At 59.4% G+C, this 57671-nt stretch carries 45 protein-coding genes and 3 pseudogenes (1 of these 48 running past the window's edge); 21 read left to right on the top strand and 27 right to left on the bottom strand.

The annotated features are described in order from the left end of the window. A protein-coding gene (gene dusA, locus PSUM_RS22460) for a tRNA dihydrouridine(20/20a) synthase DusA (RefSeq protein ID WP_083349567.1) crosses the window boundary here: on the bottom strand, nt 1–731 show its 5' portion. It extends 265 nt beyond the left edge of the window; only the first 731 of its 996 coding nucleotides appear in the window; it begins with the start codon at nt 729–731; its stop codon lies off the left edge, out of view. A 584-nt stretch (nt 732–1315) separates the two neighbouring features. Between dusA and PSUM_RS22455 the strand changes: the two genes are divergently transcribed. Then, a complete protein-coding gene (locus tag PSUM_RS22455; RefSeq protein ID WP_231989885.1) occupies nt 1316–2143 on the top strand; it encodes a fibronectin type III domain-containing protein in 828 nt (275 codons plus the stop codon). 33 nt (nt 2144–2176) lie between these two features. Here the strand turns inward: PSUM_RS22455 and PSUM_RS22450 are convergent. Together PSUM_RS22450 and PSUM_RS22445 are read right to left on the bottom strand one after the other, a co-directional pair. After that, nucleotides 2177–2377: pseudogene (locus PSUM_RS22450) on the bottom strand (transposase); the annotation flags it as partial. A 253-nt stretch (nt 2378–2630) separates the two neighbouring features. Then, nucleotides 2631–3533 carry a universal stress protein gene (locus PSUM_RS22445; protein ID WP_020795933.1) on the bottom strand — a complete coding sequence of 301 codons (903 nt, stop codon included), beginning with the start codon at nt 3531–3533 and terminating at the stop codon, nt 2631–2633. Between the two features lie 386 nt (nt 3534–3919). Between PSUM_RS22445 and PSUM_RS22440 the strand changes: the two genes are divergently transcribed. Beyond that, nucleotides 3920–4897, top strand: a complete 978-nt coding sequence (locus tag PSUM_RS22440; RefSeq protein ID WP_020795935.1) for a TerC family protein — start codon at nt 3920–3922, stop codon at nt 4895–4897. A gap of 507 nt (nt 4898–5404) precedes the next feature. Here PSUM_RS22440 and PSUM_RS22435 read toward each other — a convergent pair. Further along, on the bottom strand, nt 5405–5953 hold the full coding sequence (locus tag PSUM_RS22435; RefSeq protein ID WP_020795936.1) for an RNA polymerase factor sigma-70: 549 nt from the start codon (nt 5951–5953) through the stop codon (nt 5405–5407). A 382-nt stretch (nt 5954–6335) separates the two neighbouring features. On the opposite strand from PSUM_RS22435, the gene PSUM_RS22430 reads away from it, so the two are divergent. The 6 genes and pseudogenes from PSUM_RS22430 (at nt 6336) to PSUM_RS22405 (ending at nt 25443) form a co-directional block, all read left to right on the top strand. After that, nucleotides 6336–19331, top strand: a complete 12996-nt coding sequence (locus PSUM_RS22430; RefSeq protein WP_083349566.1) for a non-ribosomal peptide synthetase — start codon at nt 6336–6338, stop codon at nt 19329–19331. Beyond that, nucleotides 19332–19521: pseudogene (locus PSUM_RS32210) on the top strand (alpha/beta fold hydrolase); the annotation flags it as partial. It lies immediately after the preceding gene. A gap of 717 nt (nt 19522–20238) precedes the next feature. Next, complete coding sequence (locus tag PSUM_RS22420) at nt 20239–20742, top strand: CS1 type fimbrial major subunit (RefSeq protein WP_083349565.1); 504 nt, start codon at nt 20239–20241, stop codon at nt 20740–20742. Nucleotides 20743–20847: 105 nt separating this feature from the next. Continuing rightward, complete coding sequence (locus PSUM_RS22415) at nt 20848–23367, top strand: TcfC E-set like domain-containing protein (RefSeq protein ID WP_083349564.1); 2520 nt, start codon at nt 20848–20850, stop codon at nt 23365–23367. 50 nt (nt 23368–23417) lie between these two features. Next, the gene (locus tag PSUM_RS22410; protein WP_020795944.1) at nt 23418–24644 is read left to right on the top strand and encodes a hypothetical protein; all 1227 of its coding nucleotides are present in this window, start codon (nt 23418–23420) and stop codon (nt 24642–24644) included. Between the two features lie 58 nt (nt 24645–24702). Continuing rightward, on the top strand, nt 24703–25443 hold the full coding sequence (locus tag PSUM_RS22405; RefSeq protein WP_020795945.1) for a hypothetical protein: 741 nt from the start codon (nt 24703–24705) through the stop codon (nt 25441–25443). A gap of 90 nt (nt 25444–25533) precedes the next feature. Here PSUM_RS22405 and PSUM_RS32205 read toward each other — a convergent pair whose 3' ends face one another. The 5 genes from PSUM_RS32205 to PSUM_RS22380 all read right to left on the bottom strand — a co-directional run bounded on the left by PSUM_RS32205 (nt 25534) and on the right by PSUM_RS22380 (nt 30838). Then, a complete protein-coding gene (locus PSUM_RS32205; RefSeq protein WP_052024672.1) occupies nt 25534–26367 on the bottom strand; it encodes a fibronectin type III domain-containing protein in 834 nt (277 codons plus the stop codon). 356 nt (nt 26368–26723) lie between these two features. Beyond that, complete coding sequence (gene dsbG / locus PSUM_RS22395; RefSeq protein WP_020795947.1) at nt 26724–27491, bottom strand: thiol:disulfide interchange protein DsbG; 768 nt, start codon at nt 27489–27491, stop codon at nt 26724–26726. Next, nucleotides 27467–28321, bottom strand: coding sequence for a TlpA disulfide reductase family protein (locus PSUM_RS22390; protein ID WP_083349563.1), 855 nt, complete (start codon nt 28319–28321; stop codon nt 27467–27469). The genes dsbG and PSUM_RS22390 overlap by 25 nt, the downstream gene beginning before the upstream one ends. Further along, nucleotides 28321–30057 (bottom strand): protein-disulfide reductase DsbD, encoded by a 1737-nt coding sequence (gene dsbD / locus PSUM_RS22385; RefSeq protein WP_083349562.1) that lies wholly within the window; start codon nt 30055–30057, stop codon nt 28321–28323. Before dsbD ends, PSUM_RS22390 begins: the two co-directional genes overlap by 1 nt. An 82-nt stretch (nt 30058–30139) precedes the next feature. Further along, the gene (locus PSUM_RS22380) at nt 30140–30838 is read right to left on the bottom strand and encodes a hypothetical protein (protein ID WP_083349561.1); all 699 of its coding nucleotides are present in this window, start codon (nt 30836–30838) and stop codon (nt 30140–30142) included. A gap of 295 nt (nt 30839–31133) precedes the next feature. Between PSUM_RS22380 and PSUM_RS22375 the strand changes: the two genes are divergently transcribed. The 5 genes from PSUM_RS22375 to PSUM_RS22355 all read left to right on the top strand — a co-directional run bounded on the left by PSUM_RS22375 (nt 31134) and on the right by PSUM_RS22355 (nt 35538). After that, nucleotides 31134–31817 carry a response regulator gene (locus tag PSUM_RS22375; protein WP_020795951.1) on the top strand — a complete coding sequence of 228 codons (684 nt, stop codon included), beginning with the start codon at nt 31134–31136 and terminating at the stop codon, nt 31815–31817. After that, nucleotides 31814–33139: an ATP-binding protein gene (locus tag PSUM_RS22370; RefSeq protein ID WP_033041985.1), complete on the top strand. Its 1326-nt coding sequence runs from the start codon at nt 31814–31816 to the stop codon at nt 33137–33139. Before PSUM_RS22375 ends, PSUM_RS22370 begins: the two co-directional genes overlap by 4 nt. Before the next feature lie 137 nt (nt 33140–33276). After that, on the top strand, nt 33277–33759 hold the full coding sequence (locus PSUM_RS22365; RefSeq protein WP_033041983.1) for a GNAT family N-acetyltransferase: 483 nt from the start codon (nt 33277–33279) through the stop codon (nt 33757–33759). 57 nt (nt 33760–33816) lie between these two features. Next, nucleotides 33817–35229: an aspartate aminotransferase family protein gene (locus PSUM_RS22360; protein WP_033041980.1), complete on the top strand. Its 1413-nt coding sequence runs from the start codon at nt 33817–33819 to the stop codon at nt 35227–35229. 81 nt (nt 35230–35310) lie between these two features. After that, on the top strand, nt 35311–35538 hold the full coding sequence (locus tag PSUM_RS22355; protein ID WP_033041979.1) for an MbtH family protein: 228 nt from the start codon (nt 35311–35313) through the stop codon (nt 35536–35538). Nucleotides 35539–35933: 395 nt separating this feature from the next. Here the strand turns inward: PSUM_RS22355 and PSUM_RS22350 are convergent, their stop codons facing one another. The 9 genes from PSUM_RS22350 to PSUM_RS22310 all read right to left on the bottom strand — a co-directional run bounded on the left by PSUM_RS22350 (nt 35934) and on the right by PSUM_RS22310 (nt 42914). Beyond that, nucleotides 35934–36836, bottom strand: coding sequence for a metal ABC transporter substrate-binding protein (locus tag PSUM_RS22350; RefSeq protein WP_083349560.1), 903 nt, complete (start codon nt 36834–36836; stop codon nt 35934–35936). After that, complete coding sequence (locus PSUM_RS22345) at nt 36837–37736, bottom strand: metal ABC transporter permease (RefSeq protein WP_033041974.1); 900 nt, start codon at nt 37734–37736, stop codon at nt 36837–36839. Continuing rightward, complete coding sequence (locus tag PSUM_RS22340) at nt 37736–38581, bottom strand: metal ABC transporter ATP-binding protein (RefSeq protein ID WP_033041973.1); 846 nt, start codon at nt 38579–38581, stop codon at nt 37736–37738. Before PSUM_RS22340 ends, PSUM_RS22345 begins: the two co-directional genes overlap by 1 nt. Next, the gene (locus PSUM_RS22335) at nt 38578–39504 is read right to left on the bottom strand and encodes a metal ABC transporter substrate-binding protein (protein WP_033041971.1); all 927 of its coding nucleotides are present in this window, start codon (nt 39502–39504) and stop codon (nt 38578–38580) included. Before PSUM_RS22335 ends, PSUM_RS22340 begins: the two co-directional genes overlap by 4 nt. A gap of 35 nt (nt 39505–39539) precedes the next feature. After that, a complete protein-coding gene (locus PSUM_RS22330) occupies nt 39540–40112 on the bottom strand; it encodes a DUF6162 family protein (protein WP_033041969.1) in 573 nt (190 codons plus the stop codon). Beyond that, nucleotides 40109–40438 (bottom strand): hypothetical protein, encoded by a 330-nt coding sequence (locus tag PSUM_RS22325; protein ID WP_033041967.1) that lies wholly within the window; start codon nt 40436–40438, stop codon nt 40109–40111. Before PSUM_RS22325 ends, PSUM_RS22330 begins: the two co-directional genes overlap by 4 nt. Beyond that, complete coding sequence (locus PSUM_RS22320; protein WP_020795962.1) at nt 40435–40977, bottom strand: hypothetical protein; 543 nt, start codon at nt 40975–40977, stop codon at nt 40435–40437. The genes PSUM_RS22325 and PSUM_RS22320 overlap by 4 nt, the downstream gene beginning before the upstream one ends. Continuing rightward, nucleotides 40974–42173, bottom strand: a complete 1200-nt coding sequence (locus PSUM_RS22315) for a PepSY-associated TM helix domain-containing protein (RefSeq protein WP_033041963.1) — start codon at nt 42171–42173, stop codon at nt 40974–40976. The genes PSUM_RS22320 and PSUM_RS22315 overlap by 4 nt, the downstream gene beginning before the upstream one ends. A 282-nt stretch (nt 42174–42455) precedes the next feature. Continuing rightward, the gene (locus tag PSUM_RS22310; protein WP_020795964.1) at nt 42456–42914 is read right to left on the bottom strand and encodes a VOC family protein; all 459 of its coding nucleotides are present in this window, start codon (nt 42912–42914) and stop codon (nt 42456–42458) included. A 308-nt stretch (nt 42915–43222) separates the two neighbouring features. Here PSUM_RS22310 and PSUM_RS32200 point away from each other — a divergent pair. Together PSUM_RS32200 and PSUM_RS22305 are read left to right on the top strand one after the other, a co-directional pair. After that, a pseudogene (locus PSUM_RS32200) lies at nt 43223–43360 on the top strand (SfnB family sulfur acquisition oxidoreductase); the annotation flags it as partial. Beyond that, a complete protein-coding gene (locus PSUM_RS22305; protein ID WP_083349559.1) occupies nt 43335–44075 on the top strand; it encodes a MetQ/NlpA family ABC transporter substrate-binding protein in 741 nt (246 codons plus the stop codon). The pseudogene PSUM_RS32200 and the gene PSUM_RS22305, both read left to right, overlap by 26 nt. Nucleotides 44076–44184: 109 nt before the next feature. On the opposite strand, the gene soxR is transcribed toward PSUM_RS22305, so the two are convergent. Beyond that, nucleotides 44185–44658, bottom strand: a complete 474-nt coding sequence (gene soxR, locus PSUM_RS22300; protein WP_083349558.1) for a redox-sensitive transcriptional activator SoxR — start codon at nt 44656–44658, stop codon at nt 44185–44187. A gap of 96 nt (nt 44659–44754) precedes the next feature. On the opposite strand from soxR, the gene PSUM_RS22295 reads away from it, so the two are divergent. Next, nucleotides 44755–45120: an antibiotic biosynthesis monooxygenase gene (locus PSUM_RS22295; protein ID WP_020795967.1), complete on the top strand. Its 366-nt coding sequence runs from the start codon at nt 44755–44757 to the stop codon at nt 45118–45120. Here the strand turns inward: PSUM_RS22295 and PSUM_RS22290 are convergent. The 4 genes from PSUM_RS22290 to msuE form a co-directional block, all read right to left on the bottom strand. Beyond that, nucleotides 45117–46220: a sigma-54 interaction domain-containing protein gene (locus tag PSUM_RS22290; RefSeq protein ID WP_083349557.1), complete on the bottom strand. Its 1104-nt coding sequence runs from the start codon at nt 46218–46220 to the stop codon at nt 45117–45119. The two genes, PSUM_RS22295 and PSUM_RS22290, sit on opposite strands and share 4 nt — an antisense overlap. 25 nt (nt 46221–46245) lie before the next feature. Beyond that, nucleotides 46246–47433, bottom strand: a complete 1188-nt coding sequence (locus tag PSUM_RS22285) for an acyl-CoA dehydrogenase family protein (protein WP_083349556.1) — start codon at nt 47431–47433, stop codon at nt 46246–46248. Nucleotides 47434–47549: 116 nt separating this feature from the next. Next, nucleotides 47550–48689, bottom strand: a complete 1140-nt coding sequence (ssuD, locus tag PSUM_RS22280; RefSeq protein ID WP_020795970.1) for an FMNH2-dependent alkanesulfonate monooxygenase — start codon at nt 48687–48689, stop codon at nt 47550–47552. Nucleotides 48690–48699: 10 nt separating this feature from the next. After that, nucleotides 48700–49263 carry an FMN reductase gene (msuE, locus tag PSUM_RS22275; protein WP_083349555.1) on the bottom strand — a complete coding sequence of 188 codons (564 nt, stop codon included), beginning with the start codon at nt 49261–49263 and terminating at the stop codon, nt 48700–48702. A gap of 389 nt (nt 49264–49652) precedes the next feature. Between msuE and PSUM_RS22270 the strand changes: the two genes are divergently transcribed. The 4 genes from PSUM_RS22270 (at nt 49653) to PSUM_RS22255 (ending at nt 53875) form a co-directional block, all read left to right on the top strand. Further along, complete coding sequence (locus tag PSUM_RS22270; protein WP_020795972.1) at nt 49653–49922, top strand: hypothetical protein; 270 nt, start codon at nt 49653–49655, stop codon at nt 49920–49922. Between the two features lie 101 nt (nt 49923–50023). Next, nucleotides 50024–50638, top strand: coding sequence for a LysE family translocator (locus tag PSUM_RS22265; protein WP_020795973.1), 615 nt, complete (start codon nt 50024–50026; stop codon nt 50636–50638). Nucleotides 50639–50844: 206 nt separating this feature from the next. Then, nucleotides 50845–52002, top strand: a complete 1158-nt coding sequence (locus PSUM_RS22260) for an aminotransferase class V-fold PLP-dependent enzyme (protein ID WP_020795974.1) — start codon at nt 50845–50847, stop codon at nt 52000–52002. A gap of 64 nt (nt 52003–52066) precedes the next feature. Then, entirely contained in the window at nt 52067–53875 is a 1809-nt protein-coding gene (locus PSUM_RS22255; RefSeq protein WP_020795975.1) for an aminopeptidase P family protein, read from the top strand. 64 nt (nt 53876–53939) lie between these two features. Here the strand turns inward: PSUM_RS22255 and PSUM_RS22250 are convergent, their stop codons facing one another. Both PSUM_RS22250 and PSUM_RS22245 read right to left on the bottom strand, forming a co-directional pair. Next, nucleotides 53940–54530, bottom strand: coding sequence for a 2-hydroxychromene-2-carboxylate isomerase (locus tag PSUM_RS22250; RefSeq protein WP_020795976.1), 591 nt, complete (start codon nt 54528–54530; stop codon nt 53940–53942). 39 nt (nt 54531–54569) lie between these two features. Continuing rightward, nucleotides 54570–55298, bottom strand: coding sequence for an SDR family oxidoreductase (locus PSUM_RS22245; RefSeq protein WP_020795977.1), 729 nt, complete (start codon nt 55296–55298; stop codon nt 54570–54572). Nucleotides 55299–55391: 93 nt separating this feature from the next. Here PSUM_RS22245 and PSUM_RS22240 point away from each other — a divergent pair, with 93 nt between their 5' ends. Then, nucleotides 55392–55952 carry a TetR/AcrR family transcriptional regulator gene (locus PSUM_RS22240; protein WP_083349554.1) on the top strand — a complete coding sequence of 187 codons (561 nt, stop codon included), beginning with the start codon at nt 55392–55394 and terminating at the stop codon, nt 55950–55952. A gap of 12 nt (nt 55953–55964) precedes the next feature. Here the strand turns inward: PSUM_RS22240 and PSUM_RS22235 are convergent, their stop codons facing one another. Continuing rightward, nucleotides 55965–56246, bottom strand: a complete 282-nt coding sequence (locus PSUM_RS22235) for a hypothetical protein (protein WP_033045385.1) — start codon at nt 56244–56246, stop codon at nt 55965–55967. A gap of 169 nt (nt 56247–56415) precedes the next feature. Next, complete coding sequence (rhtA, locus tag PSUM_RS22230; RefSeq protein ID WP_020795980.1) at nt 56416–57303, bottom strand: threonine/homoserine exporter RhtA; 888 nt, start codon at nt 57301–57303, stop codon at nt 56416–56418. Nucleotides 57304–57671: the final 368 nt, after the last annotated feature.

Here is a 57671-nt window from a genome sequence, read left to right as displayed (position 1 = left end):
ACGTAAGGGTTGTGATAAGCCTCACGCCCGAGCATCACCCCATCGAACGTCTGCAAATGCTCGTGACAGGCTTCCAGGCTCTTGATCCCGCCGTTGAGAATAATCTCCAACTCCGGAAAGTCCGCCTTCAACCGCGCAGCCACGTCATAACGCAACGGCGGAATATCGCGGTTCTCCTTCGGCGACAACCCCTCCAGAATCGCAATCCGCGCATGCACGGTAAAACTGGTGCAACCGGCATCACGCACCGTACCAACGAAATCGCACAGCTCTTCATAACTGTCACGGCCATTGATCCCGATCCGATGCTTCACCGTCACCGGAATCGACGCCGCATCGCGCATCGCCTTCACACAATCGGCCACCAACTGCGGGTGCCCCATCAGGCACGCCCCGATCATATTGTTCTGCACCCGGTCACTGGGGCAGCCCACATTCAGATTCACCTCATCGTACCCATGCTCCTGCGCCATCCGCGCACAGGCCGCCAAGTCAAGCGGCACACTGCCACCTAACTGCAACGCCAACGGATGCTCGGCCTCGTTGTGCCGCAGGAACCGCTCGTGATCGCCGTTGAGCAAGGCACCGGTGGTGACCATTTCGGTGTAGAGCAGGGCGTTCTTCGACAGCAGGCGCAGGAAGAAACGGCAGTGCCGGTCGGTCCAATCCATCATCGGGGCGACGGAGAAGCGGCGGGAGAGTGGGGCGGGTGTGGCGTTGGATACGGACATGGGGGATCTGGAATCGGTGAGGCTGGGAGGTGGGGGAGTTTATCAGGATTGGGGTTGTGGGGGGTTGGTGAGTCTTGCACTCGCTTTGCCCCCCCCCTAGCGCACTTTGCCATAACCCAAAGGTGTTACTCAGCAAGGTTTCATTATGGACAGGCGGGTAAACGGAGCCGGAAAAATATATATGCCCATTCGGTTTGTATTTATTTGGCCGGATTTTACGATTTGATGATAGCCGTAATTTCGATAGGGTCTAAAAACTGGCATTTCTTACAGTGCCCAAGAGTCGAATGTGCAGTGAAAATACGAACGTACCATTAATTTTCAGATGAGGGCGAACAGATGATCAAGAGTATTGAATGTTCTCTTTGTGTTCCTTGGGATAAGGGGCTCGACCGAATGATTGAGGGGGCTTTAACACGAGTGGGAGTTTCAGGTTGCGATTAATTACTAGCAGAATTGCTAGTATTATTAATTGTATTTTTGTGATTAGATAAGTTTGTACTGATTTCATGCAGGCTGTTTTGTTAATGCGGTTTGAATAACAAGTGCTGAAGGGTAACTATTAATCATTTTGGAGAATGTGTATGAACGCTGAAGCTAATTTGCCTCCTTTGGAGTTTAAAATCAATTATATAACCTGGACTACTTTTCAGGTGGAAGCGACGTCGCCTGCGCTTACGTATATTCTTACTGACTATTCCTTTGGTGTTCCAACTGAGCTGTATAGAGGGCCGAATGGAATAATTACCTTAGATAACTTAACGAAAAATACAAACTACAGTTTTACGCTCGTTGGGTACGTTCCGCCGTTTGGAAATACAGAACCAGCTTTGGTCGAATTCAAGACCCCCGACCGAATGCAACCCAAGCCTCCAAGCTTCCTCGAGCCCTTCAATCAGACTCTCGATCAGGTTTCCTTTTTTTGGAGTCCCGGTGAAGTTGAAGGTGGTGAGCCTCGTTATGAGATACGCCGAGATAAGAGTTTACTCGATACCCCAAAAACACCTCCCTATACCGATACCACTCCAGAACAGGGGCGGGACCACTCCTACTGCATTCGTACCTTTGATGATGGATTCACTTTCTCAGAGCCTGTTTGTGTCAATGTCTACTTCGAGGATCTTACCGCGCCCACCAAACCTACAGGGTTAAGAACCTCAAATTTGGCCTTGCAGTTGAGCTGGGATGAGTCATATGACAGTTCTGGGGATATTACTTATATCGTCGATAAAGGTATCGATGATGAATTGGGGCGCACGAAACAACTGGAATTTTCCATTACCGGGCTGGAAGCGGGGGTGCGATACGAGTTTGGTGTGACAGCGATCGATAATTCCAACAACAAGTCAGATCGAGAAATCATTTCTTATCCCGCAATCGGTATTTCTCTTAAGGATAAGCGGGGGGTGTAATGAATCCTGTGTAAACGGGGGTGGCTGGTAATCCTGCAAAAGCCTGTCTTCGAACTGGATACTGAACCTGTTCAAGGCTCCCGCCCAGTCCCTGATTGGCATTGTCCACTTCTTGCTGATGTTGTTCAGCGCCAGATAAAAGAGCTTCATTACCGCATCGTCAGTCGGGAATGAGGCTCTGCTTTTGGTGACCTTGCGCAGGCTCATGTTGATCGACTCGATGGCGCAGGCGGTGATGGCTCCTTTCTAAATAGCATCGGAGTTCCATCCATGTTCAAGGCGCAGGTCATCATGTCAGGTGAGCTGGCTGTAAACAGGCGTTGGATCGACTCGACTCAACTGAGTAGCCACGTTTTTTGGGCGAGGGGGGGCTTTCGCGCCCTTCGGCTGCGAAGTCGTTGTAAAGCACCACTGGGGTAGAAGCCTATTCTTACGCCAATGGTGTTCTAAAAAAAATTTGTCCCCTTTTCCCCAGCCGTTTTTTCGTTCAGTGATCCGCTTCTCCCTTGATGGCCAAAACGCTGCAGGGCACCTGATACAGAACATGCTCCGTGGTACTGCCAATCAGCTTGTCCACCCCTTTGTGATGGGTATTTCCCATTACGAAGACATCCGCTCGAGTATGAGTGGCAAAGTCGGCCATCGCTTTCGTTGGCGGCCCAGCAATGAAATGTTGTCGCTCAGGTGGCACGCCGTGGCGTCCGGCCAAGGCAACGAAGCACTTTTCAAGTGACCGGCGCACGTCGTTGGCGAAGCCTGGCATCGTCACGGCGCCAGCACCTGCATCAGAGAAATGTGTGTGGGTTAGTTCATAGGCATACAACATGTGCAATTCAGCTTCGCATTGCGCGGCCATTTCGCTCGCCGCCTGAATGATGCTGTCGTTGATTGCGCTGATCTGACCCTCCGGATGCGATGGATCAACCGCCGCCACTATTACTCGAGGAAGCGGACACCTGACTTCGCTGACCAGATGTACAGCGCTCGGACATTCGCGTAACAACTGCCAATCCAAAGGCGTGATGAATACACGTTTGAGCGCTGATTCATGGTGTACGTCCTTGATAATCAGGTCAGGCTGCATTTCAGCCACATGCCCAAGGATTTCTTGCAGCGGGTCACGGGTCAATGCAACTTCGGTGGTCACAGTGATGCCCTTCCTGCGCATGAGTTCGGCCTCATCCGTCAGCCACTGCAGGTTCTCCTGCCGGCAACTCTCACGAAGCTGTTCACTGTTGCTCATTAACCGCATAAGGTCGAAGTCTTCGATGAACACCGCAATATGCAGCGCTGCGCCTGTAGCGTCGGCCAATGCGATTGCCCGCTCCATCGCCGGCGAGTGACGCATGGTGGGACCTGCGATCAGAAAGAGTCGTTGATACTGCCTCATATGACACCTCCAACGTTCCGGGTTATCCGCTAGCGCCCCCAGCACTCTCGCTTGTCCCACCATTGGCGATCTTTTATCGCCTCAACTACCTGGATCGACACTATCAATATACGCCAGCATCACCGGCTTACCAGTTGCCAAGACTGTCGAAGGGTGTAGCAGACCTTTCCATCACGATCGAGCAAGAGACGAGACTGCTGGAAGCGCGCGCCACGCCACCCGCCTTGACCACGGAGCATAACCAATGCGGTTGCTGGTAGTTGAGCACCTGAATCAATACTTCGTAAAAAACGAACTATTCGCAACGAATAAACGATTTTTGTTGTGGTAACAGGCTCGCTAGCATGACCCCTCCAGCCTATTGCTGCTTCATGCGGAGACAGTAGATGACGGCCATCAGCGTCGGCCAACCCTGGATGTGGGCCGCCTTCATCGTGTTCGTCCTTGCCATGCTGGCGCTCGATCTGTTCGTCTTCGGCGGGCGCAAGGCGCATCGTGTTTCGGTCCGCGAAGCGCTGGCCTGGGTCATCGCCTGGGTCAGCCTGGCACTGGTCTTCGCCGCTCTGCTCTGGTGGTATCTGCACAGCCATGTCGGTGCCGAAGTGGCCCAGCGTACAACGCTCGAATTTCTCACCGGCTACCTGATCGAACAGTCGCTGTCGATCGACAACATGTTCGTTTTCGTCATGATCTTCGGCTACTTCGCCGTGCCGCCAGAGTTGCAGCGCCGTGTCTTGCTCTATGGCGTGCTCGGGGCCATCGTCATGCGCGCCGGTATGATTTTCGCCGGCGTCTGGCTGGTGCAGGAGTTTGCCTGGCTACTCTATGTCTTTGGTGCTTTCCTCGTCATCACCGGCATCAAGATGCTGATCTTCGCCAACCAGCAGCCAGACCTCGAAAAGAACCCTTTGCTGCGCTGGCTGCGCAGCCATCTTCGCATCACCGACGGCTTTCACGGCGAGCACTTCTTCGTGCGCCAGAACGGCCTGCGCTGGGCGACGCCGATGTTCCTGGTGCTGGTACTGATCGAGGCCAGCGACCTGGTGTTCGCGGTGGATAGCATCCCGGCTATCTTCGCCGTCACCACGGACCCGTTTATCGTGTTCACCTCCAACATCTTCGCCATCATGGGCCTGCGCGCACTGTATTTTCTGCTTGCCGACATGGCCGACCGCTTTCACTTGCTCAAATATGGCCTGGCCATCGTACTGGTGTTCATCGGCGGCAAGATGCTGGTCGCGCCGTGGTGGCACGTGCCGATCCAATGGTCGCTGACCACAGTCGGCGGCATCATCTTGGTTTCCGTCCTGTTGAGCCTGACTTTAACGAAGAGCAAAACACGGGTTACGGGAGAACAACGATAGCATCACAAACCCTTACTGAGCTTTGGGGCGCGCTACCAAGCTGTGAAACTTTCAATCTGTTGATGAGGCGGCAGAAATGTAGGAGGTTTCCCTCAATACGCGCCGAATTCGCCCATCTTTTACCGTCCCCAATCAAGCCCTTCACGTGATCTAGACGCACAGGCGCCACCTGAATTTATGCAGTCACTTTTTTCATGTGTGCTGTTAAATTATGGCGGGTGTGTGCGGGGCACTTTCGGGTGCGCCGGGTTCCTGGATCCCCGGTCTTCCACACCTGCGCGCACGTCGACCCGCCCAGCAGTGTATGAAGGCACGGGCGGCAACCGGAAGTGAGTGGTAATAAACAGACGGACGTCCCTGAGTGACGTCCTTTTTAGTTGAGACCCCAGCAATACTGAAAGGGCAGTGCGCTTGTCAGCAGTTTCAGCGAATACAGTTCAGGTTTGCTGCATGACGACTGATTCGTCCCGAATCTCAGAACGGCCTTCTTGATCCCACGATCAAGCCTCAACGCTGGGCAAACGTATCCCCCCGACTCCCCGACACCTTCCGGCAATGCACCAACGCATCCCTAATCATGAAGTTCACCAACGTCGGTGACACCCCCAACTCCTTGGCAATGTCCTTCTGCGGCACGCCATGCAAGCGGTACATCTCAAAGGCATAACGCGTGCGGCTTGGCAGTTCGGTCAGGGCGTCGGCGATGTTTTCCAGGGTGGAGAAGTTGATGTGCGAGGTTTCCGGGGAGGCGCCCTGGATGACCACGTTGAGGCCTTCTTCTTCAGGGCCGGAGTATTTCTGTTCCAGGGCCTGCTTGCGGTAGTGGTCGATGGCCAGGTTGCGCACGATCTGGAACAGGTAGCTGAGCTGCGCCTTGAAGGAGGAGGTGATGTTCGGCGCCGATTGCAGGCGGAAGAAAGCATCTTGCACCACATCTTCGGCGCGCGAGCGGCAGCCGGTGATGCGGGCTGCAATCTTGACCAGTATCAGTCGATTGTCGACGAAGGCTTGAAGTAGCGGCGAATCGCACCTGCTTGTGGACGCTTGTTCCGTCATTGGAAATCACCTTGCTGCCAATAGGTTAGTGGGACGACAAGAAGGCCGGGGCCGCCCTACACATCGAGCGACAAATTATGTTGAATGATAATGATTGTCAATTGAGAAAGAGAAGTAATGCGCATTGAAGGTGCAGAGTGAGAACTGCGACACGCTGTCGTGCCACGGCCCGGTTGGCGCTCATGCCTGGCGACTAATTATTTCCAGGCGCCATCCGTTCTCAAGGAAGAAATTGCACAGCGCAACCCTCATCACCCCGTAGGAACGAGCTCGCTCGCGATGGTCGTCAATGATGACGATGGGCGCCTGACACCCCGCGGCGTTCTCCGGATTTTCGCGAGCAGGCTCGCTCCTACCAAGCCGAATTCAGGCAGGAAACCTCATGACCGACGCGTTCGAAATCCCCAGCACACTGGTCCAAGCCCTCCAGCGCCGCGCGGCCCTGACGCCGGATCGGGTGGCCTTGCGTTTTCTCGCCGAAACCCGGGACCAGGCTGTGGTGCTCAGTTATCGCGAGCTGGATCAGCGGGCGCGGACGATTGCCGGCGCGTTGCAGGCCGAGGCCGGCTTTGGCGAGCGCGCGGTGTTGTTGTTTCCCAGCGGGCCGGATTACGTCGCGGCATTCTTCGGTTGCCTATACGCCGGGGTGATCGCGGTGCCGGCCTATCCGCCGGAGTCGGCGCGTCGGCATCATCAGGAGCGGCTGCTGTCGATCATCGGCGATGCCGAGCCGCGCCTGTTGCTGACCAGTGCCGGCCTGCGCGATTCGCTGCTGCAAATCGAAGGGGCGCCGCCGCTGTTGTGTGTCGATACCCTCGACAGCGCCCACGCCGAACGCTGGGTCGCGCCAGCCCTGGTAGACGCTGACATCGCCTTCCTGCAATACACCTCTGGTTCCACCGCATTGCCCAAGGGCGTGCAGGTCAGCCACGGCAACCTGGTGGCCAACGAATTGCTGATCCGCCACGGTTTCGGTATCGACCTGAACCCCGACGACGTGATCGTCAGCTGGTTGCCGCTGTATCACGACATGGGCCTGATCGGCGGCCTGTTGCAGCCGATTTTCAGTGGCGTGCCGTGCGTGTTGATGTCGCCGGCGTACTTCCTCGGCCGGCCGCTGCGCTGGCTGGAAGCGATCAGTGAATACGGCGGCACCATTAGTGGCGGGCCGGATTTTGCCTATCGCCTGTGCAGTGAACGAGTCAGTGAGTCGGCCCTGGAACGCCTCGACTTGAGCGGCTGGCGCGTGGCCTATTCCGGGTCGGAACCGATTCGCCTCGACACCCTGGAACGTTTCTCCGAGAAGTTCGCCAGCTGCGGTTTCAGCGAAGACAGTTTCATGGCCTCCTACGGTCTGGCGGAAGCCACGCTGTTCGTCGCCGGTACTCCGCGCGGCCAAGGCATCGGCAATTTGCGAGTGGACGACCGGGCCCTGGCGCAAAACCGTGCCGAAGCCGGCGAGGGCAGCGCGATCATGAGCTGCGGCGTCAGCCAGCCGGATCACACGGTGTTGATCATGGACCCGGCATCGCTCAACGAACTGGCTGACAACGCGGTCGGCGAAGTCTGGGCCAGCGGCCCGAGCATCGCCCACGGTTACTGGCGCAACCCCGAAGCCTCGGCCAAGACCTTCGTCCAGCACGCAGGTAAAAAATGGCTGCGCACCGGTGACCTGGGTTTCACGCGCGACGGTGAGTTGTTCATCACCGGGCGCCGGAAAGACATGCTGATCGTGCGCGGGCACAACCTTTATCCACAGGACATCGAGCAGACCGTCGAGCGTGAAGTGGAAGTGGTGCGCAAGGGGCGCGTCGCCGCCTTTGCGGTCAATATCGATGGCCAGGAAGGCATCGGCATCGCTGCGGAGATCAGCCGCAGTGTGCAAAAAATCCTCCCGCCCGAGGCCTTGATCAAGGCTATCCGCCAGGCCGTGGCCGAGGCGTACCAGGAAGCGCCGAGCGTGGTGGTGCTGCTCAATCCGGGCGCCTTGCCCAAGACTTCCAGCGGCAAACTGCAACGCTCGGCGTGCCGCAATCGCCTGGCCGAAGGCAGCCTCGACAGTTATGCGCTGTTCCCTTCGGCGGTCACAGAAAGCACAGGCAACGTTGAGTCCGCCTGTGAGTTGCAAAGCCTGATCGGCCAGATCTGGTGCGAGCAATTGCAGGTCCAGCAGGTCGCTGCCGACGATCACTTCTTCCTGCTGGGCGGCAACTCCATCGCGGCCACGCAAGTGGTGGCGCGTCTGCGGGAACAACTTGGCCTGGAGCTGAACCTGCGCCTGCTGTTCGAAGCGCCGACCCTTGGTGCCTTCGCCGACGCGGTGGCGCGGCAACAGCAGGACGGTGGCCTCGCCCAAGGCGCGATCAGCACGCTGTCGCGTAGCGAGGCCATGCCGCAATCCCTGGCGCAGAATCGCCTGTGGATCACCTGGCAGCTCGACCCGCAGAGCAGCGCCTACAACATTCCCGGTGCCTTGCGCCTGCGCGGCGAACTGGACGAAGACGCCCTGCGCGGCAGTTTCCAGCAGTTGATCGAGCGCCACGAATCCCTGCGCACGCGTTTCTTCGAGCGTGACGGGGTGGCGCTGCAGCAGGTCGTTACGGCCGCTGAATTCAATCTGCAACGCATCGATATCAGCGATCTGCCGCTGGCCGAGCGTGAAGCCAAGGCTCGGCAAATCCGCGAGGACGAAGCGCGCACTCAGTTCGACCTGGAGAAGGGGCCGTTGCTCTGGGTAACGCTGGTGCGCCTCGACGACGAAGATCACCAACTGCTGGTGACGCTGCATCACATCATCGCTGACGGCTGGTCGATGAATGTGTTGATCGACGAATTTTCCCGGCTGTACGCGGCGGCTGCCCAAGGACAACAAGCCACGCTCGCGCCACTGCCGACCCAGTACGCCGACTACGGCAGTTGGCAGCGCCAATGGCTGGCGCAAGGGGAGGGCGAGCGCCAACTGGCTTATTGGAAGGCGCAGTTGGGCGATGAGCATCCAACCCTGAACCTGGCCACCGACCACCCGCGCTCGGCGCAACAGCTGCACAGCGCCGCCCGCCATACCGTGCGCCTGGGGGCGGACTTGAGCGATGCCATTCGCCAGACCGCCCAGGCCCATCAAGCCACGCCGTACATGCTCTTGCTGGCCGCGTTTCAGAGCCTGTTGCATCGCTACAGCGGGCAGCGCGACATCCGCATCGGCGTGCCGAATGCCAACCGCCCACGCCTGGAAACCCAAGGCCTGATCGGCTTCTTCATCAATACCCAGGTGCTGCGCGCCGAGGTGGATTCGCGTCTGCCATTCGTTGAGTTGTTGGCACAAACCCGACAGGCTGCCTTGGGGGCGCAGGCGCATCAGGATCTGCCGTTCGAGCAACTGCTCGAGGCCTTCCCCCAGGCGCGCGAACAGGGCCTGTTCCAGGTCATGTTCAACCACCAGCAACGGGATCTCAGCGCCTTGAAACGCCTACCCGGGCTGCTTGCCGAGGAACTGCCGTGGCACAGTCGCGAGGCCAAGTTCGACCTGCAGTTGCACAGCGAAGAAGATCGCAACGGGCGCCTGAGCCTGTCCTTCGACTACGCCAGCGAGCTGTTCGATGCCGCGACCATCGAACGCCTGGCCGAGCACTACAGCCGCCTGTTGCGCGCCATCAGTGAACAACCTGAAACCGCCATCGGTGATCTGCCACTGCTGACCGGAACTGAAATAAATCAGCAAGCCGAATGGGCCGTGGCTCCGTGCCCACCCGCCAGCCAGTGGCTGCCGGAACTGCTCAACCAACAAGCCCGTCAGACACCGGAACGCACCGCGCTGCTGTGGGACGGTGGCAGCCTCGATTTCGCCGAACTGCACACCCAGGCCAATCGTCTGGCCCACTACCTGCGCGACAAAGGCGTCGGTCCGGATGTGTGCGTGGCCATTGCCGCCGAGCGCTCGCCGCAACTGTTGATCGGACTGCTGGCGATCATCAAGGCCGGTGGCGCCTACGTGCCACTCGATCCGGATTACCCCGCCGAACGGCTGGCCTACATGCTCAGCGACAGCGGCGTCGAGTTGCTGCTGACGCACACTCAATTGCTCGAGCGCTTACCAGCGAGCGACGGCGTCAGCGTGATCGCGATGGACGCCCTGCACCTGGAAAACTGGCCAAGCCACACGCCGGGCCTGCACCTGCACGGCGACAACCTGGCCTACGTGATCTACACCTCCGGCTCGACCGGGCAACCGAAAGGCGTCGGCAACACCCACGCGGCCCTCGCCGAACGTTTGCAATGGATGCAGGACACCTACAGCCTGAATGAAACCGATGTGCTGATGCAAAAAGCGCCGATCAGTTTCGACGTGTCGGTGTGGGAGTGCTTCTGGCCACTGATTACTGGGGCCCGGCTGCTGCTGGCCGGGCCGGGTGAACACCGCGATCCGCAGCGCATCGCGCAGCTGGTTCAAGCCTACGGCGTGACCACGCTGCACTTCGTGCCGCCGCTGCTGGCGTTGTTCATCGACGAACCGCTCAGCGCCGAATGCACCAGCCTGCGTCGGTTGTTCTCCGGTGGCGAAGCGCTGCCCGCCGACCTGCGCAATCGGGTGCTGGAGCGACTGCCGGCCGTGCAATTGCACAACCGCTACGGCCCGACCGAAACCGCGATCAACGTGACCCATTGGCATTGCTCCAGCGCCGATGGCGATCGCTCGCCGATTGGCCGGCCGCTGGGCAACGTGATCTGCCGCGTACTCGACCCTGATCTGAATCCCCTGCCGGCCGGCGTGCCGGGTGAACTGTGCATCAGCGGCATCGGCCTGGCCCGCGGTTATCTGGGCCGTCCGGGCCTGACCGCCGAGCGTTTTGTCGTCGATCCACTGGGCGAGCAGGGCGCGCGTCTGTACCGCACCGGTGACCGTGCGCGCTGGACCACCGATGGAGTGATCGAATACCTCGGACGTCTCGATCAGCAGGTCAAGCTGCGCGGCTTCCGCGTCGAGCCGGAAGAAATCGAAGCGCGGTTGTTGGCGCAAGAAGGTGTCGCCCAGGCGGTGGTGCTGGTGCGCGAAACGTCCGCCGGCGGCCAGTTGATCGGTTACTACACCGCCGACTCTACTGAATCCGAAGAAGCCCAAAGCACCCGCCTGAAAAACGTGCTGGCGGCGGAACTGCCGGAATACATGGTCCCGTCACAGCTGATGCGCCTGGACGAGATGCCCCTCAGCCCGAGCGGTAAACTCGACCGTCGTGCCTTGCCGGAACCGCAGTGGCAGGTGCGCGAACACGTCGAACCGGTGACCGAACTGCAACGGCAAATCGCCGACATCTGGCGTGCAGTACTGGGCCTGGGGCAAGTCGGCCTGGGCGATGACTTCTTCGCCCTTGGCGGCCATTCGCTGCTGGCCACGCAAATCATCTCCCGCACGCGTCAGGCCTGCGACGTCGAGTTGCCTTTGCGCGCCCTGTTCGAAAACAGCGGGCTGGGCGCCTTTGCCGAACAGGTGCGCCTGATCCAGGCCAGCGGTCGTACCAACGAACAGCCGCCAATCGCCCAGGTCGACCGAAGCCAAGCGGTGCCGTTGTCCTATTCCCAACAGCGCATGTGGTTCCTCTGGCAGATGGAACCGGACAGCCCGGCCTACAACGTCGGTGGCATGGCGCGCCTGCGCGGGGTGCTCGATGTCGAGCGTTTCGAGGCCGCGTTGCAGGCGCTGATCATGCGTCACGAAACCCTGCGCACCACTTTCCCCAGTGTCGATGGCGTCGCGCGCCAACAGGTGCATGCCTCAACCTCAGTGCGCATCGACTGCAAGGACTTCACCGCGCTGGATGCCGATGGCCGTGAGTGGCAAGTCCAGCAACTGGCCGACGATGAGGCGCACAAACCCTTCGATCTGGAAACCGGCCCGCTGCTGCGCGCCTGCCTGGTCAAGACAGCCGAACAGGAGCACTACCTGGTGCTGACCCTGCACCACATCGTCACCGAAGGCTGGGCGATGGACATCTTTGCCCGGGAACTCAGTGTGCTCTACGAAGCCTTCGTCGAGGAACGCAAATCACCGCTGGCGCCGTTGCCGGTGCAGTACCTGGATTACAGCGTCTGGCAGCGCCAATGGCTGGAGTCCGGTGAACGCCAGCGCCAGCTCGACTACTGGACCGCGCAACTGGGCCGTGAGCATCCGCTGCTGGAATTGCCGGCCGACCGTCCGCGTCCTCCGGTACAAAGCCACCAGGGCGAGTTGTACCGTTTCGACCTGAGCGACGATCTGGCGGCACGGGTGCGTGCCTTCAATGCGCAAAACGGCTTGACCCTGTTCATGACCATGACCGCCGCCCTGGCCACGCTGCTGTATCGCTATAGCGGCCAGACCGACCTGCGCATCGGCGCGCCGGTGGCCAACCGCATTCGCCCGGAAAGCGAAGGGCTGATCGGCGCGTTCCTCAACACCCAGGTGCTGCGTTGCCAGCTCGATGGGCAGATGTCCGTCGGCGAGTTGTTCGAGCAGGTTCGCCACACCGTGATCGAGGGCCAGTCCCATCAGGACCTGCCATTCGATCATCTGGTGGAAGCCTTGCAGCCACCGCGCAGCGCCGCCTACAACCCGCTGTTCCAGGTAATGTGCAACGTGCAGCGCTGGGAGTTCCAGCAGAGCCGCAGCCTGGCCGGCATGACCGTGCAATACCTGGCCAACGATGCCCGCGCGACCAAGTTCGACCTCAACCTGGAAGTCACCGACCTCGACCATCGCCTCGGTTGCTGCCTGACCTACAGCACCGATCTGTTCGACGAGCCGCGGATTGCGCGCATGGCCGCGCACTGGCGCAACCTGCTTGAGACGCTGATTGCCGATCCGCAGCAGCGCCTCAGTGAGTTGCCGTTGCTCGATGCCGGTGAACGACAACAACTGCTCGACAGCCTGGGCGTCGAGCCGGGCGCGCATCGACTCGACCAGTGCATCCATCAGCTGTTCAGCCAACAGGCCCTGGCGCGCCCCGATGCGCCGGCCCTGACGTTTGCCGGGCACACCCTGAGCTACGCCGAACTCGACAGCCGCGCCAATCGCCTGGCCTGGATGCTGCGCGAGCGCGGCGTGGGCCCGCAGGTGCGGGTGGGCCTGGCGCTGGAGCGGTCGCTGGAGATGGTCATCGGCCTGCTGGCGATCCTCAAGGCCGGTGGCGCCTACGTGCCGCTAGACCCGGAATACCCGCTGGATCGCTTGCACTACATGATCGAAGACAGCGGCGTCGGTTTGCTGCTCAGTGACGCGGCGATGTTCCAGGCCCTTGGCGATTTGCCCGCGGGCGTCGGTCGCTGGTGCCTGGAGGAAGACTCTGAAGCGCTTGCCTGTTATCCCGTCTGCGAACTGCCTGACATCAGCCTGTCGCACCATCAGGCTTACTTGATCTACACCTCGGGCTCCACCGGTAAACCCAAAGGCGTGGTGGTGTCCCACGGCGAAATCGCCATGCATTGCCACGCGGTGATCGAGCGTTTCGGCATGCGCCCGGACGACTGCGAATTGCACTTCTATTCGATCAACTTCGACGCCGCCACCGAGCGCTTGTTGGCGCCGCTGCTGAGCGGTGCCCAAGTTGTCCTGCGTGCCCAGGGCCAATGGGACGCGCAAGAGATCTGCGAACTGATCCGTCGCCACCATATCAATATCCTCGGTTTCACCCCGAGCTACGGCAGCCAGTTGGCGCAGTGGCTGGCAACGCAGAACGCAACCTTGCCGGTGCGCATGATTATCACCGGTGGCGAAGCGCTGACCGGCGAACACCTGGCGCGGATTCGTGCGGCGTTCAAGCCGAGCCTGTTCTTCAATGCCTACGGCCCGACGGAAACCGTGGTCATGCCCCTGGCCAGCCTGGCCCCCGAAGCATTGGAAGAAGGCGCCGGCAGCGTACCGATCGGCAGCGTGATCGGCGACCGCGTGGCGTACATTCTCGATGCCGACCTGGCGTTGGTGCCACAGGGTGCGACCGGCGAGTTGTACGTCGGTGGTGCCGGCCTGGCCCAGGGTTACCACCGGCGTGCAGGCATGACGGCGGAACGCTTTGTTGCCGATCCGTTTGCCGGCGACGGCGGGCGTATCTACCGTACCGGCGACCTGGTGCGCCAGCGCGCCGATGGCCTGGTGGAATACCTCGGGCGAATCGACCATCAAGTGAAGATCCGCGGTTTCCGCATTGAGCTGGGCGAGATCGAAAGCCGTTTGCTGGAGCATCCTTCGGTGCGTGAAGCGGTGGTGCTGGCGCTCGATGCACCGAGCGGCAAGCAACTGGTCGGCTATCTGGTTGCCGATGTCGCCGAACAGGACGAGTCGCAACGAGCCGCACTGCGTGAATCACTCAAGGCGCACCTCAAGGCCCAGTTGCCGGATTACATGGTGCCCACGCACCTGATCCTGCTGGCGAGCATGCCGCTGACCGCCAACGGCAAACTCGACCGTCGCGCTCTGCCGGCGCCGGACCCGGAGCTGAACCGCCAGCAGTATGTGGCACCCGGCAACGAACTGGAGCTGACGTTGGCGCAGATCTGGTGTGAAGTGCTGAATGTCGAACAGGTCGGGCTCAACGACAACTTCTTCGAACTCGGTGGCGACTCGATCCTGTCGATCCAGGTGGTCAGCCGCGCGCGGCAACAGGGCATTCACTTCAGCCCCCGCGACCTGTTCCAGCACCAGACCGTACAGACCCTTGCCGCCGTGGCGACCCGCACCGGCCAGGTCACCGCCGAGCAAGGCTTGCTCAGCGGCGAGTCGCGCCTGACGCCGATCCAGCACTGGTTCTTCGACACCGCCATTGCCCAGCGCCAACACTGGAACCAGGCGTTGCTGCTGCAACCGAACGTGCCCCTGGAGGCCCATCGCCTGGAGCAAGCTTTACTGGCGCTGATTGAACAGCACGATGCGTTGCGCTTGCGCTTCCGCCAGGTGGGCGGTCAGTGGCAAGCCCGGCACCAGGCGATATCCGATGTGCCGGTGCTGTGGCAAGTGCGCGTCGCGTCCATGGACCAATGCGCCGCCCTGTTCGCCGACGCCCAGCGCAGCCTCGATCTCGAAGAGGGGCCGTTGCTGCGGGTGTTGCTGGTCGACGGTCCCGAAGGTCAGCAGCGCTTGTTCATCGCGATTCACCACCTGGTAACCGACGGCGTTTCATGGCGCGTGCTGCTGGAAGATCTGCAGAGCGTCTATCGCCAACTGGACGCGCAACAGCCGCTGCAACTGCCGGCCAAGACCAGTGCCTTCAGGGACTGGGCCGCCCGCTTGCAGGCCTATGCCGGCAGCGAATCCCTGCGTGAAGAACTGGACTGGTGGCAGGCGCAATTGGCCGGGCCGAGCGCCGAATTGCCCTGTGATCGACCGCAGGGTGGTCGGCTGCATCGCCATGCGCAAACCGTCAGCGTGCGCCTCGACAGCGAGCGCACCCGGCAATTACTGCAACAGGCGCCGAGTGCATATCGCACCCAGGTCAACGACCTGCTGCTGACTGCATTGGCCCGTGTGTTGTGCCGATGGAGCGGTCACGCGTCGGCGCTGATTCAACTTGAAGGCCATGGTCGCGAGGCGCTGTTCGACGACATCGACCTGACCCGCACCGTCGGCTGGTTCACCAGCGCCTACCCGCTGCGCCTGACACCCGCGAACATCGAGGAGGTGGCCGGGCAGGGCGCCTCGATCAAGGCGATCAAGGAGCAATTGCGCGCCGTACCGCACAAAGGGCTGGGCTATGGCGTGCTGCGTTATCTGGCCGATGAGCCTACCCGCCAGCGCATGGCCGAGCTGCCGGCGGCGCCGATTACCTTCAACTACCTGGGTCAGTTCGACCAGAGCTTTGCGGCCGATGCACTGTTCCATCCGCTGGATGAAGCGGTTGGCGCGGCCTTTGATGCGCAGGCGCCGCTGCCGAATGAATTGAGCGTCGACAGTCAGGTCTACGGCGGCGAACTGGTGCTGCGCTGGACCTTCAGCGCCGAACGCTATGCGCCCCAGACCATCAGCGAATTGGCCAATGCTTACTTGTGTGAGTTGAGCAGCCTGATCGAGCACTGCCTGCGCGATGACGCGGGCGGCCTGACGCCGTCGGACTTCCCGCTGGCGAAACTGAACCAGGCGCAACTGGATGCACTGCCGATTTCTGCAGCGCTGATCGAAGACGTCTACCCGCTGACGCCCATGCAGGAAGGCATGCTGCTGCACACCCTGTTGGAACCGGGCACGGGCCTGTACTACATGCAGGATCGCTACCGCATCGACAGCGAGCTCGATGCGCAGCGTTTCGTCCAGGCCTGGCAGGCGGTTATCGCCCGCCACGAAGCCTTGCGCGCCTCGTTCTGCTGGAACGTCGGCGAAGACATGCTGCAGGTTATCCACAAACCGGGCAGCACGCCGATCGAATACCTGGACTGGAGCGAGATGGCCGCCGCCGAGCAGGAGCCGAAGTTGCAGGCCTTGCTCAAGAGCGAGCGCGAGGCCGGGTTCGATCTGCTCAATCAGGCACCGTTCCATCTGCGCTTGATCCGGGTGGGCGCGGCACGTTACTGGTTCATGATGAGCAACCACCACATCCTGATCGATGCCTGGTGCCGCTCCCTGCTGATGAACGACTTCTTCGAGATCTACACCGCCCTCGGCGAAGGCCGGGAAGCGCAGTTGGCCGTAGCGCCGCGTTACCGCGACTACATCGCCTGGCTGCAACACCAGAGCCTGGCCCAAGCGCGGCAATGGTGGAAAACCAACCTGCAAGGGTTCGAACGGACCACGCCGATCCCGAGCGACCGGCCGTTCCTGCGCGAACATGCCGGCGACAGCGGCGGCATGATCGTCGGCGACCGCTACACCCGCCTCGATGCCCGTGACGGTGCACGGCTGCGTGAACTGGCCCAGGCGCATCAGCTGACCATCAACACCTTTACCCAGGCGGCATGGGCCCTGGTATTGCTCAGGCTGAGTGGTGATCGCGACGTGCTGTTCGGGGTCACGGTGGCTGGACGTCCGGTCGAGATGCCAGAGATGCAACGCACCGTCGGCCTGTTCATCAACAGCATCGCACTGCGGGTGAAAATCCCTGACGACCATCAGCGTTGCAGTGTGCGCCAATGGCTGAGCGCTTTACTCGACAGCAACATGCAACTGCGTGAGTACGAGTACCTGCCGCTGGTGAGCATTCAGGAAAACAGCGAACTGCCCAAGGGCCAGCCGCTGTTCGACAGCCTGTTCGTATTCGAAAACGCCCCGGTGGAAGTCTCGGTGCTGGACCGTGCGCAAAGCCTGAATGCGACCTCGGATTCGGGCCGCACCCACACAAATTTCCCGCTGACGGCAGTGTGCTATCCGGGTGATGACCTGGGCTTGCACCTGTCCTATGACCAGCGTTATTTCGATGAATCCACGGTCGAGCGCATGCTTGGCGAGTTCAAGCGCCTGTTGTTGGCGTTGGTCGAAGGTTTCCATGGTGACATGGCGGACCTGCCGTTGCTGGGCACTGAGGAACATGAATTCCTGATCCACGGCTGCAACCAGAGCGAACATGCATACCCCTTGGAGCAGAGCTACGTTGCCTTGTTTGAAGCGCAAGTGGCTGCCCACCCGCTGCGTATTGCCGCCAGTTGTCTGGATCAGCACTACAACTATCTGGAACTGAACCAGCGCAGTAACCGCCTCGGCCATGCACTGGTTGCCGCTGGCGTCGGGCTGGATCAACCGGTGGCGCTGTTGGCCGAACGCAGCCTCGATTTGCTCGGCATGATCATTGGCAGTTTCAAGGCGGGGGCGGGTTATCTGCCGCTGGATCCGGGGCTACCGGGCCAGCGCTTGAGTCGCATCATCGACCTGAGTCGCACGCCGTTGCTAGTGTGCACTCGAGCCTGTCACGCGCAAGCACTGGCGTTGCTGGATGAATTCGGTTGCGCCAGTCGGCCTCGGTTGCTGGTCTGGGAAGAGGTACAGGCGAGCCATGTATCGGTGGCCAATCCGGGCATCTACAGCGGGCCGGATAACCTGGCCTACGTGATCTACACCTCCGGCTCCACCGGTTTGCCCAAGGGCGTGATGGTCGAGCAGCGCGGCATGCTCAACAACCAGTTGAGCAAGGTGCCGTACCTGAGCCTCGGCGAGGCTGACGTGATTGCCCAGACCGCTTCGCAAAGCTTCGATATTTCCGTGTGGCAGTTTCTCGCCGCGCCGTTGTTCGGCGCGCGGGTGGACATCGTGCCGAACAGCATCGCCCACGATCCGCAGGGTTTGCTGGCGCATGTTTCGGCGCAAGGCATCACGGTGCTGGAGAGCGTGCCGTCGCTGATCCAGGGCATGCTCGCCCAGGAACGCATGCGCCTCGATGGCCTGCGCTGGATGTTGCCGACGGGGGAGGCGATGCCGCCGGAACTGGCGCGTCAATGGCTGCTGCGTTACCCGGAGATCGGGCTGGTGAATGCCTATGGCCCGGCGGAATGCTCGGATGACGTGGCGTTCTTTCGCGTCGACATGGCCTCCACCCGCGGCAGCTATTTGCCGATCGGTACGCCGACCGACAATAACCGCCTGTACCTGCTCGATGGTGCGCTGCAGCTGGTGCCGCTGGGTGCGGTGGGCGAGTTGTGCGTGGCGGGCACCGGGGTTGGGCGCGGCTACGTCAGCGATCCGCTGCGCACGGCCCAGGTGTTTGTGCCCAATGCGTTTGGTGCCCCAGGCGAGCGCCTGTATCGCACCGGCGACCTGGCCCGCCGTCGCAGTGACGGCATGCTGGAGTACGTCGGGCGCATTGACCATCAGGTGAAGATCCGCGGCTACCGCATCGAACTGGGTGAAATCGAAGCGCGCCTGCATGAACAGCCGCAAGTGCGCGACGCGGCGGTCGGCGTGCAGGAAGGGATCAATGGCAAGCATCTGGTGGGTTATCTGGTGGCGGCGGATTCAACGTTCGATCCTGCTCATTGCCTGGAGCAGATCAAGCAACGCCTGCGCGCCGAGCTTCCGGAATACATGGTGCCGCTGCACTGGTTGTGGCTCGACAAGCTGCCGCGCAACGCCAACGGCAAACTGGATCGCAAGGCCCTGCCGGCGCTGGAGATCGGCCTGTTGCAAAGCCAGGATTACCAGGCGCCGCGCAACGACCTGGAGCAGACGTTGGCGGCTATCTGGGCCGAGGTGCTGAAGGTCGAAAAAGTCGGCATCCGCGACAACTTCTTCGAGCTCGGCGGGCATTCGTTGCTGGCCACGCAGATCGCTTCGCGGGTGCAGAAAACCCTGCAGCGTGAAGTGCCGCTGCGGGCGATGTTCGAGTGCAACACGGTAGAGGAGCTGGCCGAGTACATCGACGGGTTGGCGACAAGCGATATTACCGAGGAGAAGGTGGAGCGGTTGAATGATCTGATGGCTGAGCTGGAGGGGCTTTGATTCCGTGCTTCCTGGGCAGTTTTGCCTGAGGATCGTTTGCGTGAAAGTATCGTACCGATGGGGCGGGTTTTCTTTTGGCCGGGATGATCTGTTGCAGCGACTGGGTGAGTTGGATGCAGCGACCACGCTGGTGATCTGTGGCCATCAGGAAAAGCCGCAGCCTCATTTGGAGGCCCTTATAATGGCCAAACCATGGATGATCAGTTCAATCTTTCCGAGAAAACTACTGTCACCGTGTGTTTCGATGACTTTACCGTGCCCACTGATCCAGCCAATCTGTCAACTTCGCATCTTACTTTGATTCTGAAGTGGGATGAGTCTTTTGACAGTTCCCCACCGATCGGTTTTCCTTTCAAACACCAACAGTAACTTTTTGACGCAGTTGGCTTGATGCGCTTCACCCAGTCCCGATGCCTGTGCATCGGGATTTTTTTTATTCGCAGTCCCCTTTTCCGTGGAGCACTGGCCAATCGGGTGGTAGTTGACGGGTTGATCTCAGGCTCAGAATTTTCTTCAAGCGTCAGTTGTGTCTCAGCCGCACTGCTATGTGCACATGCCATGATCTTTCTATTGTCCCAGGCACCGGTTCTCGTAGCTTGGGCCTGCTGTTCTTGAAACGTCGGATGACCGCTCCTGGCCGTAATCGTGCCAGGCTTGGGATCAGCTATACCATACGAAAATTCCTACCAGCAATATAGAGGTAGCTTACAGGTTGGTCCTTCAGGCGTCAGGATAAGTCCTACAAGAAGTACAGAAAAATCCGGCATACCGGTCCTTCAGAAAGCGCGAAGATGCGCCCCGTTGAATGCAGTGTTGCATTATAACCAACTTGATAAACAATCCGGTGTGGACTTTTGTCGCTTGGCTGAAGCTTGCACTATTATTTTGATGCTTAAAGGTGAAATTAATGTTCAAGAAAATTGCAATGTCTACTTCCGTGCTGGCTATGGCTTTTGCTTCTTCGGCCGCACTGGCTACTCCCCAAACCCATGATATTGAAGTGATTGCCGATATTCCAAGTGCTGACTTCTATGTTCAGCCTGTGTCAGTCGACACTGTAACACTGCCGCAGCGCTTTATTGTGGATGCTTCCGATCCGGCGGCTCCTGAAGTGAAAGATATGGTCCTTAAGTTCAAGGCAAAAAGTGCAGCTGGTGGTACGACCGGCCCTGCGATCATGGCAACCCTTAATGGCCCAACTAACATGGTTTCGGGCGCCAATACTATCGATCTGAATGTGAAATTCAACGGTGTAACATTGGTTAATGGTATCGCGACGAGTGTTGTTGATGCGGATGGCGCGGTAAGTGAAATGAATACGGATATGGAAGTTAGTGCAGTTAAACCAGGTGGCGGCTACCCTGAAGGTAACTATCGCGGCAACGTCAATGTTACATTTGATGCTCCATAATAGTTAAATAAATACGGGCTATCAATAAGCTATCTGTGTGGTCGACGCACTTCGTCGGCCGCACTCTAACTTGCACAAGCAAGCGCTAACTTGAGATAAACTTCCATGTTTCCGAAGACTCCTATCGCGGGAGCGCTTGCGCTAATTATTTGCGCGGGTGCGCTTGCCAGTGAAACCAAGCCAGCGGCCCAGTCCGTTAGTTTGCTTCAACAGGCTGAAGGCTTGCCTGCAGATTTTCATGAATTCTTTTTTGATGTTCCATTGGCAGTTCGGGTGGAAGTTGATCAACAGTTTCTAGGCGAAGCAATGATCCTGTTAAGCCGTGACGAGCGGGTGACACTGATCAACTTTACCGACACACGAGACAGTGACCTGAATTCCAGCGAGCGCGATGAGTGGGCCGCTCTCTTGATCCAGGGCGTGGCGTTGGGCGCGTGCAAAAGCGGCTGCCCTCGGGAATTGCTGACGGTTCACTACAGCCTTGAAGACTCCACGGTGTCGCTGGTAACGGCCAACGCCGAACGCGATCCGCAAGCTCGCCAGTTTCACGATCAGCCGGAAGGCGGCAGCGTCGGCCTGATTGTGCGCAATCAACTGAACATCAGTGGTGGACAAGAGCAGAACCCGGCCGGTCGTTATGGCCTGGAAGCGAGCGCGAGCCTGGGTAACTGGACGAACACCTTCAACGCGCAACTCTCGCGTATGTCGGGTGCCGACACGGGCATCAAGCATGCGGTCCACGAACTGCATACCCAGCGGGAACTGGAAGGCACCTTCTTTCGTGCCGGTTACTTTACACCCAGCGCGCAAGGCCTGACTCGGCCAGTGCGCACCATCGGCTCTGGCCCCGATACGGTGTTGGGCATGATGTATGGCAGTTCTGACAGCCTGGCAATTGATAACCCTAAACCCAGCCTCTATCCGATTTCCGTGACCGCCAATCGCCAAGCGATGGTCGAAATTTATCGCAACGGCGTGCTGATCAATAGCCAGCAGGTAGCCAGCGGACTTCAGACGCTGGACACGCGTCCGTTGCCGGGCGGGATCTACGAGGTGGAAGTGCGCCTGATCGAAGACGGCCAGTTGATCTCCAGCAACCGGGAACTTATCTACAAGCCCAGGAACTGGAACAACCCGGAAAATCGCTGGCGTTACAACCTTTTCGCCGGTCGCGAAAGCAAGTTGCTCAGCAATTGGCAGGAACGCGATGATGGTGATTTGACCGCGGGCGCAGCCTTCAACTTTCTATTGCATCCGCGAGTTGTCCTGGGCTTGTCCGCGCGACAGGTCAAGGAGCAAATGCAGTTAGGCACTTCCGCCGAGTGGACGGCGGGCGACAGGACCTCTTTCTATAGCAGCGTTTCCCAGACCAAGGGCCAAGGCACGGGGATGGAGCTGCAAGCTGTGCATCAATACAACGGTGGTAGCCTGGTGTTGCGCCATCAGCGCAGTTGGCTGGACACGCGCAATACTTACGAACAGCTGCCGGACGGGACCCATATTCGCCAGCGCAATACCTATAACGGGCAAACCAGCAACACGTCGCTGGCGGTAAACCAGCGCCTGAACAGCAAGAGTTCGGTCAGCGCGCAAGTCTCCCATAGCGAAGGGTACTCCGAGGGCTTGGGCATCGACCTGAGTTGGACCCGTAATGCACAGCTGTTTGGCCATAACGCCGACTGGCGCGTGGCGGTATTTGACCGGCCGGGAACAGTTGGCACGGCTGATCAGCGCAACAGGGGGGTCGATATCAGCCTGCGCCTGGCGCTGGGCTCAGACGGTCACCAGGTGTCCGGTAGCGTCGGTCAGCGCACATCGCGTGACGGTGGGCGCGATTCCAACGCATCGGTTTCCTATCGTCGGGACCTCAAGGATCACGTACTGCAAAGTGTTTCTGCAACCGCCAGTAGGGATGTCTACGGGACGGGGCTGGCGGGCACGGCCGATTTCATCACCGATCAGGTCAACGGCTCCATGCATGTACAACGTTCTTCCTACAACGGTCATGTCAGCGGTGGTTTGAATCTGGACAGCACCCTGGCAGTCAGTGGCCAAAAGGCTGTTCTCAGCGGTCAGGCCTCGACGAGGCAGGCGGGAATGATCATTGATGTCGAAAGCGAGGTGGATGATATCCAGATGCGCGCCGACGATTTGTCCGGCACCAGCACCACGTTACGTCCAGGACGTAATTTCATTCCGGTGTCGGCCTACAAGAACGGCACGGTGAATTTTGATTTCAACGGCACAGACGTGCCCGCCGCATCCATTCACCCTGCGCGTACCACTTATCACTTGAATAAGGGCGGCGTGGATTATCGCCAGGTGCGTATCCTCAAGACCGTGACGGTGATGGGCCGTCTGGTGGATGCCAGTGGAAAACCGTTGAAAGGCCATCATGTTATCAACCATGCCAGTCGTGGCGTCAGCGAAGTCGATGGGTTCTTCTCCATGGAACTTAGTGAAAAATCGCCTACACTTGAAGTGCGGCACGACAGTCAGTTGTTATGTCAGTTCAGGCTCGATCCAACCTCCCAGCGAGAGAATGATGTGCTGATGGTAGGCGATCTGCGGTGTCATCCAGACACTTTGGCCGAAGCTGCTTATAAGTCTGAGAAAGCCAGTTGATAGGCACTTATACAATAGCAGCCAGAACATGGCGTACACAGGAAAGTCAAATGAACAAGCTAATGAGCCGCCTGGTGTTGTTATCGACACTCTGTGGATTTTATACGGCTTCTGCCAATGCATTGGTGGTGGACGCAGAAATAAAACCCGATCCGAGTAATCCTGGAAGCGCAGTGATTATAAATAACACGCCGATTACCGGCTATTGCTCGATTCCAAGCTTTAGTTCGCGATGTAACATCGCGAGAGTTCGAAGTAACGAATTTCCCATTACCCTGACGTGGCCGGGGATTTTCAATACCAGTGACGTAATCCCCTTTGGTATTGACGCAAGATGGCGCACGTTTACGGTTACCCATAACAGCATTCCTGGCGAAACGGCAGAGATCCAAATTCGAATTGGCGGGGTGGGTACCCGTTATACCATGGGGGAAACCGCACAAACTCTTGTTGGACAACCAGGACTTTCTGATTTTGAGGCTCATGCCTATCTTTGGACGCCGTCGTGGTCGGAGAAGACCGGCAATTGCACTAAAGTCGCTGGCAGTGAGCAAAACGCTGCTCATGACGGACGCAGTTTTTCAGCATTCTGGGCAACGAATGAAATCGTCGATACATGCCCAAGGGATGCCGATCGCAATATTCCCGGCCTAGTTTTGCAGAAGCTCGACGTTCATTATGAGTTACGCGCTGTACGACCAGAGAGGCTGATAAGTGGCGGTTATCAGGGTTCAGTGCACTACACGGTAGGCGGCCCAGGGAGCGACTTCAACATGGGAAGTTTGAATCCGAGCCAATCCATGATGACGTTCGACTTGAACCTTGCGGTGAAGCAAGACGTCAAGGTCGAAATGTCCACCGACAGGGTTAGTTTGGCCCCCAAGGGCGGCTGGATGGATTGGATCAATCATGGTCGACAAAACGAGAAGTTATTGGCTGATCTGCGGTTTTTCATATTGTCTAGCACGCCCTTCAAGATGGAGCTCGGTTGTGAGCGTTTGGCGGGTAATAGATGTGAGATCAGTAACGGAACTCATCAGGTGCCGGTCGATATTAGTGTGAGCCTGCCAAGTCCTTGGGTGGACGATGTGGGGAATACAGTAGAACGGCGTTCACTGAATGCGGATACCGGTATTCCACACATAAAGTCTTTGGGGGTGCCCAATAGAAACCCCGGCTTATTGCACTTTGAGGTACCCGCCAGCGAAGTCGAACATATGGTAAGTGACAGTAGTTATCGCGGAACCGTTACGATTAAATTTGACGCGGACATCTAACGGCAGTAGCACGGCCCGAGGCTTACTCAGGCTAGTTTCTCGCACGAGGCTTTATATCATGAAATTTATTTATACACTGCTCTGCACATCGTTGTTCAGTATGGGGGCTTATGCCGGTCCCAGCCTGCAAATTGGTACGTTCTACGACTTTATGGGAGGTAACCAAAGTAGTTATCTAAAACGCATTCGTAACGGCGGTACTTCGACGGCGTTTGTCAAAGTCGAGATCAAGGAGATTTTTTACCAAAAGAACGGCGCTTCCCGCGAAGAACCATTGAAGATGGTCGAGGGCAGCACCCGTGATGGTCTGGTCGCCAGCCCGGCCCGGCTTATCGTACCGGCCAAGGGAACCCAGGGAACCCGCCTGCTGTACACCGGTGACCGGAGCATAGAGCGTTATTTTCGGGTCCGTTTTATGCCAGTCGTACCTGAAAAGGAAGATAAATTTGCCGTCTCCGACAGTGAACGCGAATCCTATGAAAAGGAGATGTCTGCCGGGTTTAACGTGATGGCCGGTTATGGCATGGTATTTTTTGTTCGCCCGGCCAACACCCGGTTTGATACAAAAGTCGATAACAGCGCTGTTCGCTATCAAGTGCAAAACAATGGCAATAGCGTAGTGGTTATCGACGCCTTCAAGGACTGTGAAGCGAAGAACGACGATAAATGCCGGCCGACGAAAAAGGTTCATCTGATTCCAGGAAATGATTTTACGTTCAACAAGGAAGCAGGTCGCGTCTATCGCTACAATTTGATCGAAGACCAGAACAAGACGCTAGTTGAGGTAAAGGGGAGTTAAGAACTTCATGATCTCGGTAAAGGGCGCTGGGTGGATATTCCACTCAGCGCCTTTTTTATTGCGTGGCACCTGCCATCAACAGATGAGAGGCTATCGTTTTCCTTTGAAAGGAACGCCCAGTGGGGGATAGTGCACCATCACTCGATTCGACTTATGACCCGTTGGGTCCTCTGCTGTCACACCGAACTCATATCGCTTATCTGCTTCCAGGTGATCAACAGCAAACTGGGTTTCGACCGTGGTCCCCAGATCGTTGCCAATACCTTGATCGATTAGATAACGAATTGTACCGGAGCTGTCGTAAGACTCCTCCCAGCTTAATGTCAGGGCAAGGGAGCTTGTTACTAAATTAGTGGGGTCGGTTGGTTTGGTGAGGTCTTCAAAATATACTTCTACGCACACAGGGTCGGAAAAACTAAGCTCGTCATCAAAGGTGCGAATGCAGTAAGTGTGATTACGCCCTTCTGCTGGAGTGGTGTCGATGTAGGGGGGCCTGAGGGGTGTGTCGAGTAGTACGGCATCTCGTTTTATTTCATATTTAGCAGTTCCGCCGTCTACTGTGCCGCCGTGCCAAAAAAATGAAACGCTACTGGGTTTAAGATCATAATAATCCCAGTAGTCCACAGGTGTTGGTTTTTTTCTGTCGAGCGTAGAAAAATTCAGCATAAATGACTTTGTCTGGCCAATAATAGGGTCTAGCCCGACTACCTCCCAGGAGTACATTCTGTTTCTTGTTAGATTATTAATGGTGACATTACCTCCGTTTCCGCGATACCACTCTTTACCTGTACCATTCTCGGTTATGGTGGTTACAGGATAAAACGGATTTGGCGTTATACTCAGGCTGATGGAGTTCCACGTAATGCTGAGGTTTTCAATTATCGGGGCTTCGTTGTTGTTTCTGGTTTCGGTTTTGATGTTCATGATTTTTCCATCCTGAAATTTCAATCATTTATTGTCTGTATGGTTATGAACGTTTCTTGGCGGTTTTAAATCATTTTTTCTAATGCGAAACAACTTATCTCACCTGTGCTTAGGTAAGTAAACTAGCAGATGTATTAGTGTTTGGTGTGTTTTTGTGGTGCGGAATTTGCTTGTTGTTAATTGTTTGTGGATGTCTTACGGACTATCCAGTTCTCTTGGCTCACGTGCATTCATAGCGTAAAAAAATCGCAATTAGAAGCGTTAGTTGTGAGCAAAGGGCAGGGCCCCAGGAGTTGAATCTGCACGCGGATCTGAGCGGTCGCAATGGCCGGTGTGCGCCATTGCGTTCGATTCCATTATTTGGGTCCGAGTATCTTCACCAACTTATCCGGCGACGGCGCGCCTTGTTGCTGTTGCAGTTCACCCTTGCTGTCCATGTAGAAAATCGCTGGGGTGGCAGACAACTCCAGCTCTTCCATCAATTGCATGTTGGCGGCGAGCTTCGCCTGGATCGCTGGCGGAACATCCTTCAAGGCCTTGAGCGTGCTGCCCTTGCCAGCGGCTTCGTGGTCGTACAGGGCTTTTTGCGGGTCTTTGGCAGCGAGTAGGGCGGCGGATTTGCCCGGGCTGTCCTCACGAATGATTCCGACCATGATGTGCCGCAACTGCACCTTGCCAGCCTTGACCCATGGCCGCGCCTGTTCCCAGAACATGCTGCAGTATGGGCAGTTAGGGTCACTGAACATGTAGACGATCCGAGGTGCATCCTTCTTGCCGTCGGCAATCCAGTTGCTTGCCTCCATCTTGCCCCAGACTTCCTTGGACATTGGCGCGTACACCAGTTTCTGCAGCGGTGCGCTGCTCAGGTCGTTGCCTTCGGCGTCGTACAGATTGCCGAGCAAAACGTGCTTGCCATCGGGCGTCAGGTACAGCGCCATGCCGCGGTTCTGGTATTGCGCCGCGTAGCCGCGCAAGCCGTCGGGGGCGTCGAATTGACCAACGATTTTCGCACCCTTGGCTTCGATCTTCTTGATCGCCTCGGGCAACTCTTCGGCCTGCACCGATGGCAGGTGCAGGAGGGCGGCACCCAGGCTCAGGGTCAGCAGGTGGCGGAGGCGGGACATGGCAGTTTCCTTGAAGAAGTGGCAGGAACGGAATCGAAGTTTTCCAGCGCGCGAGCCAGGCTGGCTTGTGACAGTTCACCCAGATGACTGCCCAACAGGCGGCCTTCGGGGCTATAGAACAGCGTAGTTGGCAATGCCATGGAGCCGACGGCCTGGCCCAGGCGACCGCCGCCGTCGAACAGCACATTGGACAGGCTCAGGCCTTGGGTTTCCAGGAACGTGCTGACGCTTTGCATGCTTTCGGCCTGGTTTACGAACAGGAAGGTCAGGTCGGGGCGCTGTTGCTGTGCTTGCTCCAGCACCGGCATTTCCCGGCGGCAGGGCGGGCACCAGGTAGCCCAGAGATTGATCACCAACGGGCCACCCTTGTAGTCCGCCAATTGCACGGTTTCACCGGCGGAATTGCGCAGGGTGATGTCCGGAAGGCGCGTGCCCTGTTCAAAAATGGTCAGCGAAAAGGTCGCCAGCAACCAGAATGCCAGGCCGCTGGCCACGCCGAAGCCCAAGGGACGACGCAGTCCCGGGCGACGCCAGCCACGGTATAGTGTGGCGAGCACCAGTGCGATGACCCCAGGCCAGGCGAGGAAACCGCCGTCGCGCAGGTCGATGACTTGCCAGGGGTCGCTGCGATAGTGCGTCCAGTAAACGGCGACAAAACCGATTCGCGCCGCGAGCATGCCGATCAGGAACAGGCCGAACAGCACTGACTCGGGATTCTCGCCACCACGCTTGGCCACCCGCCAGCCGACGAATGTTGCCAACACCAAGGCACTGATCAGCAGCAGATGGTTAAGCGCGATGGCAAAGGTGCCGAGGGTAAAAGTCAGCATTAACGGGCGTCTCGGGTGGTGGTCCAGCGTTGCAGGAAAGTGTCGGCATCGACCTCGCCGGTGATGCGCTGGCTGCGTCGTTCGATACCGTCGGTGCCGATCCACAGCAAGCTTGGTGGCCCCGGCACTTTGTAACGGCCGAGCAGTTCGCGGCTGGCGGCATTGTCGGCGGTGACATCCAGTCGGAGCAAGCGCACGTCGCTAAGGGCTTCCAGCACTTTCGCCTTGCCGAACACCTGTTTTTCCATGACCTTGCACGACACGCACCAGTCGGCATAATAGTCCAGAAGCACCCACTGGCCCTGCGCTTGCGCCGCATCGAGTTCCCGTTGCAGGACCACAGGGTCCTTGATCGTGGTAAAGGCGTCGTGGCCGCTTGGCACAGCGGCGACGGCCGAGCCGGAAGCGCGGAAGACTTTCAACGGCTTGAACAGATCATCACTGCCCGCCGCCGCGCCGATCAGCAATAGGCTGCCCCATAAACCCAGCAGGAGCGAGCTGGCACCGAACAGATGAGCGATGCGTCCAAACCCATCCGACTGCTTCCACGCGCTATAGGCCGCGACCAGCAGCAATGCACCACACAAGCCGACCCACAGCGATTCATCCAGCACCGGGCGCAGCATCAGCAACGCCGTGGCAAGAAACAGGAAGCCGAAGATGCCTTTGAGCAGGTTCATCCAGGCGCCAGGCTTGGGCAGGAAGCGATTGCCAACCGTCACCAGCAGCAACAACGGCACACCGATGCCGATGCCCATGGCAAACAGGATCAACCCGCCGTGCAGTGCGTTGCCGCTCTGTGCGATGTAGAGCAGCGCGCCGGCCAGCGGCGCGGTCATGCACGGGCCGACCAGCAGGCCGGACAACGCGCCTAGCGCTCCAGCGCCGACCAGGCTGCCACCGCGCTGATTGCGCGAGACGTTTTCCAGGCGATCCCGCACGGCAACCGGCAGTTGCAGCTCGAAGAAGCCGAACATCGGTAACGCCAGCAGCACGAAGATCGCCGCGAAAGTGCCTAGCAGCCAAGGGTTCTGCAACCAGGCTTGCAGGTTTGCCCCTAAAGATGCAGCCAACACACCCATTGCCGCATACACCAGCGCCATGCTCACCACATAGCTGCTGGCGAGGGCCACGCCGCGCCTGGGCGTAGCGCCGCTGCCGACGATCAACCCGGCCAGAATGGGCAGCATCGGTAGCGAACACGGGGTGAACGCCAGCAGCAAGCCCAGACCGAAGAACACCAGCAGGCTCCAGCCCAGTGCTCGTTGCTGCAGATTGCTGGCCAAGGCCTGGTCCGGCGCTTCGTCTGCCGTGCCCGTCAGGGATTGCCCGCCCAGATCCACGACCTGGGTTTGTGGCGGATAACACAGGCCGGCATCGGCACAGCCCTGGAAGCCGACCTTTATCTGACCGCTGGCGCCCGCGGGAATTTTCAGTTCGAGGCCTTGACGGTAGACCTGCTGTTCTCCGAAGAACTCATCGCTGTGGGATTCACCTTCCGGTAACAAAGGCTGTTGATCCGCAGGCAGCCCATCAAATTTCAAGCGTTTTTGATAGAGGTAGTAGCCATCGTTGATTTGCCAATAGAGCTGTGTTTCCCCTGATTCAAGGCGCTCGGAAGTGAAGACGAACGCCTTGTCCACCGGCAGGAATTCAGGTTGGGTTTCAAACGGATTAGTCCCTGCCTGGGCCAGGCCCGAGATCAAGAGAACAAACAACAAAAATAGTCGACGCATGGGTAAGCCTTGTCCCTGTGCAAGTGAGGTGCACATTGGCGGTTGGCGATTAACCGATGATTAACCGCGCCTTCACGAATACTCAGTCTCGGAACAGGCCGGGCCACGCCTCATCGTTCATCCCGTGCGGACCGGAATGCAGATGGTTTTGCTGGATGTTGTAGATGAGGAACTGACCTCGGTTGAGAAAAATATAGTAAAAACTATCGGCAAAAGTTCTGTCGTTCTGCGCGGCCGTTATGATTCGGTGTTTGAAGCGCTCTAATCCAGGCATGGAAGTGGCGGTGATTTCTTCGTGTGTCAGTCGGTTTTTTTGATAATCGAAAGACAGGTAATGTCCGTCATTGAGGAGGAAGCGAAACAGGAATTTTTTACCTGTAAGTTGCCACCAGGTGCCAGCAACGATGCGCTCGAAATAGGGAAATATCGGCGCCCATATTGAGTTTTCAACACGGTAGTTGTTTAGTGTCTTATCTTGATCCTGGTCGTATTTGCAGACCATTGGGGTCTTGCCGTCGTAATAAAAAAACCAGGAAAAGTCGTCGGAACCACCGGCGATTCGGGTATCCAGGCCCGTGGTGGTGAAGCCAAACCGCAGGTGCTCGGCATTTTCGTGGAAACCGGGCCACGCGTATTGTGTGGTTTCTCTAGGAAAGCTGTCAGGGACTTGACGATCGCCAAGGTCAAATCGGGTGTATTTGTTGGTATCTTTGAAGAAAAAGTAAATGCGGTCCTTGCCGGAGCGCCAATCTGTAGCGACGAAGTTGTTGAAGTTTGGCATGGGCTGATTCCTTTCAGCGGGTGAAGCTCTTTCGTTTGTCGATTAGGGTCTTCAGGGATTGGTGGTTTTGATTTGATGGTTGGATTGTAGTGTTCGTATGGTAAATAGTTTATCGCTCTGGTTTATTTTGCAGGAAATGGTTTTTAGTGATGTTTGTATCGTCATGCAACTAAACTATTTGTAATATAACGAATGGGGGTGACAGACAGCCGGGCTGTTCGTCAGTCGTCGCAGTTGACATAATTACGCCTTAATCCTGAGCTGTTTCACTCAGGTTTTTATTTCTGGAGCGCCCATGCACGTACTGGTTTGCGAAGACGATGAGCTGATCGCCAGCGGCATCGTTGCCGGTCTCACCGCCCAGGGGTTGACCGTGGAGCACGTCGCCACGGCGTCCGCTGCCCGGGCGATGCTCAAGGTCGCGGAATTCGACGTGATGGTGCTCGACCTCGGGTTACCCGATGAAGACGGCCTGAAGCTATTGCAGCAGTTGCGCCACAGCGGCTTGGAGATCCCGGTGCTGATCCTCACCGCCCGCGACTCGGTAACGGATCGTGTCGACGGCTTGCAGGCGGGTGCGGATGATTACCTGCTCAAGCCTTTCGATCTGCGTGAACTGGCCGCCCGCTTGCACACACTGTTGCGGCGGGTGGCGGGGCGCAGCGTCAATTTGATCGAGCATGGCCCGCTGACATACGATCCGAGCAGTCGTGAAACTACCCTGGCCGGCCAGCCGGTGGACCTGTCGCGCCGTGAGCAGTCACTGTTGCAGGCGCTGCTGCATAACCGTGGCCGGGTGCTGTCGACCGAGCAGCTCAAGGACAGCGTCTATGGTTTTAACGACGAACTGGAAAGCAACGCCCTCAACGTTCATATCCATCACCTGCGGCGCAAGCTCGGCAACGGCATCGTCGAGACCGTGCGCGGCCTGGGTTATCGCCTGGGCCCGGCTGATGGGGCAGGGGAACTGAAAAAGTGATGAGCCTGCGTTTGCGCCTGAGCCTGACGCTCGGCGGCGCTTTTGCCCTGATCTGGGCCCTGGCAGCGGCCTGGATGCTCAGCGATTTGCGCAACCAGATGATGTTTTCCCTCGACCAGCGCCTGGTGGCCTCGGCACGTATGGTCGCCGGGCTCATGGAGCAATTGCCGGCGTTGCCGAGCAAGGGCGAGGGTACCCATTTCAGTGCCGAGCAACTGAATATTCCCGGCGGCATGGCGTGTCAGGTCAGTTCGCTACGGGGTGAAATCCTCGCCCGCAGCCACAGTGATCCGGGGCAAACCCTGGAAGCCGAGAAAATGGGGTTCCACGACCAGATCATCGACGGTGCGCCGTGGCGCAGCTTCACCCTGGCCCGTGGCGACCTGCGGATCACCACGGCCGACCGGCAAATCGAACGCGAGGCGCTGAACATGTCGATCCTGCTGGCCGCTTCTGTGCCGGTGGGCGTGGCACTGCTCGGTTGCCTGTGCCTGCTCTGGCTCGGCATCGGTCAGGGACTGGCGCCGCTCAATCGCATGCGCGACGCCTTGATGCGCCGCAGCCCTGACTCGCTTGAGCCTTTGCAGGTCCAGCCGTTTCCCAGTGAACTGCAGCCCTTGCTCGACACGCAGAACCAGTTGTTCCAGCGCATCGGCAAGACCATCGAACGCGAGCGTCGGCTGACCGGTGACGCAGCCCATGAATTGCGCAGCCCGCTGACCGCCATCAAGACTCACCTGCAAGTGGCGCGCATGACCGAAGGCGCGGCACGGGATCAATCCCTGGCCCGGGCCGAAGAGGGCGCCGACCGTCTGCATCGCACCCTCGAACAACTGCTGTTGCTGGCGCGAGTCGAGGGCAGCCTGTCGTTTGACGATGGTGTGCAGTGCAGTGCCGAGCAGGTGGCGAAACTCGCCATACAGGATGCGGCCGGTGGTGATCGTCAACGCATCAGGCTCCAGCTGCCGACCAGGGTCTCCCATGCTCCGGTGAAAATGCCCGCGGTGCTGTCGATTGCCGCACTGCGCAATCTCCTGGACAACGCCTTGCGCCATACACCCGGCGAGGGGCCGGTGGAGCTGAGCCTGCAAACCAGCGGTAACCGCGTGCAGTTCGTGGTGCGCGACCATGGCCCGGGCATTGCCGATGACGACCTGCAACACCTGACCCAACGCTTCTGGCGCAACGGCCAGAGCAACGGGTGCGGCCTCGGCCTGGCGATTGTCCAGGCGATCGTCCAGCGCTGTGGTTGCACCCTGCATTTCGACAGCCGGCCGGATGGCTTGCGGGTGGAACTGACGATGCCGTTGCAGCCGACCTGAACACCCGTGCAGGAGCTGCCGAAGGCTGCTCCTGCATTCGGTTTGTGTTGCACATGAGATGTAACTTCTCGGTATTGGCCGCCCGGACCTTCCACGACTATCGTTGCTCAGACTCAACGGACTGAGGTCACAGCATCATGGAAGCTTCGCTACACACCTGCCAGGCAACCCCGGCGGACGCCGGCATCATTTGTCGCATCATAAAGCGCTCCATCCGGGTCGGTTGCGTCCCCGACCACCGCAACAACCTGCGAACCGTTGCCAACTGGACCCACAACAAGACCATCGAACACATTCTTCCCTGGTTCACCGACCGGCGGTTGTACCTGAACATCGCGCTCTTGCAGGACAAACCCGTGGGTGTCGCCATGGCCTCCAGCAACGGCAAGGTAGCGTTCTGTTACGTACTGCCGGAATGGTTTCGTCGCGGGATCGGGAAAGCGCTGGTGCGCGATCTCGAAGGTTGGTTGATCGGTCAGGGGCTGCGGCATTCACGACTCAACAGCACCCGCACCGGCGAGGCCTTTTACCGGCGCCTGGGTTATCGGGCCTACGCCCAGGCGTTCGCGGTAGCGGGCCTCTATGCCATTCCCATGCACAAACCGTTGGCTGTGGTCTAAATCCTCGGGCTCCCGGTGCGTTTCCAGAACAGGAAAACCTTATTGAGGGGTCGAGAGATGTCCGTCGCTACCAGGCTTGTGCAAGACCAGTCGGCCCGGTTCACTCCGGTGCCGGCCGACACGCTTTATCAGTTCAACGAATCGCCGTTGCTGGCGCGTCAAAGCCAGCAGGAGTCCAACGCCCGCAGCTATCCGCGCCGTATTCCCCTGGCACTCAAGCGCGCCAAGGGCCTGTATGTCGAAGATGTTGAGGGTCGCACGTTCATCGATTGCCTGGCCGGCGCCGGGACGCTGGCCCTGGGGCACAACCACCCGGTGGTGATCGAAGCGATCCAGCGCGTGCTGGCCGACGAACTGCCGCTGCACACCCTGGACCTGACCACGCCGGTTAAGGATCAATTCGTCCAGGACCTGTTCGGCTTGTTACCAAAAGCCTTGGCTGCACAAGCGAAGATCCAGTTTTGCGGTCCCACCGGCACCGATGCGGTGGAAGCCGCGCTGAAACTGGTGCGTACGGCCACCGGCCGCAGCACCGTGCTGTCATTCCAGGGCGGTTACCACGGCATGAGCCAGGGCGCGTTGAGCCTGATGGGCAGCCTTGGGCCGAAGAAGCCCCTGGGTGCGTTGCTTAGTAGCGGCGTGCAGTTCATGCCGTACCCTTACGATTACCGTTGCCCGTTTGGCCTGGGTGGCGCTCAGGGGGTGAAGGCCAACCTCCACTATCTGGAAAACCTGTTGAACGATCCTGAGGGCGGCGTGCAGTTGCCAGCAGCCGTGATCGTCGAGGTGGTGCAGGGGGAGGGTGGGGTCATCCCGGCCGATCTCGACTGGTTGCGCGGCTTGCGCCGGATTACCGAAAAAGCCGGCGTGGCGTTGATCGTCGACGAGATTCAGAGCGGCTTTGCCCGTACCGGCAAGATGTTCGCTTTCGAGCACGCCGGGATCATTCCGGACGTGGTAGTCATGTCCAAGGCAATCGGCGGCAGCTTGCCATTAGCCGTGGTGGTCTATCGCGACTGGCTCGACACCTGGCTGCCGGGCGCGCATGCCGGGACTTTCCGCGGCAATCAGATGGCGATGGCCGCCGGTTCCGCCGTGATGCGTTACCTGGTCGAACACAAGGTTTGCGAACATGCCGCCGCCATGGGCAAACGCCTGAACGAGCACCTGCGCATCCTTCAGCGTGACTTCCCGCAGCTGGGTGATATTCGAGGTCGAGGCCTGATGCTCGGTGTGGAGCTGGTCGATCCGACCGGAGTGACGGATGCCCTGGGTCATCCTCCGGCGTTTGCGCGACTGGCGCCGTTGGTGCAGCGTGAATGCCTCAAGCGCGGCTTGATCCTTGAACTGGGCGGCCGCCTGGGTGCCGTGGTTCGCTTTCTGCCACCGCTGGTGATCACCGCCTCGGAAATTGATCGAGTGGCCGAGATTTTCGGCAGGGCATTGGCCGCTGCCACCGCCAGTCTCTAAATTTCCAGAGCCCTGGAACGTTCCTTCCATATAGCGGCTGCACACAGCGTACAGCCGACCCTGCAGCGATGGAGAGACAGCATGACGTCAGTATTCGACCGCGAGGACATCCTCTTTCAGGTCGTGGTCAACCATGAAGAGCAATACTCGATCTGGCCCGACTACAAAGCCGTGCCCGAGGGCTGGCGTACCGTGGGCAAAAGCGGGCTGAAAAAAGAATGCCTGGCCTATATTGAAGAGACTTGGACCGATATGCGTCCGCTGAGTCTGCGCCAGAAGATGGATGAGCAGGTGGCTGTGGCGCACTGAGTCAACGCCTGCAAACAAAAAGCCCGCTGAGCCGGTCTGGTCAGCGGGCTTTTTCATTCTGTAGGAGCGAGCGATGAGGCCCCGAGAACCAGACACTGCGGTGTAGCTGTCACACCGCGTTATCGTTCTCCGCCTGTAGGCGCGAGGCTTGCCCGCGAACCAGGCGCTGCGGCGTAGCTGTCACACCGCGTTATCGTTCTCCGCCTGTAGGCGCGAGGCTTGCCCGCGAACCAGGCGCTGCGGCGTAGCTGTCACACTGAGTTATCGTTCTCCGCCCGTAGGAGCGAGGCTTGCCCGCGAACCAGACACTGCGGATTATCTGTCATACCGCGTTATCGTTCTTCACCGGCAAGCCTGGCTCCTCCGGGAAGAACGATAAAGCGGTGTATCTGGTGCTATGCACCGCTCAACCCCTTGATCAGCAGATCCACATTTCCTTCCAGTTCCGCCACCGGATCAGCGGCGTCGACACTCAACACTACCAACCGACTCCCGGCCTCCGTAATCGCCGCTTTCACCGCGTCTGAGGGCTGCCGATGATGCAACACCACCGCCACATCATTGTCCTTGAGCGTCGCCTCCAATACCTTCAGCGCCTCTGGCGTCCATTCGGCATCCGGCCGTGCATCGAGCCCAACCAACTCCAGATTGAGTCCGCCGATCAGGTAGCCAAGGTGATCGCTGAGGCTCATCACGCTGAGGTTGTCCGTGGCAGCAAGGCGCGCTTCGCTGTCGGCGCTGAGTTTGAGCAACCGCTGTTTCAGCGTCGCCAGGTTCGCCTCGATCGCAGGTTTGGCCTTGGGGGCCAGGCGCACCAGGTCCGCCGCCATCACGTCGGCCATGCGTCCCATGTTGTTGCTGGCCAGCCACGGCTGACTGTTCAAGCCATCGACCTTGCTGCCCGGCTGCACGGCAATGCCGGGCAGGGCGCCATCCACTGGACGCGCGGCGTCGACTTCGATGATGCGGATGTTGCTGCGCCGGGAAATCGGGTACAGCGGATCGTCCGGCCACAGCGAGCGCAAGCCGATCACCGCATCGGCGCCGGTCGCCAGCTTGGCCAGCGCCGGAGCGCCACGTCCGGTGAAGTAGGCGGTCTGGCGGCTGCCAGGCAGGTTGGCTGGCGCCGCGCGCTCAAGGCTGACATCGGTGCCTCTGAGCAGCACTTCGCCCAGGCCGTAGGTGATCGGCAATGAAGCCAGCACCCGCAAAGGTTTGCTGCTGTCAGCGCCGATGGCGGTTGTGGCCAGCCCGCACAGGGCGAGCGCCAGGGTCAGTTGTCGCAGAGAAAATGACATTTATCCAAGGTTCCCTTTGAGGCTGGGGACGACGCCGCGCGCGATGGCGGCCAGGGCAAAGGCGATACCGGCCACCAGGATGATCGCGGCACCGGACGGGATCGGCAGGTCAAAGACAATCGGCGCGAGAATCCCGCACAGCGTGCTCACTGTGGCGATCAGCACCGAGCACCAGAAGAAGCCCTTCAGTGACTGGCTGAGCAGGCGCGCCGCCGCGGCCGGTATCACCAGTAACGCACCAACGAGGATGGCGCCGATGACTTTCACGGCGGCGACAGTGATCAGCGTTACCAGAATTACGAACAGATAATCCAGGGACTTCACCGCCACCCCGCGCACTGCCGCCAATTGCGGGTTGAAGCTGGCGAGCATGATGCGGTTGTACAGTGGCAAGGCCAGGGCCATGACCAGCGAACCGACGATGGCCAGCACCAGCAGGTCATTGCCGTTGACCGTCAGCACCGATCCGAACAGTACGTTCTCGAGGATGTGCACGTTGATTTTGCCCGCCAGGATCAGCAGCAGACTGGCACCCAACGCCAACGACACGGACAGAAACACACCGATCAACGTATCCGGCGCCAGGCCCGTGCGGTTGCGCAGGTAGTTGAGCAAGATGCCGAACAGCAGGCAGTAGCCGAACAAGCTGCCGTATGGCCCGGTGTAGGGTTCGCCCAGGAGGATGCCGATGGCCACGCCGGTCAGTGCCGCGTGGCCCACCGCTTCGGAGAAAAACGCGAAGCGCTTGACCACCACCAGGGTGCCCAGACCGCCCAGCACCGGGCCGATCAACAGGCCGGCGAGCAAGGCGTTGACGACAAATCCATAGGCCAGCGCCTCAGGCAGATAACCCGACGAGGCCCACCCCTGGACCATCAATCGAAAGGCTTCGTAACTCATCAGGCAGCGCTCCGTGGATGGGTCGAAAACAAGGAGAGCAGGCGATCGGGGGTCAGCGCTTGTCGTGGCGTGGCGTCGAACAGCACGCGGCGATTCAGCCCGGTGACGTGATCGGCCAGGCGTCCGACCGCTTCCAGGTCGTGCTCGATCCACAGCACGGTGATGCCCGCCGCACGCCAATCGTCCAGCAAGCGTTCGAACACGCGGATGCCGGCTTCATCAAGGGCCGACATCGGTTCGTCGAGCACCAGCAGTTGCGGCGCCGGAATCAGTCCTTGCGCCAACAACACCCGCTGACGCTCGCCTCCCGACAGCGCGCCCATGCGGCGCTTGCGCTTGTCCTGCATGCCGACCCGCTCCAGCGCGTCGCCAATCGCCTTCGCGTAGTGCTTGCTCAAGCCAAGGAACGCCGGGCGTCGCTGGCACATCGCGGCCATGAAATCGTCAACGGTCATTGGCAGGCCGCGATCGAATTCCAGCGCCTGGGGCACGTAGCCGATCGTTCCCGGCTCGCCTGGCCATTGCAGGCTCAAGCGGCCCTGGTGCGGCATCTGTCCGAGCAGGGTCTTGATCAACGAACTTTTACCGCCGCCGTTGGGGCCTACCAGCGCATGCACACTACCGGGCCTCACTTGAAACGTGACGTGGTCGAGGATGGTCGTGCGACCGAGGGTCAGGCTGATGTCGGCGAAATCCAGGGTCGGACCCGAAACCTGCAGGCGTGAGTCTGCTCGAGATTGCGCTGTGTCATTCAATGATGATATCGCCTGGCTGGACGCCTTCGCGAGCAGGCTCGCTCCCACAGGGGATTGTGCATCGCCCGGGATGGTTGCTTTTGATGTCATGCCCCGGACTCCTGAATCGCCCGCACCACGGTGTTGAGGTTGCCAGTCATTTCCTTTTCGTACTTGTCGGCGGTGTATTCGCCGTAGGAGATATGCGACAGCGGATACAGCTTCACCCCGGATTCGCGCTGGATGGTGTCGACATAGGTGGAGGGGAAATCCATCTCCGAAAAGATCACTTTAACGTCCAGCTCACGCAGTTGGTCGATGGTCTTTTTCAGCTGGCTTGGGCTGGGTTCGATGCCGTGGGCCGGCTCGACCACCGCAGTCACTTCCAGGCCGAATTCGCGCAGCAGGTAATCGTAGGCGGCGTGAACCGTGGCCACGCGCAACTCGGCGTTCGGCGCCGCGGTCAATTTGGCGAGGGCGTCGGCGCGCATCTTGCGCAGGCGCTTGCCGTAGGCGCGGGCGTTCTCGGTGTAGGTCCTGGCGTTGGCCGGGTCGAGTTTTCCCAGTTCACGGGCGATATTGTTGACCTGGGCAATCGAGGCGCTGATCGACAGGAAGGTATGCGGGTTGACCACTTTGCCCGCGCCACGCGCGGCGACGCCGGTGGCAGCCAGCAACGGCACGTTTTCGTTGGCCTCGATCACCGGCACGTTCGGCGTTTCACTGGCAGCGATCATACGGTCGGCGAAGTCGTCATGGCCGACGCCGTTGAGCACGATCACGTCGAACCCGCTGATACGCTTGATATCCTCGGCCCGTGGTTCGTAGGCATGGGGATTGAAGCCGGCGGGAATCAGCGGCACCACCTCGGCCTTGTCGCCGACAATGTTGGCCACATAGCTGTAATACGGGTGCAGGGTGATGCCGATGCGCAGGCGCTTGGCCTCATCGGCGCTGGCCAGGGGTGTCAACAGGCAGGCCAGCAGGCCGATCAGTGACAGGCGCAGGAAAGAACGTAGCGATGAAATAGGCATGGGAAAGCGGTCTTCTCTCGGATGAAGGCGAAGGTTCAGTGCCGGTGCTGGCGGGTCACGCCGGCATCGAATTGCGCGACGACCTGTTGCCAGCCGGCGCCTTCAAGCGTGGCATCGCTGAGGTCGACAGGGGCCTTGAGGTCGGCGGCGCGGTTGAGCCAGATGTTCGGGGCGTCGTCGTTCGCACTCAGGCGCATCAGGAACGAGCCCGCCATGTCGACGCTCTGGCTCTGCCCGAAGTACGCCCCGGCCTCGAGCAATTGCCAGGCATGGCCACCACGACTGACCGAGCTGGCGTCCCGGGCAAAGGGGGCAAATCCTTCATCGGCGAGGCTTTCAGGTGTCGGCAAGCTGTGTTGTTCCTGGCGCAGCAGGTGAATCTCATCCAGAGTCACGCGTAAATCGGCGTAGATGCCTTGTTCGGAAGCGCTCAGATCGCGGCGGGCATCCAGTTGATGACTGTTGACGCTGCTCACTTGCGGCGACTCGCCGCGCCAGGCGACTACTGAACCTGCCACCGCCAGGATCATCAGGCACAACAGCAATACATAGAGGGTTTCATGGCCGGCGCCGGCCGGGCGGACGATGTGCGTGGTTGGCGTACTCATGGGCTTTCGATGTCCGCCTGGTCGATCTCGACTACGTGGCCGGGGCCTGCGTCGAACAGCACATAGAACTCGGCACCGGGCTTCTTGAAGGTCAAGGTCGAGTCGGCCCCGAGCTTGCCCGGCACCAAAATGGTTTCGTCGTAGCCGATCACGTCCAGGGTCACGCCAGGTGCACCGCTGCCGTCGGAAAAACCGCCGGTGCACTTGATCTGCTCGGCGTCGATGGCCTTGCACTCGCACATCGGGTTGTGCGCCAGGGCGCTGGCGCTGAAGCCGGCACTAAGTACCAGCAACGCGGCGCTCATAGGGCGGATGAGGTTGATCATGGTTTGCCTCCTTGGGTGGACAGCCAGGCGAGGGTGGCGGGGGAGGCCTGGCTCAGAGGAATGGATGCCTGATGCATGGAGCCGTCCCAGCCTTCCATGGTGATCCACAGTTCGGCGTCGGCCTTGGTTTTTGCCGGGACCGGCAGCATGGCGCCCATACGGTAGGGCGTGCCGAAGAAAATCACTCCGGCGGCGCGCAGGCTGCGGGGCTTGCCGATGCGCAGGTAAGTCGCCTTGACCTGCTCGCGACAGCTGTCGCATAGCGCGGCGTTGAAGCTCTTCATGTAGCCGGCCGGGCCATCGGGCCGTGGTGCTTCATTACGAAGTTCGGCCAGGCGCAGGCTCCAGGGGCCGACCTGGACTTCGCCGATTTCCCGCTCGCCCAGGCCCGTATCACCGCGAAACAGCGCGGCATCGGCGAAGTACTTGGGCATGAAACCCAGCGGCACCAGCAGCAGCAGAACGTTGATGTGGAAACGCCATTTGTGCCAGAAGCGGCTCAGCGTCGAACGGGTTGCGTGCGTGGGGACCTGGCTCATTGGCTGATCTCCGTGGTTCCAGCGCTGCTCGCCGTAGCAGCCTCGTCGCGTGGTCGTTTGTTGCTGCGCTTGAGGGCGTTGGCCGTGGCCAGGGCGGTGCGCTTGGTCCAGATCAGCAGGCCGCTGAGCACCATCATGCTCAACAGCAGGCCGAAGAAGCACCAGATCAGCTTGATCCAGATTCCGCCGAAATCACCGGTGTGCAGCGGACGCATGGATTCGGTCACGAACTCCAGGCTCGAGCGGTCCGACAGCAGGCGCGTGGCGGCGACTTCGCCAGTGTAGGGATTGATGTCGGCTGTCTGGAACATCAGCGGATACCAACTGCGCCCGCCCACCGACAGGTAGCTGTAGGCGTTGGCCGGCATACTCACAAAGCTCTCGTCGAGCCCCGGGATGCGCGCCTTGGCCTCGCGGATCGCCGCCTCCAGGCTGATCATCGGCGTGGGCGATCCATCGGTGGTGAGCGGCACGCTTTCACGCGGGACCACGGCCGCCACCGGCGCGGTGGAGATGGAAATCTGGTTATCGAACATGAACGCTTCGATCAGGAACCAGGTGCTGGTGACGGAAATAACCGCGATGAACCAGATCGACCAGATGCCGCTGAGGCGATGGAAATCTCCCCAGAAAATCCGTGCGCCTTGGCGAATGCGCAGGGTTGGCCGGAAAAAGCCTTTCCAGAAGCGCTTGTACACCACCAGGCCTGTCACCAGGGAGGCCAGCATCGGCAGGCTGAGGAACGACACCAAGTACCAGCCCCAACTGTAGCCGTTGGTGAACGGCACCAGCCACCAGCCGTGCAGGGCACGGGTGAAGGCCTGGAAGTTGAATTGCGGGGCGGGGCCCTGGATGGCGCCGGTGTATGGGTTGACGTACACCGTCAACTCACGCCCATCGGGGTAGTTGACGCGAACGTCCAGCGCGAAATGTGCTTCGTCGGGGCGGCTGATGCTGTCGACGATGATGTCGGGTTCGGCTTGCTTGATCGCGGCAACGATCTGGTCGTAATTGAGCCGTGGCGCGTCATCCGCCGGTTGGCTGGCACGCATTTGCGGATTGGCCAGCCAGACGATCTCCTGGCTGACCACCGCCAGCGTGCCGGTCACACAGACGATCAGCACGAAAAACCAGATCGGCAGTGCCAGCCAGCTGTGGACCAGGAACCAGATTTTTGAGCGGGATTTCTTCGACATGATTGAGGCGTCTTATATCGATGAAGGGCCTCTGCTACGGGCTTCGCAGCGATGAGGTCCATGGACGGTCCGGTCGTGGCTTTTGCCCACGCGACAGGACTGCATCTATATAGGACGGATGAGCACCCGAAATCCCGAAGGGTGATATGAAAGAAAATGTTTCGTGTTTCGTGTTTCGTCGTAGGAGGTAGGCTTGCCCGCGAAGAACGATAATGCGGTCCGTCAGGTGCACCGCGGCGAACAGTTCGCCGGCAAGCCTGGCTCCTACAAGCTAACAGTGCGTCAGCCTTGCTGAAACATCTCTTTCGCCCGCTGCTCGATCTGCTCCTGGGTCAGATCCTCTTTACGTGTGGCCAGGAACCACAGGTGCCCGTAGGGATCCCTCAAGGTCCCGGAACGGTCGCCGTAAAATTGATCCTTGACCTCTGACACCACGATGCCGCCAGCCTCGATCGCCTGTTTGTAGGACTTGTCCACATCGGTCACGTACAGATGCAAGCCTACCGACGGCGAGTTGTCTGGATTGCTCAGCGGCCCTTGATCGCAGGGTGTGCCGAGCATGATCGGGCAGTCGCCGATGCGCAGTTCGGCGTGGCCGATGCCGCCATCGGGCATGGCCAGGCGCATGACCTCGATGGCGCCGAAGGCTTTTTTGTAGAACTCGATGGCTTCGGCGGCTTTTTGAATGCCCAGGTATGGGGTGATGCTGTGATAACCCTCTGGAATCGGTTTAACGCTCATGATGGTTCTCCCTTTTCTTGTGGATTGAAGATCGCTCTCCAGCCGAACAATTGTAGGAGTTGCCGCAGGCTGCGATCTTTTGTTTTGATCTTCAGCATGTTTCAAGTTTCCAAAAAGATTGTCCCCACGCGCTCCGAAGCTGAGGGTTCATCGACACTGTTCAGCCACCAACAGTGAAGCAGCAGATTGCCTGACTTCGTCACGAAGAAACCTTCAAAATACCCTGAACCCCCTTTGAACACGGACCCGCGCCATCAGGCACAGAAGCTGCAATGACCTTCGATAAACACTGTTACCGAGAGTCTTGCATGTCCCAATCTGCCGTTTATCCGATCAACCCGCCGGCCGCCCACCGGATCGCCGACGAAGCCGAAGCGCTGCGGGTAGCTGAACAGGTCGCCGCCATCCTGCTGGAGCAAGATGCGGAACGCGAGCGTTCACGCCAACGAAAAACTGACCGTCGGCGCCACCCCGGTGCCGCACGCGGAAATCCTCGAATTCGTCAAACCGACGCTGGCCAAGGAAGGCGTAGACCTGGACATCAAGGTGTTCACCGATTTCATCCAGCCCAACCAGCAGCTGGCGCTGAAGAATCTCGACGCCAACTATTACCAGTATCGGCCGTTCCTCGATGACTACAACAAGACCCGTCACACCGACCTGGTGCCGGTGGTGGGCGTGCACATCGAGCCGTTCGGTGCTTACTCGACCAAAATCAAAAACATCACCGAGCTCAAGGACGGCGCCACCGTTTCGATCCCCAACGACCCGGTCAATACCGGTCGTGCCTTGGTGCTCTTGCACGAAGCGGGTCTGATCAAACTCAAGGACCCCGGCAACACCCTGGCGACCCAGCGGGACATCGTTGAAAACCCCAAGCACCTGAAAATCCGTGAACTGGAGGGCGCATTGCTGGCGCGTTCGGTGAGTCAGGTCGACCTGGCGTTCGTCTTCGCCAACTACGCCCTGGAGGCCGGGATCGATACCAACAGTGCCTTGATCGTGGAGAAGGGCAAGAGCCTTTACATCGAGTTCCTGGTGTCACGGCCGGACAACATCAACGATCCGGGCCTGCGGAAACTGGCCAAGGCGTTGAACTCCGATGAGGTGAGCCAGTTCATCCTGACTCGTTACAAAGGCCAGATCGCGCCGGGGTTCTAATCTTCGTCGCCTGGCAGACCGCTTCGCGAGCAAGCCCGCTCCCACCTTTTGACCGAGTTCTTCAGGTGGAACCTAGTCGAATGTGGGAGCGGGCTTGCTCGCGAAGGGCTCAACTCATTTTTGGATCGATTCCCGATTCCAGCAGTTGCGCCCCTGGTCCCTGCTCCCCCAGCACATCCCCAAAATTACGCAACGGACAGGCCTCCATCGACAAACACCCACAGCCAATGCAGCCATTGAGTTTGTCGCGCAACAACGTCAACTGATTGATCCGCTCATCCAGATCCCGACCCCACTGCGCCGACATATCCTTCCAATCCGCCGCCGTCGGTGCACGGTTATCCGGCAGTGCCTTGAGTGCCTCGCCAATCTCCGCCAACGGAATGCCCAGCCGCTGGGCCACCTTGATCAACGCCACCCGCCGCAGCACTTCCCTTGGATAGCGTCGTTGGTTGCCCTGGTTGCGATTGCTCCTGATCAACCCCTTGGATTCATAAAAGTGCAGCGCCGTGACTGCGACGCCGCTACGGGCGGCCAATTGGCCGACGCTGAGTTCCTTATGCAGGTTTTCCAAGGTGATCATTTGAAAAATGCCTCTTGACCTTTACTTAACTGGAGGTTTTACCCTGCACACCTTCGGATCGCAAGATTCGCCTTGCACCTGAGTGGGGGATTATTCATGCACGCGCCAGCGAAACATCGCAGCTTCACCCAACTGATCGAATTCGAAATCGAACCGCAACAGCAATCGGCCCTGGTGTCAGCGCTGTCGCGGCAGACCGAGCGTCTGGCCCAGCACCACAGCGGCTTTCTGAGTGCCAGCATCCAGGCCAGCGAAGACGGGCGACGGGTGCTCAACTACCTGCAATGGCAAACCCGCGAGGCGGGGGAGGCGGCGTTTCAGGCGTTCGAAAGCGGGGAACAGGATTTCTGGCAACTGATTCGCGCTCATCAGGCGAAGACCGTGACCTTCGGCTCGTTCCAGGTGCTGCACAGCCTGGAACGCAGCCCCGACCACGGGTTGCACTGCACGCTGGTGGGTTAGATCGACAGTTGCACCAAGCGCTCACCCTGAATGTTTTCTGCGGGCCGGCGTTTGTTCACCGCCAGTTCACCCATCTTGATCAGGCGCGTGCGGGTCACATTGCGGCTCAGCCCCAGCAGGGCGGCGGTGTGCACCTGGTTGTAATGGCTGAAACGATAGGCGGCGCGCATCAAGGCATCTTCGACTTTCTCATGCAGCGCGCCGGCCTGTTGGTCGAAGAGTTTCTGGAAGGCCCGGTCGAGCAGGGCTTCGGCGCAGTCGTCGACCTGGCTGTGATAGTCGTCCTGACGCTCGATGCGCATGTTCGACAGGCGCAGGTCATCGCGTTCGATCACGCCGTTACGGCAAATCAACAGGGTGTGGTGAATCACGTTTTCCAGTTCGCGGATATTGCCCGGCCAACTGTAGCTGCGCAGTTTCAGTTCGGCCTCTTTGCTGATGGTGATGTCGCCGTAACCCAGGCGCTGACTATAGGCATTGATGAAGTGACGCGTCAGCGGCAGGATGTCGCCCGGGCGATCGCGCAGCGGGCTCAGTTCCAGGTTGACGACGTCGAGCCGGTAATACAGGTCTTCGCGAAAGTGCCCGGCGTTGATGGCTTTTTCCAGTTGCACGTTGGTGGCCGCGAGCACGCGCACATCAATGGGAATACTCTTGCGCGACCCCAGGCGTACCACTTCTCGCTCCTGCAGCACGCGCAACAACTTGACCTGGATCGCCATCGGCAAGTCGCCGATTTCATCGAGGAACAACGTGCCCCCGTTGGCTTCCTCGAACCAGCCGGCCTTGGCGCTCAGGGCACCGGTAAATGCACCTTTTTCATGACCGAACAATTCGGCTTCGACCAGGGATTCAGAGAACGCACCGCAGTTCACCGCTACGAATGGCCGGTTACGCCGGGCGCTGAGATTGTGGATATGACGCGCCACCAACTCTTTTCCGGTGCCGGTTTCACCAATGATCAGCACGCTGGCATCACTGGGTGCGACTTGTTGCAAATGCGCCAGCAAGGCCTGGGATTTCGGATCTTCGAAGACCTGCGCCGTGGCGCGTATCGACGTGGCCAGAGCGGGCGAGGGCGGTAAGGTCAGCAGTTGCATGGGGGCACGCTCCTTGATGGGCAAGCTATGAATAGAAAGTCGGAATCGGCAGGGCCTGGTTCAGCGCCCAGTCACCCAGTTCCTGGAGTTTGTAATCCACCGGGTCGTGCAGGGTTTGCGTGCGCAGGTTGCGCCAATGACGGTCCAGGCGCAGCGAGGCATGGGTCGAACGCGCGCCGGTCACCTCGAACAAGCGGCTGCACAACTCCAGGCCATTGCGCGTTGCCGCGACCTTGGCCGCGGCGATGGCGGTGGCGAGATATCCGCGCTCCTCGGCACTGAGGTTCGCGCCTTTGGCCCAGGCCTTGTCGAGCAAGTCGGCGGCACGCTCCACCAGCAACCGAACGCCCTCGAGGGCCACCCAGAATTCGCCGTAGTGACCGAGCACATAGGGGTCCTGGCTCACTTCCTTGGCAGTGGATTTATGCCATGGCCGGGTTTCGGTCAGTGTGTATTGCCGCGCCTCTTCGAAGGCGCCTTCGGCGATGCCGAGGAACAGGTGAGTAAACGTGAGCTGGGCGATCAGCGGGCGCAGGCAGGCGAACGGCGTACTCAACGGACCCGGATCGAGCAGCAGTTCCGACTCTTCGACCCGTACCCGTTCGAAGGTCGCGCTGCCACTGTCGGTTTGACGCTGACCGATGTTGTTCCAGTCGCTGTGCAGGGTAATGCCGCTACGGCCGCTGGGAATGGCGGCGATCAACAGCTTGCCACCGGCGTTTTCATCCACCGCAGAGGCGATCAGCATTTCTGAGTCGCTGGCGCCGGAGCAAAAACTTTTCTTGCCGGAAAACTCACGCCAGCCGCCGAGGTTTTTCACCACGGTGCGGGTGTCCAGAGGGTTGAGGGCATTGCCCCAGAACCAGTTCTTGCGGGCGGTTTGTTCAAACCACGGCTGCCATTGTTCGGGCCGGGCGAACAGGCGCACGGTGGCGAGCATCAGGTGATGGAAGCCGAACACATGGGCAATCGAGCTGTCGACCTTGGCGAACTCGCGCACGATGGCCAAGGTTTCACTCCAGCTCGCACCCAGGCCGCCGAACTGTCTGGGAATGCTTAGCGCCAGCAGGCCGCTGTGGCGCAGCGCATCGCGCTCAGTCTTGGGCGTACCGCCACGCTCGTCGCGCTCGACGGCGGTCAAGGCAAACCCGGCGGCCAATTGGCGGGCGGTCTGCAACGGGGATATCAGGGCGCTTTGCGGTTTGGCAGTCACGCGGGGATCCTTTTCTTGTGGGTCCTGTAGGAGCTGCCGCAGGCTGCGATCTTTTGATCTTGATCTTTGAAATCAAAAGATCGCAGCCTGCGGCAGCTCCTACAGGACGGGTGACGTCAGGCTTTGGCCGGCAACACATCATTGGCGATCATTTCGCCAAACGGCCCGGTAAGGTTGGTGACACCGCGACCGGCCAGGCTGGCGTACGGCTCGGGCAACAGCGGGAACACCAGTTCGGCAAAACGATAGGCCTCCTCGAGGTGCGGGTAGCCGGAGAAGATGAAACTCTCGATACCCAGGTCCGCGTACTCCTTGATCCGCGCGGCCACCTGCCGTGGATCGCCCACCAGTGCGGTCCCGGCACCGCCGCGCACCAGCCCGACACCGGCCCACAGGTTGGGCGAGATCTCCAGGTTGTCGCGACGTCCGTCATGCAGCGCAGCCATGCGCCGTTGACCTTCGGAGTCGAAGCGCGAGAACGACTTCTGTGCGGCGGCGATCGTCTCGTCGCTGATGTGTTCGATCAATTTGTCAGCGGCTTTCCATGCGTCTTCGGCGGTTTCCCGCACGATCACATGCAATCGAATCCCGAACTTCACGGTGCGCCCGTTGCGCGCGGCCCGCTCACGCACATCGGCGAGTTTTTGCGCCACGGCCGCCGGTGGCTCGCCCCAGGTCAGGTAGACATCGACCTGTTCGGCCGCCAGGTCATGGGCGGCATCGGAGGAACCGCCGAAGTACAGCGGCGGATAGGGTTTCTGTACCGGCGGATAGAGCGCCTTGGCGTTCTGTACCCGCAGGTGTTTACCTTCGAAATCCACAGATTCGCCTTGCAGCACCCGGCGCCAGATCTTCAGGAACTCATCGGTAACTTCGTAGCGTTCGCTGTGATCGAGGAAACTGCCGTCGCCACGGTTCTCATCGGGGTCGCCCCCCGTCACCACATTGATCAGGAGCCGGCCATTGGACAGTCGATCCAGGGTGGCGGCCATGCGCGCAGAAACGGTTGGCGAAATGATCCCCGGGCGGATCGCCACCAGGTAGCGCAAGCGTTCGGTCAGCGGCACCAGTGCCGAAGCGATCACCCACGAGTCTTCGCAGGAGCGCCCGGTCGGGATCAACACACCGTGGTAACCGAGGCTGTCCGCCGCCTGGGCCACCTGTTTCAGATAATTAAGCGTTACCGGGCGTGCCCCTTGAGTGGTGCCCAGGTAATGACCGTCGCCGTGGGTCGGCAGAAACCAGAAAACATCCATGAACAAATCCTTAAGCGATTTTCAGCAGATTGTGGGGGTGCACGCCGAACAACGGCGCCGCGCGTTCTGCAGCAAGGCGAATGCGAGCCTTCAAGGGCTCACTGGTTATCTGGTAATTGGAGAAATCGGCTTCGGTGGCATACACGCCAATCGGCAAGGTCAAGGCCTGGAAGAAGCTGAACAGCGGGCGCAGTTGATGATCGAGCACCAGCGCGTGACGTTCGCTGCCTCCGGTGGCGGCCAGCAGGACCGGTGTGTTGACCAGGGCATTGAGGTCGATCAGGTCGAACAGGTGTTTGAGCAGACCCGGATAGGAGCCGCGATAAACCGGCGCGGCGACGATCAGCAAGTCGGCGTTTTCGATCGCTTGCAGTTCGGCTTCGATATCCGCTGCCAATTCCTGGCGCGACAGCGCCGCGCCCAGAGGCCGGGCAATGTCACCTAGCTCGATCAGCTTGCTGTCGATCAGCAGTTGCTCGGCCAGCTGAGCCAACAGCGCTTGGGTCAGCACCAGGGTGCGCGAAGGACGCCAGGTACCACCGGAGAGGGCAACGACTTTCAAGGGGCGCGACATGATCAGTTCCTTTTTAAACAGAAGCTCTGCGAGCAGTGGGTAGTCACCGGGTTGAGCAAGAGCTGTACCAATCCCTTGAAGCCCCGATTTATCGGGCTTTCAGCGCTCCGGGCAGGTCGCGCTGTTGATTTTCACGGGCTGTTTGTTGAAGGACTGTTGCCTGGTAAACAGTTGTTCGGGCAACAGTGGAGGCAATTGTTATAAAGCTTGTCTGTTATTCCTCAAAATACAATAAAACGATATTTATAGATCATTAAGAGATAAAAAGGCTGCAAACGGGCTGCATTAGAAAAACCCGATAGCGACTATCGAGAGCGTTGATTTTTGCTCGGCTAAAGGCGCGAGTAGCCTGTGTTCATTGCCCCGAACACAACGCCAGGACGCCGAAAATGAAACCTTTAATCGCCACTTTCTTGCTGCTCGCGGTCTCCGTACTTGCCGGATGTGCCAGCCATGTTTCCCCGGAATTGCGCCCTTACACTGCTGAAGAAACCCGAGAGCTGGCGCTGGAAGCCCTGAATCGTCGCGGCTTGTCCTTCGATGAATACCACGCGAAAAAAGCCGAACTGCTCGGCGAGCCACGGAAAACCTTTGGTTTCGACAAGCAGGGCGAGATGAACGCCGAACGAGCTGTACAGCTGCACGGTCGCCAGAGCTGAGCCAAAACTGTACTGCTGGAACTTTCGCCTAACTGTCCATGGGTTTCCCCGGGCGTTCGCGATAGGGTCAATACCTGACTGACCCCGATGGACTGCCACCCATGACACTCTCGCTCGATCTGCTGCTGGGCTTTGCCCTGTTTGCCCTCGTCACCTCGATCACACCGGGTCCGAACAACACCATGTTGCTGGCGTCCGGGGTGAACTTCGGGTTTCAGCGGACCATTCCCCATATGTTGGGCATCACCTGCGGATTCTTCGTGCTGGTCGTGGCAGTGGGGTTTGGGCTCGGCGCGGTGTTCCAGGCGTATCCGCTGCTCTACACCGTGCTGCGTTACGTCGGTGCGGCGTATTTGCTTTACCTGGCGTGGAAAATCGCGCACTCCGGGCCTGTCTCGGACAGCGGCAAAGGCGAGCCCAAGCCGATCAGCTACCTGGGCGCCGCCGCATTCCAGTGGGTCAATCCCAAGGCCTGGATCATGGCCATCGGTGCCATCAGCACCTACACACCGATGCAGGGCTATTTCACCAACGTGGTTGTGATTGCCGCGGTGTTCGCCCTGATCAACCTGCCGAGCGTCGGTGTCTGGGCCGCTTGCGGCACGCTGCTGCGCAATGTCCTCAAGGACCGGCGCTGGTTGCGCCTGTTCAATTGGGGCATGGCCGCGCTGCTGGTGGCGTCGCTGTATCCGATCTTGCTCGATAGCTTTAGCTGACGCATTGCTTCAACCGCTCGCCCGATGCCTGTTAAGCTGGCTCATCAGGAGCGTTCCGACGCACTTTTAAATGAAGTTGTTCTTCTTTAACGGCATCCGATCAGGTATTGGTAACCTTCTGAAAACCGCACGCAGCTCATAAGGCTGCGTTTCGCCGTTTGCAGTCATGAGCTTCCTGATCCCGGAACACGCTCTGCGAGTCTTTTATGAATAAACGTCCGCTGTATTTCGACTATGCCGCCACCACGCCGGTGGATGAGCGAGTCATCAAGATCATGGTCGAGTGTCTGGGCTTTGACGGTAATTTCGGCAATCCGGCCTCCAGCTCCCACGCCTTTGGCCAACAGGCCCGGCAATCGGTAGAGCAGGCGCGGCGCCAGGTTGCCGAACTGGTTGGCGCCACGCCAGAACAGATCGTCTGGACCTCGGGTGCCACCGAATCCAACAACCTTGCCCTCAAGGGTGTGGCCCAGGCGCGCGGCTCGGCCTGCGGCCACCTCATCACCAGCCAGATCGAACACAAGGCCATCCTCGATACCGCCAGGCAGTTGCAGGACAGCGGCGTGGCGGTGACGTACCTGGTGCCGGATGCCGATGGCCTGATCACCGCGCAAGCGGTCAGCGACGCCATGCGCGAGGACACCTTCCTGGTGTCGCTGATGCTGGTCAACAATGAACTGGGCACGGTCAACGACATCCCGGCCATCGGCCAGGTGGTGCGCGAGCGCAATGCATTGTTTCATGTCGACGCGGCGCAAGGCGCGGGCAAGGTTGCGATCGACCTGGCGCAGTGGCCGGTGGACCTCATGTCCTTCTCGGCGCACAAGCTCTATGGCCCCAAAGGCATCGGTGCGCTGTATGTCGGCCCGCGTGCGCACCAGCGCTTGCTGGCGCAGATCCACGGCGGCGGTCACGAAGGCGGCTTGCGTTCCGGTACCCTGGCGACCCACCAGATTGCCGCGATGGGCGCGGCCTTTGCCCTGGCGGCGGCCTCGTTCCATGAAGAAAAAGCCTTGATCGTGCGCCTGCGTGAACGCCTGCTTGAGCAATTGCTGAGCATTCCGGGTGTGCGGCTCAATGGCAGCCTCACCCGGCGCATCCCGCATACCCTGAGCCTGACCTTCAGTGAAGGCGAGTTCAACTCCGCGGCATTGCTCGCCTCGATGGCGTTTTCCGCGACCTCGGCCTGTAATTCCGCCAGTAATGCGCCATCCCATGTGCTGCTGGCCTTGGGGCATGATGCCCGCACGGCGAGTCGCACCATTCGCTTGAGCCTGGGGCGGTTCACCACCGAGCAGGATATCGATCAAGCGGTACAGCTGATTAAAAGCGCCTGCGCCAGTGCTCCGGCATTCTGGCAATAGGGCAACCAGGCGCCGACCCTGATCGGCACTGAACAATAATGACAAGTGGTTAGCAGGAGTCACGATGAATACGCAGTTTACGATCACCGGGTCAGTGCCCCAGCGCCTGGCGCAAACCCGCGAGCTGATGAGCCGGGAGGGTATCCATGCCTTGCTGGTGCCGTCGGCCGATCCCCACCTGTCCGAATACCTGCCGGGTTACTGGCAAGGGCGCCAATGGCTGTCGGGTTTCCACGGTTCCGTTGGCACCCTGATCGTTACCGCGGATTTCGCAGGCGTCTGGGCCGACAGCCGCTATTGGGAACAAGCGAGCAAGGAACTCAAGGGCAGTGGCATTGAGCTGGTCAAGCTGCAACCTGGGCAACCCGGGCCGTTGGACTGGCTGGCCGAGCAAACCCCACAGGGTGGAGTGGTCGCAGTCGATGGCGCGGTGATGGCGGTGGCTTCCGCACGCACGTTGGGCAGCAAGCTTGAGGAGCGGGGCGCACGCCTGCGCACCGACATCGACCTGTTGAGCCAAGTCTGGAGTGACCGCCCGAGCCTGCCGAACGAACCGATCTATCAGCACTTGCCGCCGCAAGCGACCGTCAGCCGCGGCGAAAAACTCGCCAAGCTGCGCGAGACTTTGCAGGCACGTGTTGCCGACTGGCATTTCATTGCCACCCTGGATGACATCGCCTGGCTGTTCAACCTGCGTGGCGGCGATGTGTCATTCAATCCGGTGTTCATCTCTTTCGCCTTGATCAGCCAGCAGCAGGCGACGCTGTTTGTCGCGCTAGGCAAGGTCGATGCGCAGCTGCGTGCGGTCCTGGAGCAGGACGGCGTGACCTTGCGCGATTACAGCGAAGTGGCCGACGCCTTGCGCGCCATACCGGCGGGTGCAAGCCTGCTGGTCGATCCGGCGCGGGTAACGGCGGGCCTGCTGGGTAACCTCGATAGCGCTGTCAAGCTGATCGAAGGCCTGAACCCGACTACCCTGGCCAAGTCCCAGAAGAGCCTGGCAGACGCCGAACACATCCGCCAGGCCATGGAGCAGGACGGCGCAGCACTGTGCGAATTCTTCACCTGGCTCGAATCGGCCTGGGGCCGTGAGCGCATTACCGAATTGACCATCGACGAAAAACTGACCGCGGCACGTAAACGCCGGCCGGGTTACGTGTCGCTGAGCTTCAACACCATTGCCGCATTCAACGCCAACGGTGCCATGCCCCATTACCACGCCACCGAAGAAGAGCACGCGGTGATCGAAGGTGACGGCTTGTTGCTGATCGATTCCGGCGGCCAGTACCTGGGTGGTACTACCGACATCACGCGGATGGTCGCGGTCGGCACACCAACGGCAGAACAGAAACGCGATTGCACCCGCGTGCTAAAGGGCGTGATTGCCTTGTCCCGTGCGCAATTCCCCAAGGGCATCCTGTCGCCACTGCTGGACGCCATTGCCCGGGCGCCGATCTGGGCCGAAAGCGTCGACTATGGTCACGGCACCGGTCACGGCGTCGGCTATTTCCTCAACGTCCACGAAGGTCCGCAGGTGATTGCCTACCAGGCCGCCCCCGCGCCGCAAACCGCCATGCTGCCAGGCATGATCACGTCGATCGAACCGGGCACCTACCGTCCAGGACGCTGGGGTGTGCGAATCGAGAACCTGGCCATGAACCGCGAGGCAGGCAGCAGTGAATTCGGTGAATTCCTCAAGTTCGAAACCCTGACCCTGTGCCCGATCGATACGCGCTGTCTTGATACCTCGCTGCTGAGCGAAGAGGAAAAACAGTGGTTCAACGCCTACCACGCCGAAGTGCGCGAACGCTTGAGCCCGTTGCTCGACGGTGCTGCGCTGGAGTGGTTGAACACGCGAACTGCGGCCGTTTGACCGACTTTGGCCCGGGCGCTGTCTCCAGCGCCCGGGCTCACATTGTCGACTGGGCCCTAGGTTTTTAACTTAGGGCTTCGATGACAAAGTCCAATCGATCCTGGCCGAAGAACAGTTGCTCGCCGACGAACATGCTCGGTGCACCGAATACGCCGCGTTGCACGGCTTTTTCGGTGGTGTCCTTGAGGGCGCTTTTGACATCCTCTTCGGCGCTCAGGGCCAGTATCTCTTCCGGGTCGAAACCGTTTTCGCTCAGTACTGCCCCGACGGTGGCCGGATCATTGAGGTTGCGACCTTCGATCCACAGTGCCTTGAACAGGCAATCGACGAACGCGGCAAAGCGCTCAGGGTGGCGCATCTGCATACCTGTTACGGCACGCATGAGCACCAGTGTGTTGATCGGAAAGTGCGGGTTGATTTTCAACGGCACACCGTAGCGTTTAGCGTACCGATCAAGGTCTATGAACATGTAGCGGCCCTTTGCAGGGACGGTGGCCGGGGAGGCGTTGCCGGTGGCTTTGAACACTCCGCCGAGCAGGATTGGCACGTAGACCAGTTGGCTGTCGGTCTGTTCACAGATCTTCGGTAGCTGGGTATAGGCCAGGTAGGTGGCGGGGCTGCCCAGATCGAAATAAAACTCCACGGTTTTGCTCATCGTCGATGCACTCTTCTTGTTGTCGTAGGGTGGGGCGGATCACCAGCGTTCGCTCCAGGGGCGCAGGTCCAGCTCGAAGGTCCAGGCGTCGCGGGGCTGGCTGTGCAGGTACCAATAGTTCTCGGCGATGTGCTCGGGGTCGAGAATGCCATCCTGGTCCTTGGTGGCGTACTTCTCGGGGAAGCTCTCACGGATAAAGTCAGTATCGATCGCGCCGTCGACCACGACGTGGGCGACATGAATATTCATCGGTCCCAGTTCGCGAGCCATGCTTTGTGCCAGCGCACGAATCCCGTGCTTGGCTCCGGCAAACGCGGCAAAGCCTGCTGCGCCGCGCAAGCCGGCGGTGGCGCCGGTGAACAGGATGGTACCCCGTTGCCGCTTGGCCATGCGCTTGGCCACTTCCCGACCATTGAGAAAGCCTGAGAAACAGGCCATTTCCCAGATCTTGAAATACTTGCGGGCGGTTTCTTCAAGAATGCTGCAAGGCACGTTGGCGCCGATGTTAAACACGAACGCTTCGATCGGGCCGATGTCGCTTTCGATTTGCTCGACCAACGCAATCACATCGTCTTCTTTGCGGGCATCGCAGGCGAAGCCGTGGGCTTCGCCGCCGCCAGCCCTGATGGCATCGACCAGTGGCTGGAGTTTGTCCGCGCTGCGACGGGTCACGCAGGCAACGAATCCCTCCTGTGCAAACCGCTTGGCAATGGCGCCACCCGTGGCATCTCCCGCACCGACAACCAGCACGACCTTCTTATTATTCATTGCCTGGACCCCTTTAGTAAACGATCGTTAACTAAACGAACGTTATGCTACGATTCGACAGGCGTCAAGATCACGGAACCTGAGGGAAGGGCCATGCGTTATTCAGCCAGTCACAAGCTGGAAACCCGAGAGAAACTGCTGCAAAGCAGCGCGCTGTCGGCCAAGCAATCCGGGTTTTCCACGGTGGGGGTCGACGGTTTGATGAAAGCCATCGGCTTGAGTGGTGGCGCGTTCTACAGCCACTTCGCGTCGAAGGACGCGTTGTTCGCTTCCATAGTCGAGCGTGAGTTGCGTCAGAGCCTGGAGCGGCTGGGGGCTGATCGGGGGCGCGACAAATTCGAGCGTTGCCTCAAGCTCTACTTGAGCATGTCCCACGTCGAGCACCCGGAAACAGGTTGTGCATTACCGGCGTTGGGGGCTGAGATCGCCCGCTCCGATCCGCTGATTCGACAGCAGGCTGAGCACTGGATCTGCCAGCTTCAGGAAAGTTGGGCGCGGGTGCTGGAGAGCGACAGTCTTGCTTGGGCGATTCTGTCGCAATGCATCGGTGCACTGGTGGTGGCGCGAATGCTCATCACGCCGGATCTGCAGCGCAGGGTGCTGAAGTCCAGCCATGAGGAGATCGGCCGCCAGTTGGCAGGTCCCAGGACCTGACAACGGCTCAGATCATTTACAGATGACGATCATGCTGCGGCTGGCATAGCCCGCGGGGTTGAGTCCGAACGGATAATCACCCGGCTCTTCCACGGCATCACCGGATTTGGCAATGACCTTGTAGTTCTTGGGGGCGCACGAGTTGGCGGCGCTGGTGTAGCACTGTTCCCACGAGGACGACAGCCCCGAACAGTTGATATGAATGCCTTTCTTTCCGTGTTTGATCTGGGGTTTGGCGGTCGCCGCGCAGCCCGCAACTGCAAGAACGGCGATCAGTATCAAAATTCGTTTCATTGCTATCCTTGTAGCGTTCCCGGATCTATCGCCCGGTCTGGCAGTATTCGCTTGCGCATGAAGCGTTTTGAGGTCCCTGTCCTGAAAAAGTCCATTTCTGGCACTGGGTTGCGGGCCTAAACATGGCCTAATTGAGCGGTAAATACCAGAGTCTGTGTAAAACCGGTCGTCAATCGGCTGCAACGGCGGGCTTGGCGGCACTGCCCATCGTCATGGTGGCACCGACGGAAGCCAGGATGATGCACAGGATGGCCATCCACTGTGACAAAGACAGGAATTCATGCAGGAACAACAAACCGGACAAGGCACCCACCGCCGGTTCGATGCTCATTAATGTGCCGAAGGTCTTGGCCGGCATGCGCGTGAGGGCAACCATCTCCAGCGTATAGGGAAGGGCCGTGGACAGGATGGCAACACCGATGGCGATCGGAATCAATGACGGGGTCAACAGCGCTGCACCCGCATGAACGATGCCGATGGGGGCGACGAACAGGGCGGCAATCACCACCCCCAGGGCGGCGGTCTGTACACCGTTGTCGGCACCAGCCTTCTGCCCGAAGAGAATGTACAGCGCCCAGCAGACCCCTGCACCCAACGCGTAACCGGCCCCCAGTAGATCAATCCCTTGTGCCGTGGCCCCCGTCGGTATCAATAGCAGCAGGCCGACAGCGGCCAGGGCAATCCATAAAAAGTCGATGGCGCGGCGCGAAGCATAGATGGCAACGGCCAATGGCCCGGTGAACTCCAGCGCGACCGCGATACCCAGGGGAACAGAGCGCAGGGACATGTAGAAGAGGAAGTTCATGCCGCCCAGTGCCATGCCGTAGACAATGACGGTGCGCAGTGATTTTGCGGTGAGCTTCGCTCGCCATGGGCGCAGCAGCAACACCATGATCACGCTGGCAAAGGTCAATCGCAAGGTGGTGGTGCCCTGGGCGCCGATAATGGGGAACATGCTTTTGGCCAGCGAGGCTCCCGACTGAATCGATGCCATGGCTATTAATAGCAGGCCGACCGAAAACAGGGTCGAGGCAAGGCTGCGCGGCTGATCGTTCATTGGGAGGCACCGTCCGAGGTATGGAACTTGAGTGTTGTGCTTGGTATTGGGCAATATACTGCGCAATCGGTGCAGGCGCGTCTATATATAAGCGCTGTTTTTGTGTTCTCGATAGAAAAACCAGATCAATGCTTGACGGCAGATTCTGGAAGCCTATAATTCGCCCCACTTCCGGCGCAGTCGAAACGGAAAACTCCTTGGTAAACAATGAGTTACGAAGTTTTCGGCAGCAGGTTGCTTCAGTTCATCGAAGCGCCAAGGACGTTGAAAAAGAGGTGTTGACAGCAGCGTGTAACGCTGTAGAATTCGCCTCCCGCTGATGAGAGATCTGAAGCGCAAGTGGTTGAAGTTGTTAAGGATTCCTTGAA

Source organism: Pseudomonas umsongensis (assembly GCF_002236105.1).
GTDB lineage: Bacteria > Pseudomonadota > Gammaproteobacteria > Pseudomonadales > Pseudomonadaceae > Aquipseudomonas > Aquipseudomonas umsongensis.
The sequence above is the reverse complement of the archived record's forward strand: the minus strand, read 5'-3'. Positions and strand labels throughout refer to the sequence as shown.

Coding starts and splice junctions, on each gene's coding strand:
- PSUM_RS22260 (WP_020795974.1), top strand. CDS start 50,845: ATGAATAAACGTCCGCTGTATTTCGACTATGCCGCCACCACGCCGGTG.
- PSUM_RS22305 (WP_083349559.1), top strand. CDS start 43,335: ATGCGGAACGCGAGCGTTCACGCCAACGAAAAACTGACCGTCGGCGCC.
- msuE (WP_083349555.1), bottom strand. CDS start 49,263: ATGTCGCGCCCCTTGAAAGTCGTTGCCCTCTCCGGTGGTACCTGGCGT.
- soxR (WP_083349558.1), bottom strand. CDS start 44,658: ATGATCACCTTGGAAAACCTGCATAAGGAACTCAGCGTCGGCCAATTG.
- PSUM_RS22270 (WP_020795972.1), top strand. CDS start 49,653: ATGAAACCTTTAATCGCCACTTTCTTGCTGCTCGCGGTCTCCGTACTT.
- PSUM_RS22325 (WP_033041967.1), bottom strand. CDS start 40,438: ATGATCAACCTCATCCGCCCTATGAGCGCCGCGTTGCTGGTACTTAGT.
- PSUM_RS22445 (WP_020795933.1), bottom strand. CDS start 3,533: ATGAGGCAGTATCAACGACTCTTTCTGATCGCAGGTCCCACCATGCGT.
- PSUM_RS22430 (WP_083349566.1), top strand. CDS start 6,336: ATGACCGACGCGTTCGAAATCCCCAGCACACTGGTCCAAGCCCTCCAG.
- PSUM_RS22310 (WP_020795964.1), bottom strand. CDS start 42,914: ATGAGCGTTAAACCGATTCCAGAGGGTTATCACAGCATCACCCCATAC.
- PSUM_RS22315 (WP_033041963.1), bottom strand. CDS start 42,173: ATGTCGAAGAAATCCCGCTCAAAAATCTGGTTCCTGGTCCACAGCTGG.
- PSUM_RS22340 (WP_033041973.1), bottom strand. CDS start 38,581: ATGACATCAAAAGCAACCATCCCGGGCGATGCACAATCCCCTGTGGGA.
- rhtA (WP_020795980.1), bottom strand. CDS start 57,303: ATGAACGATCAGCCGCGCAGCCTTGCCTCGACCCTGTTTTCGGTCGGC.
- PSUM_RS22350 (WP_083349560.1), bottom strand. CDS start 36,836: ATGTCATTTTCTCTGCGACAACTGACCCTGGCGCTCGCCCTGTGCGGG.
- PSUM_RS22255 (WP_020795975.1), top strand. CDS start 52,067: ATGAATACGCAGTTTACGATCACCGGGTCAGTGCCCCAGCGCCTGGCG.
- PSUM_RS22365 (WP_033041983.1), top strand. CDS start 33,277: ATGGAAGCTTCGCTACACACCTGCCAGGCAACCCCGGCGGACGCCGGC.
- PSUM_RS22455 (WP_231989885.1), top strand. CDS start 1,316: ATGAACGCTGAAGCTAATTTGCCTCCTTTGGAGTTTAAAATCAATTAT.
- PSUM_RS22380 (WP_083349561.1), bottom strand. CDS start 30,838: ATGCCAAACTTCAACAACTTCGTCGCTACAGATTGGCGCTCCGGCAAG.
- PSUM_RS22435 (WP_020795936.1), bottom strand. CDS start 5,953: ATGACGGAACAAGCGTCCACAAGCAGGTGCGATTCGCCGCTACTTCAA.
- PSUM_RS22440 (WP_020795935.1), top strand. CDS start 3,920: ATGACGGCCATCAGCGTCGGCCAACCCTGGATGTGGGCCGCCTTCATC.
- PSUM_RS22240 (WP_083349554.1), top strand. CDS start 55,392: ATGCGTTATTCAGCCAGTCACAAGCTGGAAACCCGAGAGAAACTGCTG.
- PSUM_RS22245 (WP_020795977.1), bottom strand. CDS start 55,298: ATGAATAATAAGAAGGTCGTGCTGGTTGTCGGTGCGGGAGATGCCACG.
- PSUM_RS22320 (WP_020795962.1), bottom strand. CDS start 40,977: ATGAGCCAGGTCCCCACGCACGCAACCCGTTCGACGCTGAGCCGCTTC.
- PSUM_RS22345 (WP_033041974.1), bottom strand. CDS start 37,736: ATGAGTTACGAAGCCTTTCGATTGATGGTCCAGGGGTGGGCCTCGTCG.
- PSUM_RS22355 (WP_033041979.1), top strand. CDS start 35,311: ATGACGTCAGTATTCGACCGCGAGGACATCCTCTTTCAGGTCGTGGTC.
- PSUM_RS22265 (WP_020795973.1), top strand. CDS start 50,024: ATGACACTCTCGCTCGATCTGCTGCTGGGCTTTGCCCTGTTTGCCCTC.
- PSUM_RS22250 (WP_020795976.1), bottom strand. CDS start 54,530: ATGAGCAAAACCGTGGAGTTTTATTTCGATCTGGGCAGCCCCGCCACC.
- PSUM_RS22390 (WP_083349563.1), bottom strand. CDS start 28,321: ATGCTGACTTTTACCCTCGGCACCTTTGCCATCGCGCTTAACCATCTG.
- PSUM_RS22420 (WP_083349565.1), top strand. CDS start 20,239: ATGTTCAAGAAAATTGCAATGTCTACTTCCGTGCTGGCTATGGCTTTT.
- dsbD (WP_083349562.1), bottom strand. CDS start 30,057: ATGCGTCGACTATTTTTGTTGTTTGTTCTCTTGATCTCGGGCCTGGCC.
- PSUM_RS22335 (WP_033041971.1), bottom strand. CDS start 39,504: ATGCCTATTTCATCGCTACGTTCTTTCCTGCGCCTGTCACTGATCGGC.
- ssuD (WP_020795970.1), bottom strand. CDS start 48,689: ATGGATGTTTTCTGGTTTCTGCCGACCCACGGCGACGGTCATTACCTG.
- PSUM_RS22295 (WP_020795967.1), top strand. CDS start 44,755: ATGCACGCGCCAGCGAAACATCGCAGCTTCACCCAACTGATCGAATTC.
- PSUM_RS22360 (WP_033041980.1), top strand. CDS start 33,817: ATGTCCGTCGCTACCAGGCTTGTGCAAGACCAGTCGGCCCGGTTCACT.
- PSUM_RS32205 (WP_052024672.1), bottom strand. CDS start 26,367: ATGAACATCAAAACCGAAACCAGAAACAACAACGAAGCCCCGATAATT.
- PSUM_RS22405 (WP_020795945.1), top strand. CDS start 24,703: ATGAAATTTATTTATACACTGCTCTGCACATCGTTGTTCAGTATGGGG.
- PSUM_RS22410 (WP_020795944.1), top strand. CDS start 23,418: ATGAACAAGCTAATGAGCCGCCTGGTGTTGTTATCGACACTCTGTGGA.
- PSUM_RS22290 (WP_083349557.1), bottom strand. CDS start 46,220: ATGCAACTGCTGACCTTACCGCCCTCGCCCGCTCTGGCCACGTCGATA.
- PSUM_RS22235 (WP_033045385.1), bottom strand. CDS start 56,246: ATGAAACGAATTTTGATACTGATCGCCGTTCTTGCAGTTGCGGGCTGC.
- PSUM_RS22415 (WP_083349564.1), top strand. CDS start 20,848: ATGTTTCCGAAGACTCCTATCGCGGGAGCGCTTGCGCTAATTATTTGC.
- PSUM_RS22375 (WP_020795951.1), top strand. CDS start 31,134: ATGCACGTACTGGTTTGCGAAGACGATGAGCTGATCGCCAGCGGCATC.
- dsbG (WP_020795947.1), bottom strand. CDS start 27,491: ATGTCCCGCCTCCGCCACCTGCTGACCCTGAGCCTGGGTGCCGCCCTC.
- PSUM_RS22330 (WP_033041969.1), bottom strand. CDS start 40,112: ATGAGTACGCCAACCACGCACATCGTCCGCCCGGCCGGCGCCGGCCAT.